At 65.2% G+C, this 54,418-nt stretch carries 57 protein-coding genes, 3 tRNA genes and 1 pseudogene (1 of these 61 running past the window's edge); 27 read left to right on the top strand and 34 right to left on the bottom strand.

All coding sequences use genetic code 11. The features are described from left to right. The first annotated feature begins 66 nt into the window (after positions 1-66). From ACK6C6_RS03515 to ACK6C6_RS03505, 3 genes are all read left to right on the top strand, one after another. Positions 67-1,101 carry an XdhC family protein gene (locus ACK6C6_RS03515; RefSeq protein ID WP_409265919.1) on the top strand — a complete coding sequence of 345 codons (1,035 nt, stop codon included), beginning with the start codon at positions 67-69 and terminating at the stop codon, positions 1,099-1,101. 88 nt (positions 1,102-1,189) lie between these two features. Then, a complete protein-coding gene (locus ACK6C6_RS03510) occupies positions 1,190-2,095 on the top strand; it encodes a DMT family transporter (RefSeq protein ID WP_409265917.1) in 906 nt (301 codons plus the stop codon). A gap of 10 nt (positions 2,096-2,105) precedes the next feature. Then, positions 2,106-2,993 (top strand): DNA-3-methyladenine glycosylase family protein, encoded by an 888-nt coding sequence (locus ACK6C6_RS03505; protein ID WP_409265915.1) that lies wholly within the window; start codon positions 2,106-2,108, stop codon positions 2,991-2,993. A gap of 10 nt (positions 2,994-3,003) precedes the next feature. Here ACK6C6_RS03505 and ACK6C6_RS03500 read toward each other — a convergent pair whose 3' ends face one another. Beyond that, positions 3,004-3,417: a T6SS immunity protein Tdi1 domain-containing protein gene (locus tag ACK6C6_RS03500; protein ID WP_027865230.1), complete on the bottom strand. Its 414-nt coding sequence runs from the start codon at positions 3,415-3,417 to the stop codon at positions 3,004-3,006. Between the two features lie 186 nt (positions 3,418-3,603). Then, positions 3,604-3,680 (bottom strand) — tRNA-Met (locus ACK6C6_RS03495). A gap of 173 nt (positions 3,681-3,853) precedes the next feature. Here ACK6C6_RS03495 and ACK6C6_RS03490 point away from each other — a divergent pair. From ACK6C6_RS03490 to ACK6C6_RS03470, 5 genes are all read left to right on the top strand, one after another. Next, positions 3,854-4,435, top strand: a complete 582-nt coding sequence (locus ACK6C6_RS03490) for a zinc ribbon domain-containing protein (protein WP_209587716.1) — start codon at positions 3,854-3,856, stop codon at positions 4,433-4,435. Positions 4,436-4,449: 14 nt separating this feature from the next. Further along, a complete protein-coding gene (gene aat / locus ACK6C6_RS03485) occupies positions 4,450-5,178 on the top strand; it encodes a leucyl/phenylalanyl-tRNA--protein transferase (protein ID WP_409265914.1) in 729 nt (242 codons plus the stop codon). A gap of 84 nt (positions 5,179-5,262) precedes the next feature. Next, positions 5,263-5,991 (top strand): arginyltransferase, encoded by a 729-nt coding sequence (locus ACK6C6_RS03480; RefSeq protein WP_209587714.1) that lies wholly within the window; start codon positions 5,263-5,265, stop codon positions 5,989-5,991. Positions 5,992-6,050: 59 nt separating this feature from the next. After that, positions 6,051-7,088 carry a quinone-dependent dihydroorotate dehydrogenase gene (locus tag ACK6C6_RS03475; RefSeq protein ID WP_409265912.1) on the top strand — a complete coding sequence of 346 codons (1,038 nt, stop codon included), beginning with the start codon at positions 6,051-6,053 and terminating at the stop codon, positions 7,086-7,088. An 11-nt stretch (positions 7,089-7,099) separates the two neighbouring features. After that, positions 7,100-8,146, top strand: a complete 1,047-nt coding sequence (locus ACK6C6_RS03470; RefSeq protein WP_409265911.1) for an aldo/keto reductase — start codon at positions 7,100-7,102, stop codon at positions 8,144-8,146. A 10-nt stretch (positions 8,147-8,156) separates the two neighbouring features. Here the strand turns inward: ACK6C6_RS03470 and ACK6C6_RS03465 are convergent, their stop codons facing one another. The 7 genes from ACK6C6_RS03465 to ACK6C6_RS03435 all read right to left on the bottom strand — a co-directional run bounded on the left by ACK6C6_RS03465 (position 8,157) and on the right by ACK6C6_RS03435 (position 14,070). Beyond that, the gene (locus tag ACK6C6_RS03465) at positions 8,157-9,086 is read right to left on the bottom strand and encodes a CysB family HTH-type transcriptional regulator (RefSeq protein ID WP_209587711.1); all 930 of its coding nucleotides are present in this window, start codon (positions 9,084-9,086) and stop codon (positions 8,157-8,159) included. Further along, the gene (locus tag ACK6C6_RS03460) at positions 9,083-10,156 is read right to left on the bottom strand and encodes a sulfate ABC transporter ATP-binding protein (RefSeq protein WP_209587710.1); all 1,074 of its coding nucleotides are present in this window, start codon (positions 10,154-10,156) and stop codon (positions 9,083-9,085) included. The genes ACK6C6_RS03465 and ACK6C6_RS03460 overlap by 4 nt, the downstream gene beginning before the upstream one ends. A 2-nt stretch (positions 10,157-10,158) precedes the next feature. After that, complete coding sequence (cysW, locus tag ACK6C6_RS03455; RefSeq protein ID WP_209587709.1) at positions 10,159-11,073, bottom strand: sulfate ABC transporter permease subunit CysW; 915 nt, start codon at positions 11,071-11,073, stop codon at positions 10,159-10,161. Beyond that, complete coding sequence (cysT, locus tag ACK6C6_RS03450; protein WP_209587708.1) at positions 11,070-11,921, bottom strand: sulfate ABC transporter permease subunit CysT; 852 nt, start codon at positions 11,919-11,921, stop codon at positions 11,070-11,072. The genes cysW and cysT overlap by 4 nt, the downstream gene beginning before the upstream one ends. A 108-nt stretch (positions 11,922-12,029) precedes the next feature. Continuing rightward, positions 12,030-12,803 carry a sulfite exporter TauE/SafE family protein gene (locus ACK6C6_RS03445; protein WP_409265908.1) on the bottom strand — a complete coding sequence of 258 codons (774 nt, stop codon included), beginning with the start codon at positions 12,801-12,803 and terminating at the stop codon, positions 12,030-12,032. A 128-nt stretch (positions 12,804-12,931) separates the two neighbouring features. Beyond that, the gene (locus ACK6C6_RS03440; protein ID WP_027865219.1) at positions 12,932-13,570 is read right to left on the bottom strand and encodes a peroxiredoxin; all 639 of its coding nucleotides are present in this window, start codon (positions 13,568-13,570) and stop codon (positions 12,932-12,934) included. Positions 13,571-13,683: 113 nt separating this feature from the next. Continuing rightward, entirely contained in the window at positions 13,684-14,070 is a 387-nt protein-coding gene (locus ACK6C6_RS03435; protein ID WP_313032709.1) for a diacylglycerol kinase, read from the bottom strand. A 136-nt stretch (positions 14,071-14,206) separates the two neighbouring features. Here ACK6C6_RS03435 and ACK6C6_RS03430 point away from each other — a divergent pair, with 136 nt between their 5' ends. Continuing rightward, a complete protein-coding gene (locus tag ACK6C6_RS03430; protein ID WP_051996912.1) occupies positions 14,207-15,016 on the top strand; it encodes an IclR family transcriptional regulator in 810 nt (269 codons plus the stop codon). On the opposite strand, the gene ACK6C6_RS03425 is transcribed toward ACK6C6_RS03430, so the two are convergent. The 3 genes from ACK6C6_RS03425 to ACK6C6_RS03415 form a co-directional block, all read right to left on the bottom strand. Further along, positions 15,017-16,234 carry a serine hydrolase gene (locus ACK6C6_RS03425; protein ID WP_409265906.1) on the bottom strand — a complete coding sequence of 406 codons (1,218 nt, stop codon included), beginning with the start codon at positions 16,232-16,234 and terminating at the stop codon, positions 15,017-15,019. It abuts the gene before it with no gap. Positions 16,235-16,395: 161 nt separating this feature from the next. Continuing rightward, positions 16,396-17,091 (bottom strand): nitroreductase, encoded by a 696-nt coding sequence (locus tag ACK6C6_RS03420; RefSeq protein ID WP_036214617.1) that lies wholly within the window; start codon positions 17,089-17,091, stop codon positions 16,396-16,398. Further along, entirely contained in the window at positions 17,088-18,011 is a 924-nt protein-coding gene (locus ACK6C6_RS03415; protein ID WP_409265903.1) for a DMT family transporter, read from the bottom strand. Before ACK6C6_RS03415 ends, ACK6C6_RS03420 begins: the two co-directional genes overlap by 4 nt. A 358-nt stretch (positions 18,012-18,369) precedes the next feature. Between ACK6C6_RS03415 and phaP the strand changes: the two genes are divergently transcribed. After that, entirely contained in the window at positions 18,370-18,954 is a 585-nt protein-coding gene (gene phaP / locus ACK6C6_RS03410; RefSeq protein ID WP_036214616.1) for a TIGR01841 family phasin, read from the top strand. 74 nt (positions 18,955-19,028) lie between these two features. Here the strand turns inward: phaP and ACK6C6_RS03405 are convergent, their stop codons facing one another. The 6 genes from ACK6C6_RS03405 to ACK6C6_RS03380 form a co-directional block, all read right to left on the bottom strand. Further along, positions 19,029-19,751 carry an ABC transporter ATP-binding protein gene (locus ACK6C6_RS03405; RefSeq protein ID WP_209587703.1) on the bottom strand — a complete coding sequence of 241 codons (723 nt, stop codon included), beginning with the start codon at positions 19,749-19,751 and terminating at the stop codon, positions 19,029-19,031. Further along, positions 19,748-20,521 (bottom strand): ABC transporter ATP-binding protein, encoded by a 774-nt coding sequence (locus tag ACK6C6_RS03400; protein ID WP_409265901.1) that lies wholly within the window; start codon positions 20,519-20,521, stop codon positions 19,748-19,750. The genes ACK6C6_RS03405 and ACK6C6_RS03400 overlap by 4 nt, the downstream gene beginning before the upstream one ends. Then, positions 20,518-21,729 carry an ABC transporter permease subunit gene (locus tag ACK6C6_RS03395; protein ID WP_409265899.1) on the bottom strand — a complete coding sequence of 404 codons (1,212 nt, stop codon included), beginning with the start codon at positions 21,727-21,729 and terminating at the stop codon, positions 20,518-20,520. Before ACK6C6_RS03395 ends, ACK6C6_RS03400 begins: the two co-directional genes overlap by 4 nt. Positions 21,730-21,747: 18 nt before the next feature. Further along, positions 21,748-22,677, bottom strand: a complete 930-nt coding sequence (locus ACK6C6_RS03390) for a branched-chain amino acid ABC transporter permease (protein WP_209587700.1) — start codon at positions 22,675-22,677, stop codon at positions 21,748-21,750. 179 nt (positions 22,678-22,856) lie between these two features. Then, entirely contained in the window at positions 22,857-23,798 is a 942-nt protein-coding gene (gene ispH / locus ACK6C6_RS03385) for a 4-hydroxy-3-methylbut-2-enyl diphosphate reductase (protein ID WP_409265896.1), read from the bottom strand. 13 nt (positions 23,799-23,811) lie between these two features. Further along, the gene (locus tag ACK6C6_RS03380; protein ID WP_036214603.1) at positions 23,812-24,261 is read right to left on the bottom strand and encodes a peptidylprolyl isomerase; all 450 of its coding nucleotides are present in this window, start codon (positions 24,259-24,261) and stop codon (positions 23,812-23,814) included. Between the two features lie 104 nt (positions 24,262-24,365). On the opposite strand from ACK6C6_RS03380, the gene radC reads away from it, so the two are divergent. The 5 genes and pseudogenes from radC (at position 24,366) to ACK6C6_RS03355 (ending at position 27,599) form a co-directional block, all read left to right on the top strand. Continuing rightward, a complete protein-coding gene (gene radC, locus ACK6C6_RS03375) occupies positions 24,366-25,037 on the top strand; it encodes a RadC family protein (RefSeq protein WP_209587698.1) in 672 nt (223 codons plus the stop codon). Positions 25,038-25,827: 790 nt separating this feature from the next. Beyond that, positions 25,828-26,067, top strand: a pseudogene (locus ACK6C6_RS03370) (JAB domain-containing protein); the annotation flags it as partial. A 183-nt stretch (positions 26,068-26,250) separates the two neighbouring features. Beyond that, the gene (gene rpmB / locus ACK6C6_RS03365) at positions 26,251-26,487 is read left to right on the top strand and encodes a 50S ribosomal protein L28 (protein WP_026354825.1); all 237 of its coding nucleotides are present in this window, start codon (positions 26,251-26,253) and stop codon (positions 26,485-26,487) included. 13 nt (positions 26,488-26,500) lie between these two features. Further along, on the top strand, positions 26,501-26,668 hold the full coding sequence (gene rpmG, locus ACK6C6_RS03360; RefSeq protein ID WP_005665735.1) for a 50S ribosomal protein L33: 168 nt from the start codon (positions 26,501-26,503) through the stop codon (positions 26,666-26,668). 184 nt (positions 26,669-26,852) lie between these two features. Further along, complete coding sequence (locus ACK6C6_RS03355) at positions 26,853-27,599, top strand: hypothetical protein (RefSeq protein ID WP_409265895.1); 747 nt, start codon at positions 26,853-26,855, stop codon at positions 27,597-27,599. Positions 27,600-27,662: 63 nt separating this feature from the next. On the opposite strand, the gene ACK6C6_RS03350 is transcribed toward ACK6C6_RS03355, so the two are convergent. The 5 genes from ACK6C6_RS03350 to ACK6C6_RS03330 all read right to left on the bottom strand — a co-directional run bounded on the left by ACK6C6_RS03350 (position 27,663) and on the right by ACK6C6_RS03330 (position 32,757). Then, positions 27,663-28,877, bottom strand: coding sequence for an acyl-CoA desaturase (locus ACK6C6_RS03350; protein WP_209587696.1), 1,215 nt, complete (start codon positions 28,875-28,877; stop codon positions 27,663-27,665). A gap of 115 nt (positions 28,878-28,992) precedes the next feature. Next, positions 28,993-30,312, bottom strand: a complete 1,320-nt coding sequence (locus tag ACK6C6_RS03345) for a mechanosensitive ion channel family protein (RefSeq protein ID WP_409265893.1) — start codon at positions 30,310-30,312, stop codon at positions 28,993-28,995. A gap of 9 nt (positions 30,313-30,321) precedes the next feature. Then, a complete protein-coding gene (locus ACK6C6_RS03340) occupies positions 30,322-31,629 on the bottom strand; it encodes an RsmB/NOP family class I SAM-dependent RNA methyltransferase (RefSeq protein ID WP_409265892.1) in 1,308 nt (435 codons plus the stop codon). Between the two features lie 27 nt (positions 31,630-31,656). Continuing rightward, complete coding sequence (gene purN, locus ACK6C6_RS03335) at positions 31,657-32,277, bottom strand: phosphoribosylglycinamide formyltransferase (protein ID WP_036214583.1); 621 nt, start codon at positions 32,275-32,277, stop codon at positions 31,657-31,659. A 72-nt stretch (positions 32,278-32,349) separates the two neighbouring features. Then, entirely contained in the window at positions 32,350-32,757 is a 408-nt protein-coding gene (locus ACK6C6_RS03330) for a barstar family protein (RefSeq protein WP_027865202.1), read from the bottom strand. Between the two features lie 401 nt (positions 32,758-33,158). Between ACK6C6_RS03330 and ACK6C6_RS03325 the strand changes: the two genes are divergently transcribed. The 8 genes from ACK6C6_RS03325 to ACK6C6_RS03290 all read left to right on the top strand — a co-directional run bounded on the left by ACK6C6_RS03325 (position 33,159) and on the right by ACK6C6_RS03290 (position 39,308). Beyond that, positions 33,159-33,668 (top strand): glycine zipper 2TM domain-containing protein, encoded by a 510-nt coding sequence (locus tag ACK6C6_RS03325; RefSeq protein WP_036214580.1) that lies wholly within the window; start codon positions 33,159-33,161, stop codon positions 33,666-33,668. A 105-nt stretch (positions 33,669-33,773) separates the two neighbouring features. Further along, complete coding sequence (locus tag ACK6C6_RS03320) at positions 33,774-34,553, top strand: spermidine synthase (protein WP_409265891.1); 780 nt, start codon at positions 33,774-33,776, stop codon at positions 34,551-34,553. A gap of 191 nt (positions 34,554-34,744) precedes the next feature. After that, positions 34,745-36,388, top strand: a complete 1,644-nt coding sequence (locus tag ACK6C6_RS03315; protein ID WP_409267298.1) for a GspE/PulE family protein — start codon at positions 34,745-34,747, stop codon at positions 36,386-36,388. A gap of 64 nt (positions 36,389-36,452) precedes the next feature. Beyond that, a tRNA-Lys gene (locus tag ACK6C6_RS03310) sits at positions 36,453-36,528 on the top strand. Positions 36,529-36,696: 168 nt separating this feature from the next. After that, entirely contained in the window at positions 36,697-37,212 is a 516-nt protein-coding gene (locus ACK6C6_RS03305) for a hypothetical protein (protein ID WP_209587690.1), read from the top strand. Positions 37,213-37,291: 79 nt separating this feature from the next. Continuing rightward, positions 37,292-37,367, top strand: a tRNA-Lys gene (locus tag ACK6C6_RS03300). A gap of 63 nt (positions 37,368-37,430) precedes the next feature. Continuing rightward, a complete protein-coding gene (locus ACK6C6_RS03295; protein WP_409265890.1) occupies positions 37,431-38,024 on the top strand; it encodes an IMPACT family protein in 594 nt (197 codons plus the stop codon). A gap of 114 nt (positions 38,025-38,138) precedes the next feature. Then, positions 38,139-39,308, top strand: coding sequence for an MFS transporter (locus ACK6C6_RS03290; protein WP_409265888.1), 1,170 nt, complete (start codon positions 38,139-38,141; stop codon positions 39,306-39,308). 4 nt (positions 39,309-39,312) lie between these two features. On the opposite strand, the gene ACK6C6_RS03285 is transcribed toward ACK6C6_RS03290, so the two are convergent. The 10 genes from ACK6C6_RS03285 to ACK6C6_RS03240 all read right to left on the bottom strand — a co-directional run bounded on the left by ACK6C6_RS03285 (position 39,313) and on the right by ACK6C6_RS03240 (position 51,643). Beyond that, positions 39,313-40,254, bottom strand: a complete 942-nt coding sequence (locus ACK6C6_RS03285) for a choice-of-anchor A family protein (protein ID WP_409265887.1) — start codon at positions 40,252-40,254, stop codon at positions 39,313-39,315. A gap of 112 nt (positions 40,255-40,366) precedes the next feature. After that, complete coding sequence (locus tag ACK6C6_RS03280; RefSeq protein ID WP_409265885.1) at positions 40,367-41,185, bottom strand: HDOD domain-containing protein; 819 nt, start codon at positions 41,183-41,185, stop codon at positions 40,367-40,369. Positions 41,186-41,287: 102 nt separating this feature from the next. Continuing rightward, a complete protein-coding gene (locus ACK6C6_RS03275) occupies positions 41,288-42,271 on the bottom strand; it encodes a BON domain-containing protein (protein WP_409265884.1) in 984 nt (327 codons plus the stop codon). Between the two features lie 142 nt (positions 42,272-42,413). After that, entirely contained in the window at positions 42,414-43,109 is a 696-nt protein-coding gene (locus ACK6C6_RS03270) for a hypothetical protein (RefSeq protein ID WP_209587685.1), read from the bottom strand. A 103-nt stretch (positions 43,110-43,212) separates the two neighbouring features. Then, positions 43,213-44,388, bottom strand: a complete 1,176-nt coding sequence (locus tag ACK6C6_RS03265; RefSeq protein ID WP_409265883.1) for an MCP four helix bundle domain-containing protein — start codon at positions 44,386-44,388, stop codon at positions 43,213-43,215. A gap of 157 nt (positions 44,389-44,545) precedes the next feature. Next, a complete protein-coding gene (locus ACK6C6_RS03260) occupies positions 44,546-46,246 on the bottom strand; it encodes a dipeptidyl-peptidase 3 family protein (RefSeq protein ID WP_409265882.1) in 1,701 nt (566 codons plus the stop codon). A 51-nt stretch (positions 46,247-46,297) separates the two neighbouring features. Continuing rightward, positions 46,298-47,350, bottom strand: a complete 1,053-nt coding sequence (locus ACK6C6_RS03255) for a WD40/YVTN/BNR-like repeat-containing protein (RefSeq protein WP_409265881.1) — start codon at positions 47,348-47,350, stop codon at positions 46,298-46,300. Positions 47,351-47,419: 69 nt separating this feature from the next. Continuing rightward, positions 47,420-48,865, bottom strand: a complete 1,446-nt coding sequence (locus ACK6C6_RS03250; protein WP_409265880.1) for an efflux transporter outer membrane subunit — start codon at positions 48,863-48,865, stop codon at positions 47,420-47,422. Between the two features lie 15 nt (positions 48,866-48,880). After that, positions 48,881-50,485 (bottom strand): DHA2 family efflux MFS transporter permease subunit, encoded by a 1,605-nt coding sequence (locus ACK6C6_RS03245; RefSeq protein WP_409265879.1) that lies wholly within the window; start codon positions 50,483-50,485, stop codon positions 48,881-48,883. 9 nt (positions 50,486-50,494) lie between these two features. Then, positions 50,495-51,643, bottom strand: coding sequence for an HlyD family secretion protein (locus tag ACK6C6_RS03240; RefSeq protein ID WP_409265878.1), 1,149 nt, complete (start codon positions 51,641-51,643; stop codon positions 50,495-50,497). Positions 51,644-51,756: 113 nt separating this feature from the next. On the opposite strand from ACK6C6_RS03240, the gene ACK6C6_RS03235 reads away from it, so the two are divergent. Beyond that, positions 51,757-52,410 carry a TetR/AcrR family transcriptional regulator gene (locus ACK6C6_RS03235; protein ID WP_409265877.1) on the top strand — a complete coding sequence of 218 codons (654 nt, stop codon included), beginning with the start codon at positions 51,757-51,759 and terminating at the stop codon, positions 52,408-52,410. Positions 52,411-52,544: 134 nt separating this feature from the next. Beyond that, the gene (locus ACK6C6_RS03230; protein ID WP_036214543.1) at positions 52,545-52,730 is read left to right on the top strand and encodes a hypothetical protein; all 186 of its coding nucleotides are present in this window, start codon (positions 52,545-52,547) and stop codon (positions 52,728-52,730) included. Between the two features lie 66 nt (positions 52,731-52,796). On the opposite strand, the gene ACK6C6_RS03225 is transcribed toward ACK6C6_RS03230, so the two are convergent. Then, entirely contained in the window at positions 52,797-53,117 is a 321-nt protein-coding gene (locus tag ACK6C6_RS03225; RefSeq protein ID WP_409265876.1) for a hypothetical protein, read from the bottom strand. Positions 53,118-53,325: 208 nt separating this feature from the next. Between ACK6C6_RS03225 and ACK6C6_RS03220 the strand changes: the two genes are divergently transcribed. After that, complete coding sequence (locus ACK6C6_RS03220) at positions 53,326-53,739, top strand: DUF2141 domain-containing protein (protein ID WP_409265875.1); 414 nt, start codon at positions 53,326-53,328, stop codon at positions 53,737-53,739. A gap of 10 nt (positions 53,740-53,749) precedes the next feature. After that, positions 53,750-54,418 carry the beginning of a carotenoid oxygenase family protein gene (locus ACK6C6_RS03215; RefSeq protein WP_409265874.1) on the top strand. The gene runs 804 nt beyond the window's last position, so 669 of the gene's 1,473 nt are visible here — the first part of the coding sequence; its start codon is at positions 53,750-53,752; its stop codon lies off the right edge, out of view.

Below are 54,418 nucleotides of genomic sequence, written 5' to 3'. Positions count from 1 at the left end.
CCGCACTCGGCGAAACATCGGCGTTTTTTGTATGATGTTCATTTCGGCCACCCAGCTCCAAGCATCATGGACAGCATCGACCTCGACGTATTGAAGACCTGCGACGCCTGGCTCGCCGGCGGCCGCCGCTGCCAGCTGGTGACGGTCATCAAGACCTGGGGCTCGAGCCCGCGCCCGATCGGCGCGCTGCTGGCCATCTGCGACGACGGCAGCGTGGTCGGATCGGTCTCGGGCGGCTGCATCGAGGACGACCTGATCGAGAAGGTGCGCCGCAACGGCATCGAGCTGGCGCGTCCCGAGATCGTCAGCTACGGCATCAGCGCCGACGAGGCGCACCGCTTCGGCCTGCCCTGCGGCGGCACCATCGAGCTGGCCATCGAGCCGCTCTCCCAAAGCAGCCGCATCCGCGAACTGCTGGCGCGCCTGCACGAAGGCGAACTGGTCGAACGCCGCGTGAAGCTGGCGACCGGCGCCGTCACCCTGGCGCGCGCCGAGGCCGGCGCGATCCAGCGCGTGGAGGACGGCGTGCTGGCCACCATCCATGGCCCGCGCTGGCGCCTGTACATCATCGGCGCCGGCCCGCTGTCGCGCTTCCTGGCGCAGATCGCCAGCGGCATGGACTACCGCGTGGTCGTGTGCGACCCGCGCGAGGAATACCGCAGCGGCTGGAACCTGCCCAGTGTGGAACTGGTGCACGCCATGCCCGACGACCTGGTGATCGAGGCGCGCCTGGATGCGCGCAGCGCAGTCGTCGCCCTGACCCACGACCCCAAGCTGGACGACCTGGCCCTGATGGAGGCGCTCAGGTCCGAGGCCTTCTATGTCGGCGCGATCGGCTCGCGCCTGAACAACGACAAGCGCCGCGAGCGCCTCAAGCTGTTCGACCTCAGCGAAGCCCAGTTGGCGCGCCTGCACGGCCCGATCGGCATCTACATCGGCAGCAAGACCCCGAGCGAGATCGCGGTCTCGATCATGGCCGAGATGACCGCCGTGAAGAACGGCGTACCTGCCGCCCTGCTGGTGCCGCACGCCACTGCGGCGGCGGCGCTCCAGCCGGCGGGCACGGCGGCCTGCAGCGTGCTGCGCAGCGCAGCCGCGTGAGCCGGTCCGGCCCGCATTCGACAGCAAGAAGCGGATGGCGCGGCATGCGCCCCGCCGCCACAATCCACCCTTTGTCCCGCTCGTCCCGATGAATACCGTGAACATGCTGCGCCTGGTAGCGCTGGCCGCCATCTGGGGCGGCTCATTCCTCTTCATGCGCATCGCCGCGCCCGTGCTCGGCCCCGCCGTGCTGATCGAGTACCGGGTGCTGTTCGCGGCCCTGTTCCTGCTAGGGGTGGCCTGGGTGATGCGCCGTCGCGGCAAGGGAACCCCGCTCGACCTGCGCCAGCACTGGAAGCACTACCTGATGCTGGGCTTCTTCAACTCGGCCCTGCCCTTCCTGCTGTTCGCCTTCGCCGCGCGCACGCTGTCCGCTTCGGTGCTGTCGGTGCTGAACGCCACCGCGCCCATGTTCGGCGCGCTGGTCGGCGCCGTCTGGGCACGCCAGGGCGTGTCCGCACGCACCGGCCTTGGCCTGGTGCTGGGCACGGTCGGTGTGGCCCTGCTGGTCGGTTTCGACCATGTGTCGGAGCGCCCCGGCGCCGCGGTCGCGATCGCGGCCGCGCTGGTGGCGGCCTTCTGCTACAGCATCGCCAGCCAGTACGCCAAGTCGGCCAAGGCGGTGCCGCCCTTCGCCAATGCGCACGGCTCGATGTGGGCCGCGACCCTGTTCGTGATCCCGGCCCTGCCCTTCTTCCCGTCGCCGGGCGTACCCACCGCCGGCATCTGGGCCGCGGTGCTCGCCCTGGGCGTGGTCTGCAGCGGGATCGCCTACATCCTCTACTTCAAGCTGATCGAAGAAGTCGGCACCACCTCGGCGCTGACGGTGACCTTCCTGAACCCGATGTTCGGTATCCTGTGGGGGGCGATCTTCCTGCACGAGGTGATCGGCTGGCACACGCTGCTCGGCTCAGGCATCGTGCTGGTGGGCACGGCGCTGGTGACCGGCTTCGTGCCCTCCTTCCTGCGCGCGCCTGCCGCGCAAGCCAAGTAGGGACATCGCGATGCGCACCGAGATCATGCTCGACCTTCCGGCCGGCTACCGCAGCGAGGACGTGCTGGCCTTCCACAGCCGGGATGCGGAAGGGATTGCGGAACAGGTGTCGCCCGAAGGCCTGCGCAAGGGTGTGCTGCTGGGCGGCACGCCCGTGGTGCTGGAAGTGCGCTTCGGTCGCGACATCGCCGCTTGCTGCGTCGATGCCGATGGCAATGTGACGCCGGCACTGCTGGCACAGGCGCGCGAGGCCTTGCTCAGCATCCTCGGCCTGCGCATCGACCCGGCCACGTTTGCCGCCTTCGCGCGCAATGATCCGGCGCTGGGCCCGGTCGTGGCGCGCCAGCCGGGCCTGCGCATCGTCCAGTCGGCAAGCGTGTTCGAAGCCCTGACCTGGGCCATCATCGGCCAGCAGATCAACCTGCCGTTTGCCATCTCGCTACGCCGCACCTTGATCCAGCTCGCGGGCCGGGTCCATGCGAGCGGCCTGTGCTGCTATCCGGAAGCGGCCGGCGTCGCCGGCCTCGCCCTGGAAGACCTGACCAGCCGCAAGTTCTCGCGCTCGAAAGCCGAGACCCTGCTGCGCCTGGCCCGGCTCGTCGAAGACGGCCAGCTGGTGCTCGACCGCGAACGCCCCGTCGATGAGCTCGTGCAGGAATTATTGGCCGTCAAAGGCATCGGGCCCTGGACCGTCAACTATGCCCTGCTGCGCGGCTACGGCTACCCGGACTGCTCGCTCGAAGGTGACGTGGCCATCCGCACCGCCTTCCACCGCCTGCTGGGTGGGGAGGCCCGTCCGGACATCCCGACCACGCAGCGCCTGCTGGAACGCTATGCCCCGCACCGCACGATGGCGGCGGCCTACCTGTGGGCCAGCCTCAGCGACAAAGCCGGTTAGATTAGGCAGTTCAATTCCAGCGCGGCAAGTCGTCGAACTGCTGCGCACTCTCCCCCGAAAAACGGATCAGTTCCGGCAGCGGCACCGTGGCCAGGTTGTCGCGTCCGTAATGGCCGCCGAGCGCGCTCGGGATCTTGAGACAGTATTTGCGGTCCTCGACCAGGGGGCCGAGCGTGGATTCGGCCAGGTGCACGACTTCCGGCATGTACCAGTCGTTCAGGAAATCCTGGTTGTAGGCCAGCGCGTCGAGCGCGGCGCGGCTGTCGGCGACCGGCTCGCAGCACAGGTCTTGCGGACGCAGGCGCCAGTAGCGCCCTTCGTCGTCGCGGATGATGAGGTTGCCGAATGCATTGGACCCAAGGACCTCGACAGCGGTCAAGCCGACCCAGCCCCAGGCGTCGTTGATGTCGTCTACGTTGATCATGTGGTCTGCCCCGTTGGTTCGCAAGGCCGCGCCGAGTGCCGGCGCCGGCCGTTTCGCCTGTTGGACAAGACAGGCTCGACAACATTCCGGACGCTTGCGTCCGGTTTGACATGAGTCTGGTTTGCGCCGGCTTGACGGGAAAAATGATAAAGCCGTTGATCCTTGCGAATCAACGGCTTCGAATTCTGGTTGCGGGGACAGGATTTGAACCTGTGACCTTCGGGTTATGAGCCCGACGAGCTGCCAGACTGCTCCACCCCGCGTCTGATGAAATGAATTATACGCCGAAACGGTCTTTTAGGCAAATGCAATCCTCCCCTGATCGGCGATTGCAGCACGACGGCGCTCGGCCGTGAGCACTCTTGCCCGCGCCGGCAGCGGCCCAGGGCCGGCAATTCAGTGTAAAGTACGCACAATCTCAACCTGCCGCTGACCTATGAAATTCTGTTCCGAGTGCGCCCATCCTGTCGCCCTGGCAATCCCCGAAGGCGACAACCGGCCGCGCTACGTCTGCCCCAACTGCCACGCGATCCACTACCAGAATCCCAAGCTGGTCATCGGCTCGATCCCCGTCTGGGAACAGGACGGCAAGCTACAGGTCCTGCTGTGCAAGCGCGCGATCGAACCGCGCTACGGCTACTGGACCTTGCCGGCCGGCTTCATGGAAAACGAGGAAACCACCGAGCAGGCGGCCGTGCGCGAAACCGAAGAGGAAGCCGGCGCCGACGTCGAACTCGGCAAGCTGTTCACCCTGCTGAATGTGGCCCATGTACACCAGGTCCACCTGTTCTACCTGGCGCGCCTGCGCAATCTCGATTTCGCGCCGGGCGAGGAAAGCCTGGAAGTGCAGCTCTTCACCCAGGACGAGATCCCCTGGGACGAGCTGGCTTTCCCGACGGTGCGCAGCACGCTGGAACTCTTCTTTGCCGACCGCGTCAAAGTGCGCGAGGGCGGCAGCTATGGTTTTCATAGCCGGGACATCGTTCGCCCGATGCTGGCTCCCCGCGAACCCGACTGACCCACGAGCCCGCCATGATCCCCTGGCTCGAGCCGACATCGCCGTTTCCCGACGTATCCGAGGCGCTGACGATCGACGCCCCCGGCCTGCTCGCGGCCGGCGCCGACCTGTCGCCGCAGCGCCTGCTGCTGGCCTACCAGAACGGCATCTTCCCCTGGTTCTCGGAAGGCCAGCCCATCCTGTGGTGGAGCACCGACCCGCGCATGGTGCTGCGCACGGAGCGTTTCAAGCTCAGCGACAGCCTGAAGAAAACCCTGAAACGCGTCGAGCGCAGCCGGCTCGAGGGCGGCCCGTGGGACGTGCGCTTCGACACGGCATTCGAGGACGTGATGCGCGCCTGCGCCGCCCCGCGCAAGGACGGGCCCGGCACCTGGATCTCCGAAGACATCATCGACGGCTACACCGGCCTGCATGCCATGGGCTATGCCCATTCGTCCGAGGTCCGCTACGAGGGCGAGCTGGTGGGCGGCGCCTACGGCGTCTGCATCGGCCGCATGTTCTACGGAGAATCGATGTTCGCCCGGGTGTCGGACGCGTCCAAGGTGGCCCTGGCCTACCTGGTGGCTTTCCTGCGCAGCCAGGGCGTGTCGATGATCGACTGCCAGCAGGAGACCGGGCACCTGGCTTCGCTGGGGGCCGCGCCGATTCCGCGCAGCGCTTTCCTGGCGCACTTGCGCCAGGCCATCCGCGAGCCGGCCATCACCCGCTGGGAAATCGTGCCGCCCCTGGGGGCGAAGTCCTGAAGGCGGCACCGTTGACTGGCTAACAGTGACACCGGCCCGATTTCGTTAAAATAGGATCATCACGTCGTCTCGAGAGCTTTTTGCATGACGCACCTAAATGACCTGCCTTTCGCTACGCTGCAGTTCTACACGACGGCGCCCTATCCCTGCAGTTACCTCGATGCGCGCCAGGCCCGTTCGCAAGTCGCGACGCCTTCGCACCTGATCAATGCCGACGTCTATTCCGAACTGGTGCGCAATGGATTCCGCCGCAGCGGCATCTTCACCTACCGCCCCTACTGCGACGGCTGCCAGGCCTGCATCCCGGTGCGCGTGAAATGCGAGGATTTCACGCCCAGCCGTACCCAGCGCCGCGCCTGGAAACGCCACGGCGACCTGGTGGCGATGGTGGCCAACCTGGCGTTCTCGGACGAGCACTACGCGCTCTACCTGCGCTACCAGACCACCCGCCACGTCGGCGGCGGCATGGACCAGGACAGCCGCGACCAGTACGCCCAGTTCCTGCTGCAGAGCCGGGTGAATACCCGCCTGGTCGAGTTCCGCGAGCCCGACGGCCTGCTGCGCATGGTGTCCATCATCGACGTGCTGTCCGATGGCCTGTCGTCGGTGTATACCTTCTTCGACCCGGACGTGCCGGGCGCATCCTTCGGCACCTACAACGTCATGTGGCAGGTCAACCAGGCGCGCGAGCTCGGCCTCCAGTACGTCTACCTGGGCTACTGGATCGAGCAAAGTCCGAAGATGGCCTACAAGATCAACTTCCGTCCGCTCGAAGCACGCGTCAAGGGCGTGTGGGGCGTGCTGGAACGCTGAGGGACTTGCGCGCCTCCGGGCGCTGTAAAATGGCGGGAGTCATTTACGATGAGTCCTCCATGTCCGACAAGCTCCTGTATTCCCTCGCCCGCCCGCTGCTGTTCTCGCTCGACGCCGAGCAAGCCCACAACCTGGCCCTGCCGCTGCTGCGCCGCGCCGCCGCGCTCGGCCTCACCAAGTTGTCCGGCCGCCCGGCGCCCGACCCGCGCACGGTCATGGGCATCACCTTCCCGAACCCGGTCGGCCTGGCCGCCGGCCTCGACAAGGACGGGGCCTACATCGACGGCCTGGCCTCGCTCGGCTTCGGCTCGATCGAGATCGGCACCGTGACGCCGCGCCCCCAGGGCGGCAACCCGAAGCCGCGCATCTTCCGCCTGCCGCAGGCGCAGGGCATCATCAACCGGATGGGCTTCAACAACGGCGGCGTGGATGCTTTTGTGTCCAACGTGCAGGCGTCAAGCTTCTACCAGGACAAGCAGGGCGTGCTCGGCCTGAACATCGGCAAGAACGCCGACACGCCGATCGAGCGCGCCGCCGACGATTACCTGCACTGCCTGCGCAAGGTCTACCCTTACGCCAGCTACGTGACGGTCAACATCTCCTCGCCGAACACCAAGAACCTGCGCCAGCTCCAGGGGGAATCGGAGCTCGACGCCCTGCTCTCCCAACTCAAGGAAGAGCAGCTGCGCCTGGCCGACCAGCACAAGCGCTATGTGCCGGTAGCGCTGAAGATCGCCCCGGACATCGACGGCGACCAGGTGCGCAACATTGCCGGCGCCCTGCTGCGCCACAAGATCGACGGCGTCATCGCCACCAACACCACGCTCAGCCGCACTGCGGTGCAGGGCATGCAGCATGGCGAGGAAGCAGGCGGCCTGTCGGGCGCGCCGGTGTTCGAATTGTCGAACACGGTGATCCGCCTGTTGAAGGCCGAGCTGGGCGACGCGCTGCCGATCATCGGCGTGGGCGGCATCATGCGTGGCGAGGATGCGCGCGCCAAGATCGCCGCCGGCGCGCAACTGGTGCAGCTCTACACCGGCTTCATCTACGCCGGCCCGGCGCTGATCCGCGACGCCGCGGCCGCGCTGCGCCGCTAAGGGGAGATAGCATGGAACGCAGGCAGCTGGGACAAACCGATCTGATGGTGTCGAAGGTCTGCCTCGGCACCATGACCTTCGGCGAACAGAATACCGAGCTTGATGCACACAGCCAGCTCGACTACGCGCTGGAGCGCGGTATCAACTTCATCGATACCGCCGAGATGTACCCGGTGATGGCGCGGCCTGACACGCAAGGCTTGACCGAGCGTTATATCGGCAGCTGGCTCAAGAAGACGGGCCGCCGTGCCGACGTGGTGCTGGCGACCAAGATCGCCGGGCCGAACAAGATGATGCCCTGGATCCGCGGCGCCAACCACAACCTCGACGCGACCAACATCCGCGCCGCCGTCGAGGACAGCCTGCGCCGCCTGCACACCGACTACATCGACCTGTACCAGATCCACTGGCCGAGCCGGAACCTGCCGATCTTCGGGGCCAACAGCTTCGACCCGGAAGGCGAACGGCCGGCAGTGCCGATCCATGAGACGCTCGAGGCGCTGGACGACATGGTGCGGGCGGGGATGATCCGCCACGTCGGCGTATCGAACGAGAGCACCTGGGGCGTGTGCCAGTACATCAAGCGCTCGGAGCAGCGCGGCTTGCCGCGCATCGCCACGGTGCAGAACCTGTACAACCTCACCGCGCGCCACTTCGAGACCAGCCTGATGGACGAGGCCTGCTACCGAGAAGGCGTAAGCCTGCTGGCCTACAGCCCGCTGGCCTTCGGGCAGCTCACAAGCAAGTATCTCGACGATCCGAACGCGCATGGCCGCCTGACGATCTTCCCGAAGGGCTGGAGCCCGCGTTATGTGCGACCCGCCGTGCTGGCGGCCACCGCCGAGTATGCGGCGCTGGCGCGCGCGAACGGCATGCTGCCTGCGCAGATGGCCCTGGCGTGGTGTTATTCGCGCTGGTTCGTGGCGTCGACCATCATCGGCGCGACCACGCTCGCGCAGCTGAAGGAAAACATCGACGCGGCGGACCTGGTGCTGTCGCCGCAGGTGATGAAGGCGATCGACGAGATCCACGCACGCTACATGAACGTGGGGCAGTGAGCGCGACTGCTCACTGCTCCGCCTGCAAAGCCTTCTCGATATCCGAGCGCGTATACCCCTGGGCGAAGCGCTCGATGAAGTGATACGCATAGGCCCGCAGGTAGGAGCCCTTGCGCACGGCCAGGCGCGTCACGTTCGGCGCGAACAGGTGCGAGGCCTCGATCGCGCGCATCCCCTTGTCGCGGCCATGGTCGAAGGCCATCGAGGCCACGATGCCGACGCCCATCCCCAGCGACACGTACTGCTTGATGACGTCCGAGTCCATCGCGGTCAGCACGATGTCCGGCGCCAGCCCGGCTTCGACGAACGCGGCGTCGATGTGGCTGCGGCCCGTGAAGCCGACGTCGTAGGTAATCAGGGGGTACTCGGCCAGGTCTTCCAGCCGCAGCGGCTGGCTGGAGGTGAAGATCGGATGCCCTTCCGGCGCCACGATCAGGTGGCTCCAGCGGTAGCAGGGGAAAGAGACCAGGTCCGGGAAGGCCGACAGGCCTTCGGTCGCGATGCCGATGTCGGCCTTGCCCGACAGGACCCATTCGGCGATGTGTTCCGGCGCGCTTTGCTGCAGGGCGATGCGCACGCCCGGGAAGGCGTTGCGGAAGGACTGCACCACCTGCGGCAGCGCGTAGCGCGCCTGGGTGTGGGTCACGGCGACGGTGAGCGTGCCGCTGTCCTGGGCCGCGAACTCGGCGCTGGCCTGCTGCAGGTTCTCGGCCTCGACCAGCAGGCGCTCGACGATCTTGAGGATGCCCTTGCCGGGCGGGGTCAGCCCGGTCAGGCGCTTGCCGTTGCGCTCGAAGATCACGACGCCCAGCTCTTCCTCGAGTTCGCGGATCTGGCGCGACACGCCCGGCTGCGAGGTGAACAGCGCATTGGCGACTTCGGTCAGGTTGAAGTCGCGGCGTGCGGCCTCGCGCACGGAACGCAGCTGCTGGAAGTTCATATTCCCTCTCCTGCATCGACGAAGACTTCGATGCGGCGCGGCTTGACCACCAGGGTCTCCCCTTCCTTGAAGCCCTGGCTCGAAAACAGCTCGTTCGGGATCACCGCCTCGATCAGCTGCTGGTTGTCGGCACGCTCGAGGTCGAGCTGGGCCAGCGGGCCGATCGCATGCGCGCGGCGCAGCTTGGCGACCACGCCGTCGGCGCCGGGCGTATAGCGCGCGACGTCGAGCTCGTGCGGACGCACGTAGCCGATGCCTTCGCCGTTACGCACGCTCGCATGCTCGGGCGCCTGGAACTGGGCTTCGCCACTGGCCAGCACGCCTTCGTGCACGCGGCCGTGGAACAGGTTGACGTTGCCGAGGAAGCCGTAGACGAAGGGCGAGGCCGGCTTGTTGTACACCTCGCTTGGCGCGCCGAGCTGTTCGACGCGGCCCTTGTTCATCAGGACCACCTGGTCGGCCACTTCCAGCGCTTCTTCCTGGTCGTGGGTGACGAAGATCGAGGTCACGTGCAGCTCGTCGTGCAGGCGGCGCAGCCAGCGGCGCAGTTCCTTGCGCACCTTGGCGTCCAGCGCGCCGAAGGGTTCGTCGAGCAGCAGCACGCGCGGCTCCACCGCCAGGGCACGGGCCAGGGCGATACGCTGGCGCTGGCCGCCCGAGAGCTGCGGCGGATAGCGGTCGGCGATCCAGTCGAGCTGCACGAGTTCGAGCAGCTGGCGCACCTTGTCGCGGATCTGCTGTTCCGACGGACGTTCCTTGCGCGGCTTGACGCGCAAACCGAAGGCGACGTTTTCGAACACGGTCATGTGCTTGAACAGCGCGTAGTGCTGGAACACGAAGCCGACCTGGCGCTCGCGCACGTGGCGGTGCGAGGCGTCCTGGCCGTCGAGCAGCACGGCGCCCGAGTCGGGATGTTCGAGACCGGCGATGACGCGCAACAGGGTCGTCTTGCCGCAGCCGGATGGGCCCAGCAAGGCGGTCAACTGGCCGTCCGGGAACTGCAGCGAGACGTCGTCGAGCGCGGTGAACTGGCCGAACTGCTTGCGGATGTGTTGGACTTCGATCGTCATGTTCAGGCTTCCTTCTGTCGTTCTTCGGCGGCCGCTTTCCGTACCTGGTGCAGGCGCCATTCGATAAAGCTCTTCACCGCCAGGGTGACCAGCGCGAGCAGCGCCAGCAGCGATGCGATCGCGAACGCGGCCGTGAAGTTGTATTCGTTGTAGAGGATCTCGACCTGCAGCGGCATGGTGTTGGTCTCGCCGCGGATGTGGCCCGAGACCACCGACACCGCGCCGAACTCTCCCATGGCACGGGCGTTACACAGGATGACGCCGTACAGCAGGCCCCATTTGATGTTCGGCAGCGTCACGCGCCAGAAGGTCGACCAGCCCGAGGCGCCCAGCACCAGCGCGGCTTCTTCCTCCTCCGTGCCCTGCTGCTGCATCAGCGGGATCAGCTCGCGCGCCACGAACGGGAAGGTGATGAAGATGGTCGCCAGCACGATGCCCGGCACCGCGAACAGGATCTTGATGTCATGCTCGGCCAGCCACTCGCCGAACCAGCCCTGGGCGCCGAACAGCAGCACGTAGATCAGGCCCGCGATCACCGGCGACACCGAGAACGGCAGGTCGATCAGCGTCAGCAGGACGCTCTTGCCGCGGAACTCGAACTTGGCGATGGCCCAGGCCGCGGCCACGCCGAACACCAGGTTCAGCGGCACCGAGATGCCGGCCGCGATGAGCGTGAGCTTGATGGCGGAGATCGCGTCCGGGTCGCGGATCGATTCGAGGTAGACGTCCCAGCCGCGCTTGAGCGCTTCGGTGAACACGGCGGCCAGCGGCACGAACAGGAACAGGGTCAGGAACGCCAGCGCCACCGCGATCAGGAGGTAGCGCACCCAGTCCGGCTCCAGCACGTTGGTCTTGCGGCGGCGCACCGGTGCAGCGGTCTTCGGTGCGGCATGGAGATTGTCGAGGACTGCGCTCATTTCTTGCCCGCCCGTTTGCGGGTCCATGCCTGCAGCAGGTTAATCGTCAGCAGCAGGATGAAGGAGATGATCAGCATGACCACCGCGATCGCCGTGGCGCCCGCGTAGTCGTACTGCTCGAGTTTGGTGATGATGAACAGCGGCGTGATCTCGGAGACCATCGGCAGGTTGCCCGCGATGAAGATCACCGAGCCGTACTCGCCGGTGGCGCGGGCAAAAGCCAGCGCGAAGCCGGTCAGCAGCGCCGGCACGATCGACGGCAGCACCACGCGCCAGAAAGTCTGCAGCGGCGAGGCGCCCAGGCTGGCGGCGGCTTCTTCCAGCTCGCGCTCGGCTTCTTCCAGCACCGGCTGCACCGTGCGCACCACGAAGGGCAGGCCGATGAAGGTCAGCGCCACCAGCACGCCCAGCGGCGTGAAGGCGACCTTGATGCCGAACTTGGCCAGCTGTTCGCCGATGAGGCCATTATGCGAGTACAGGGCGGTGAGCGTGATGCCGGCCACCGCGGTGGGCAGCGCGAACGGCAGGTCGACCAGGGCGTCGATGATGCGCTTGCCCGGGAAGGTGTAGCGCACCAGCACCCAGGCGACGATGCCGCCGAAGATGACGTTGATGAAGGCGGCCAGCAGCGAGGCGCCGAAGGTGAGGCGGTACGACGCCATCACGCGCTCGGAGGTGACGGCGCTCCAGAAGGCGTCCCAGCTCATCGTGAAGGTCTTCAGGAAGACCGCCGACAGCGGGATCAGGACAATCAGCGCGAGGTAGAAAATCGTGAAGCCAAGCGAGATGCCGAATCCGGGGATGACCCGGCCGGGAGATCGTCGCGCTGGCAGTGCGAGCGTGGTCATGGAAGCCCTTATTACAAATTCTTCTAACGGGCCACCATAATCTCATGCGGCCCTTATATTACAAACGAAACTTTCCTCATTTGCATAGACGGAAACAGCTATTACGGATCAGAAAACCAGCTTCGCCGCCACGCCGGTCAGCGTGGTCGCCAGCAGGGCGCGCAGGAAGCGCTCCGGCACCTTGCGCGCGGCCATGGCGCCCAGCGTGATGCCCGGCACCGAACCGATGAGCAGGGTCAGCAGCAGCATCCAGTCGATCGAGCCCAGCCACCAGTGGCCGACGGCGGCGATCGCGGTCAGCGGCACGGCATAGGCGATGTCGGTGCCGGCCACTTCGGCCGGTGTCAGGCGCGGATACAGCATGACCAGCAGCGTGGCGCCGATGGCGCCCGCGCCGATCGAGGACACGGTGACGAGCACCCCCAGCACCGCGCCGGAAACGACGGTGGCGGTGGTCAGCGTCCTGCCCTGCAGCTGGCGCCCCGGTTTGGCGTTGACCCAGGCCAGCATGCGCGCGCGGAACAGCAGCGCGATCACGGTCAGCATCACGGAGCCGGCGATCGAATAACGGATGAGTTGCCCGATCTCTTCATCGAGCCCGCCGAAATGCTTCAGCGCCAGGGTCGCCACCAGCGCGGCCGGCAAGGCGCCCAGGCACAGGCGGCCGACGATCTGCCACTGGACGGTGCGGTTGAAACGGTGGGTGATGGTGCCGACACCCTTGGTGATGGAGGCGAAAGCCAGGTCGGTGCCGACGGCCACCGAGGGCGAGACGCCGAACAGCAGCGTCAGCAGTGGCGTCATGAGCGAACCTCCGCCCACGCCGGTCATACCGACCAGCAGTCCTACTGCAAAACCCGCGATGATATACGTCGTCGACATGCCATTACCCCTAAGTTAATGCTCAGGGTAAGGGGACTCGGCAGTTCGGCAAACAACAGGTTTCTTATTTGCTTATGCGGTGAAGGATGAGCACGCCGGACGGACAAGCCGTCCGGCGTGGGAAAGCATTACTTGTTCGGCTGCGGGGTCAGGCGCAGGTAAGGACGCGGCGAGGTATAGCCTTTCGGATATTTTTGCTCGATGACGGCCGGATCCTGCACGGTCAGCGGAATGATGACGTCGTCGCCGTCCTTCCAGTTGCCCGGGGTGGCCACGGTGTAGCCGTCGGTCAGCTGCAGGGCGTCGATCACGCGCAGCACTTCGTCGAAGTTGCGGCCGGTGCTCATCGGGTAGGTGATGATCAGGCGCACCTTCTTGGCCGGGTCGATCACGAACAGCGAACGCACGGTGGCGGTGGCCGAGGCTTCCGGGTGGATCATGTCGTACAGGGTAGACACCGATTTGTCGGCGTCGGCGATGATCGGGAAGCCGACCACGGTCTGCTGGGTTTCCTCGATGTCCTTGATCCATGCACGATGCTGGTCGGCCGGGTCGACCGACAGCGCGATCGCCTTGACGTTGCGCTTGTCGAATTCCGGCTTCAGCTTGGCGGTCAAGCCCAGTTCGGTGGTGCAGACCGGGGTGAAGTCGGCCGGATGCGAGAACAGCACCACCCAGGAATCGCCCGCCCACTCGTGGAAGCGGATCTTGCCGATGCTGGAATCCTGCTCGAAATCGGGGGCGGTATCGCCGAGGCGTAAGGTCATCGTCATTTCTCCATGTGATTGGACTACGGGGTTACTTCTGCAACGCATAGTCTAAGAGCACTTGGCGGTTTGGCAAACGACAGCTTTGTAATTTGCTTGTTCCGCAATCTTCCTTAGAAAAACCGGCTGTACAGCACCACCGCCCAGGTGGCCGTCGCCAGCAGCAAGGCCAGGGCGACGGCGGCGCTGCCCATGTCCTTCGCCACTTTCGACAGCGGATGACGCTCGAGCGAAATGCGGTCGACCACGGCCTCGATGGCCGAGTTGATGATTTCCACGATCAGCACCAGGATCAGCACGCCGATCAGGACCAGTTTCTGGAAAGCCGACACCGGCAGCAGCAGGGCCGCCACGCTCGCGATGGCGATCACCACGATCTCCTGGCGGAACGCGGCCTCGCTACGCCAGGCCCAGGCCAGGCCGTCCCAAGTGTTGCGGCAGGCGGCAAGGATGCGGGCGATGCCGCGCTTGGTCTTGAACTCGCTGATCGGGTGTTCCATTGATTTTTCGAAATTAAATGCAGGACTGTCATTATGCCGCCCTTGCTGTAGCTTGCACACCGCACCCCATCGGTTTGCATCGGCGTTTCACATCATGGTATAAAGGGACACAATACTGCACTGCACCAACCACATCATGAAAATGGAAACCCCTCAGTTGGACACGTCGGCAGCCGCGGCACCGGGCAAGACCTCGATCCAGGTGATCGAGCGCATGATGGCGCTGCTCGATGCACTGGCCAATTATTCCGATCCAGTGAGCCTGAAGGAATTGTCGAAGGTCTCCGGCCTGCATCCCTCGACCGCACACCGCATCCTGAACGACATGGTGGTGACGCGCTTCGTCGACCGCGTCGAGCCGGGCACCTATCGACTCGGCATGCGCCTGCTGGAACTGGGGAACGTGGTCAAGAGCCGCCTGTCGGTGCGCGAAGCGGCGCTCGACTTCATGCGCGCCCTGCACAAGAAAACCCAGCAGACCGTGAACCTGTCGGTACGCCAGGGCGACGAGATCGTCTACATCGACCGTGCCTATTCCGAGCGTTCCGGGATGCAGGTGGTGCGCGCGATCGGCGGCCGGGCGCCGCTGCACCTGACCTCGACCGGCAAGCTGTTCCTGTCGATCGACGATGCCAAGACCATCCGCGCCTATGCCACCCGCACCGGTCTCGCAGGCCACAACAAGAATTCGATCACCGACCTGGCCCGCTTCGAACGCGAGCTGAGCCTGGTGCGCGCGCGCGGCTATGCGCGTGACAACGAGGAACTGGAACTGGGGGTGCGCTGCATGGCGGCCGGCATCCACGACGACAGCGGCAAGCTGGTGGCCGGCCTGTCGATCTCCGCCCCGGCCGACCGCCTGCAGGAAGAATGGCTGGAAGACCTGGTGCAGACCGCATCCAGCATCTCGGCAACCTTGGGCTACCGCCCTACCCCGGCGATCTGATCAGTGCAGTGCCGGCGCCGCGCTTGTGGCGGCGCTCATCACCGGCACATCGCTGGCATTGCTCAGCGTACCCGGCGCCAGCTCCTCGAGCTTGCCGGGCGCCAGCGCCTCGAGGAAGCGGCGCATGCGGCCCGCGTCGGCGGTGCGCGACATCTTTCCCTTCGAATCCAGGAACACCATGATCACGTTGCGGCCGTGGATGGCCGCCTGCATCACCAGGCAGCGTCCCGCTTCGTTGATGAAGCCGGTCTTCTGCAGGCCGATGTTCCAGTCCGGCAGCGCCACCAGGTAGTTGGTGTTTGCATAGCGCATCGGCCGGCCGCTTGCCTTCACGACCGAATTCGGCGTCGTGGAAAATTCGCGCAGCAGCGATTCGCCATGGGCGGTGGCGACCAGGCGCGCCAGGTCGCGCGCGCTGGAGACGTTGCGGCTCGACAGGCCGCTCGAATCGACGAAGCGCGTGTCCTTCATGCCCAGTTCGCGCGCCTTGGCGTTCATGGCGGCCACGAAGGCGTTGATGCCGCCCGGGTAGTGGCGCCCGAGTGCGGAAGCGGCGCGGTTTTCCGAACTCATCAGGGAAATGTGCAGCATCTCGCGGCGCGTCATGCGCGTGCCCACCGGCAGGCGCGAGCTGGAATACTTGTGGCGGTCGACATCGGCGTCGGCAATGCGCAGCACCTCGTCGAGGTCCTGCCCGGCCTGCACCACGACCAGGCCGGTCATGAGCTTGGTGATCGAGGCGATCGGCAGGGCGACATTGGCGTTCTTTTCGAACAGGACTTCCGAGCTGTTCTGGTCGAGCACGAAGGCGACGTTCGAACGCAGGGACAAGGAATCCGGAGTGCCGCGCAGGCCGGCGGCATCGCCGAAGGTGCGCGGATCGACCACGGCCGCGGCGCCTGCGGCGGCGCCGGCGCGGCGTACCACATGATAGGTGACCTTGCGCTTGCCGCGCACCATTTCCACGCGGCGCACCATGCGCTGGCGATTGTCGTCGGCGATGGACTGGGCCAGGTCCTTGCGCTTGGCGGGCGCGGCCTTGCGGCCGGTGGCGCGCTTTTTCTTGACGGCCTTCTTTTTGGCCGGCTGGGCTTTCTTGGACTTGGACTTGGATGCGGATTCGGCGCCTGCACCCGCACCGGCGCCCGCGCCGGCCGCGTTGACGGGCTGGAGCGCAAACAGCAGCGATACGATGGCAGCCAATGCAACTTTGAACATCTCGACCCTTTGGCGCAAACTGATGAGGTACGGATGCAGTTTAGCGGAACGACGCCTGATCGCAAGCGAAAAGATGCATTCCGTGCGGCAACACCCAAAAACCAACAAGCCTTAACAATCAAGTATTTACGCCCGCATCCTTGCCCGTATTGACCTGCGCCTTACTCCATGAAGCGGGCAAAATGTGCGACCGGTTCGCGCTCGGTGACGAGCGAATTCTCGACCTTGCCGGGGTCTGCCCAGCCGAGCGCCATGCCGCACACCACCATTTCATTCTCCGGCAACCCGAGCTGCTGCGCAATCACGCGGTGATACTGTGTGAAGGCTGCCTGCGGACAGGTGTCGAGGCCGCGGCCGCGCGCGGCGACCATGATGCTCTGCAAGAACATGCCGTAATCCAGCCAGGAGCCCTGCTCCATGATGCGGTCGATGGTGAAGATGAGGCCGACCGGCGCGTCGAAGAAGCGGTAGTTGCGCGCGTGCTGGGCCGCCATCCCGGCCTTGTTGTCGCGCGTAAGCCCCAGCAGGGAATACAGGTCCCAGCCCACCTTGCGGCGGCGGTCGACGAAGGGCGAGATCCACTCGCGCGGATAATAGGCGTATTCCTCGGTGTGCCGGCGCGCCTGCTCCGGGTCGGCGTTCACTGCCAGGATCGCCTCGCTCAGCTTCTCGCGCGCCTGCCCCGTCAGCACGTAGACCTTCCATGGCTGGGTATTGGTGCCGGAGGGCGCGCGCGCCGCCACCTCGAGGATGCGCTCGATGTCGGCACGCTCGACCGGCTTGGGTAGAAAAGCGCGGATCGAGCGGCGCGAGGTGATCGCGGCATCGACGGCTTCCTGCTGGGGGCTGTTGATCATGGGGTCTCCTTGTTATGAGGTTGCTTGACGACGAATGCGACGCCCAGCACGGCGACCAGCATGCCGGCCACGGCGAGCGGGCTGAAGGACTCGCCGAACAGCAGCCAGGCCATGATGGCGGTGGTGGGCGGGGTCAGGTAGAGCAGGCTGCTGACTTCGGTGGCGCGGCTGCGCCGGATCAGGGTGAACAGCAAAAAGATTGCGCCGATCGACAGCGCGAAGATCGACCACAGCCAGGCGAAGATGAACTCCGCGCTCCAGGTGATGGTAGAGAAGCGCAGGTCCAGGCCTTCGAGCACGATGGCCAGCGGCAGCAAGGCCAGCACCGTGGCGCCGAACTGGATCACGGTGCCGGTGCGCAGGTCGAAGCCAGGGCAATACCGCTTCTGATACATGGTGCCGGCCGTGATGCAGAACAGGGCGAACACGCACAGGGCAATGCCGGCGGCGGTGAGCCCGGCCAGGTGCAGCTTGCTGTAGACCACCAGCACCACGCCGGACAGGCCGAGCGCGAAACCGAGCCACTGGCGCGAGCGCACCCGCTCGCCGATCAGGGGCGCCGCGGCTGCCGTGAGGATCGGCTGCATGCCGACGATCAGCGCAGTCAGCCCGGCGGGCATGCCGATCTTGATCGCGGCCCAGACACCGCCGAGGTAGCCGGCCTGCAGCAGCAGCCCCGCGACCGCGACGTGCAGGAGCTGGCCGCGCGGCCACGGAGCGCGCAGGAGGAACACGACCGGCAGCAGCACCGCCAGCACGCCCAGGCAGCGCAGGATCACGAAGGTGAGCGGCGGCGCATACGGCAGGCCGAGCTTGGCGACGATGAAGCCGGTACTCCACAGGAACACGAACAGCAGCGGCACCGGCGAAAGCCAGGAAGCGGTCGGGATGGCAGTGCTTGTTCGGGTACCGGAAGACATGGTGGGATGGTCAGCGGGATGCTGCACAGCGGCTTGAATGGATGGCTTGGCGAAAACACAAGCCAACAGTCTAGCACGTCGGCGAAGACGGTTTCGGCGCTTCCTTTGACGCAGCATTTCTTGCGCCAAATCAAGCCTAAGTCCTTGAAATTTCTTGCAATCAATGCATTCAAGAAATTTATGCACAAACGATGGTGCAGCGCGTCAAATTCGCTTGACTCGCCCGTCGACATGGTTGAAAATTCGCCCTGTTGCGGTGCACAAAAAAGAGTTTCGTCGACATCGGACGGAAAAAACCTGCCTCACAAGTCCAAGCAACATTCCATCCCCTTAAACGCATTGAATTTTGGAGAGTCACATGTTTGCAATTCCTGAGCAGTTCTCGAACGCCACCAAAGCCAACCTGGAATCGCAGTTCGCCCTGCTGTCGTCGCTGACGGCCAAGACCTTCGAAGGCATGGAGAAGCTGGTCGACCTGAACATCAGCACCGCCCGCAGCGCCCTGGAAGAATCGTCGAACGTCACCCGCCAGCTGCTGAGCGCCAAGGATCCGCAGGAGTTCTTCTCGGTCACCACGTCGCAAGCCCAGCCGGCCGCTGAAAAAGCCCTGTCGTACAACCGCCAGCTGGCCGCTATCGCCACCGGCACCGGCGCCGAGTTCTCGAAGGCCGCCGAAAGCCAGATCGTCGAAACCAACCGCAAGGTCATCGCCCTGGTCGACGAAGTGAGCAAGAACGCCCCGGCCGGTTCGGAAACCTTCGTTGCCGCCGTCAAGACCGTGATCAGCAACGCCAACGCCGGCTACGAGCAGTTCAGCAAGACCAGCAAGCAGGCTGCCGAAGCCATCGAAAACAACGTCAACGCAGCGGTGAGCCAGTTTTCGGCGACTGCTCGCAAGGCTACCGCTACTGCTGCTGCCGCGACCCAGACCGCTGCCGCCTAAGCTGCGACTGGTCAAATGAAAAAGCCGGGACGGTGACGTTCCGGCTTTTTGCTTTTTGCGCTCCCGGCGGGCGTCTACTCGCCCAGGTAGGCCGCCTGCACCCGCGGATCGTTCAGCATGTCCGCCGCATTCCCGGTCATGGTCATGGTGCCCGACTCCATCACATAAGCGCGGTGCGCAGCCTGCAGCGCCAGCTTGGCGTTCTGCTCCACCAGCAGGATCGTGATGCCCTGGTTTGAGACGTCACGGATCACTTCGAAGATCTTCTCCACCATGATCGGCGACAGGCCCATCGAGGGCTCGTCCAGCAGCAGCAAGGTCGGATGGCACATCAGCGCGCGCGCCATCGCCAGCATCTGCTGCTCGCCGCCCGAGAGCGTTCCGGCCAGTTGGCTGGCGCGCTCCTTCAGGCGCGGGAACACCGCATACCATTTCTCGATGTCTGCCGCGATCCCCGCCTTGTCGTTGCGCGTGTAGGCGCCCATCATGAGGTTCTCGTGGATGCTCATGCGGGTGAACACGCCCCGCCCTTCCGGCACCATGGCCAGCTTCTGCTGGACCATGCGGAAGGACTGGGTGCCGCGCAGCGGCTGGCCGAGATAGCTGATCTCGCCTTCCACCTTGCATGGCGGGAGCGTGCCGGTGATGGCCTTCAGGGTGGTGGTCTTGCCGGCGCCGTTGGCGCCGATCAGGGTCACCAGCTCGCCCTTGTTCACGTCCAGGTCCAGGCCCTTCACGGCCTTGATGCCGCCGTAGGCGACCTTCAGGCCCTTGATTCTCAGGATGTTGTCGCTCATTCGTGTGCTCCGCCGAGATAGGCCTTGATCACGGCTTCGTTCTTCTGGATCTCGCTCGGGATCCCTTCCGCGATCTGCTTGCCGTACTCGAGTACGGTAATGCGGTCGCACAGGCCCATCATCAGCTTGACGTCGTGCTCGATCAGCAGCACGGTCTTGCCTTCGTTCTTGATCTTCACCAGGAGCTCGCGCAGGGCCAGCTTTTCGGTGGCGTTCATGCCGGCCGCCGGCTCGTCCAGCGCCAGCAGTTGCGGGTCGGTGGCGAGCGCGCGCGCGATCTCCAGGCGGCGCTGGTCGCCATAGGACAGGTACTTGGCGGTGCGGTTGGCATACTGGCCGATGCCCACGAAATCCAGCAGCTCCTGCGCGCGCCGGCGGATCGCCGCCTCCTCTTCGCGCGCCGCCTTGTGGCGGAAGATCGCGCCGAACACGCCCTGGCGGGTGCGCACGTGGCGGCCCACCATCACGTTTTCCAGCGCACTCATCTCGCCGAACAGGCGGATGTTCTGGAAGGTGCGCGCGATGCCGGCTTTCGCCACTTCATGCGGGGCCGACGGCGAATACGGCTTGCCGGCCAGCTCAAACGTGCCGCTGTCCGGCTGGTACAAACCGGTGATCACGTTGAAGAAGGTGGTCTTGCCGGCGCCGTTCGGGCCGATCAGGCCATAGATCTGGCCGCGCTCGATGCGGATGCCGACGTCGGTCAGCGCCTGCAGGCCGCCGAAGCGCTTGTTGACGCCGGCGATGCTCAAGATGGTCTGCGCGCTCATGCCTTGGCTCCCTCTTCTTCCTCGCGCGCCAGGGCGGCGTTGGGACGCTCCTCCCGGTTTGGCGAGGGCCACAGCCCGGCCGGGCGTACCAGCATGATCAGCACCAGCGCCAGGCCATACAGCAGCTGGCGCAGCACCTCGGCCTCGATCACGACGGTCCCGAACAGCGCCTGCTGCGCCGGCTCCACCACGTGGCGCAGCACTTCCGGCAGCGCCGCCAGCAGCACGCCGCCCAGCACCACGCCGGGGATATGGCCGATCCCGCCCAGCACCACCATCGCCAGCACGGCGATCGACTCGGTCAGCGAGAACGACTCCGGCGACACGAAGCCCTGGAAGGCACCGAACATGGCGCCGGCCACGCCCCCGAAACTGGCGCCCATGGCGAAGGCGAGCAGCTTGACGTTGCGGGTGTTGATGCCCATGGCCTTGGCCGCGATCTCGTCCTCGCGGATCGCCACCCATGCGCGGCCCAGGCGCGAATGCTGCAGGCGCGAGGTCACGAAGATGGTGGCGATGGTGAGGAACAGGAACAGGAAGTAATAGGCGTTCACCGAGGGCATCGAGAAGCCCCCGATGTGCACCGTGGCCTGCGAGCCCGCCTCGCCCGCCAGCGACACGCCGAACACGCGGATCGGGTCGATCATATTGATCCCCTGCGGCCCGTTGGTGAAGTTGATCGGGTCGTTCAGGTTGTTCATGAAGATGCGGATGATCTCGCCGAAGCCGAGCGTGACGATGGCGAGGTAGTCGCCGCGCAGCTTCAGGGTCGGGGCGCCCAGCAGCGCGCCGCACAGGCCCGCCACGATCGCCGCCAGCGGCACGATCGCCCATACCGACAGGTGGATGCCGTTCTGCTGGATCTCGGGGCCGAAGAAGGCTACCAGGGCTTCGCCCAGCGCCGGCGAGTAATAGATGACGGACTCCAGCAGCGCCGCGAACTGCGGCGAGGAGAACAGGCCCACCAGGTAGGCGCCTACCGCGAAGAAGGCGATGTAGCCCAGGTCGAGCAGGCCGGCGAAGCCGACCACGATGTTCAGGCCCAGCGCCAGCATGATGTAGAGCAGCGCGATGTCGATGATGCGCACCCAGGAGTTGCCGAACTGGGAAGCGACAAAGGGGAAGACCAGCATCAGGGCCAGCACGGCCGCCATGCTGGCGTAGGCCTGGCGCGGCTTGTGCCGGACGTCGAAAGTCAGGAGTGCCATGGTGTCTGTCCCTCCCCGTTACGCGCGGTCGGCCACGCGCTCGCCCATGATGCCGGACGGGCGCAGGGTCAGCACGAGGATCAGCACGACGAAGGCGAAGATGTCCTGGTAGTGGCTGCCCAGGAAGCCGCCGGTCAGGTCGCCGATGTAGCCGGCGCCGAGCGCTTCGATGATGCCCAGCAGGATGCCGCCGATCATGGCGCCGTAGATGTTGCCGATCCCGCCCAGCACGGCGGCGCAGAAGGCCTTCAGGCCCGGCAGCATGCCCATGGTGAAGGTGACCGAGGCGTAGTTGGCGCCCCACATCACCCCGGCCACCGCCGCCAGCGCGGCGCCGATGGCGAAGGTGGCGACGATCACGCGGTTCGAGTCCACGCCCATCAGGCCGGCCACCCGCGGATTCTCGGCGACGGCGCGCATCGCCCGGCCCATGCGGGTGCGCTCGACCAGCAGCACCAGGGCGACCATCGCCACGGCCGCCAGCACCAGCAACAGGATCTGGGTATGCGAAATGAGCGCGCCCATGATCTCCACCGGCTCGGGCGAGAGCAGCTGCGGGAAAGGCAGCGGGCTGCGGCCCCAGATCATCATGGCGAAGGTCTGCAGCAGGATCGACACGCCGATCGCGGTGATCAGCGGCGCCAGGCGCGGCGCATTGCGCAGGCGGCGGTAGGCGACGCGCTCGATCAGGATGTTGACCAGGATGGCCACGGGAATGGCGCCGAGGATGGCGATGGCCAGCTGCAGCCAGCCGGACAGGCCGGGGGCATGGGCGTCCAGCAGCTTGAGGATGGTGAGGCCGACCATGGCGCCGATCATCAAGACGTCGCCATGCGCGAAGTTGATCAGGTTGAGCACCCCGTAGACCATGGTGTAGCCCAGGGCGACCAGGGCATACATGCTGCCCATCACCAGGCCGTTGAGGAGTTGTTGGATGAATGTTTCCATCGTGCGCGTTCGCTTTCGTTGCGGTCAAATGAAAACGGCACTGCCGGGTATCCCCGCAGTGCCGTCCTTGGCCTGGCGTTCATGTTCCGATGGCCGTCATCATAACTTGGCAAATGGAAAACTTACACTGGAAATCAGCTCACTCCAGCAAATTTGCTCCGCCGTAAAGACGCGCCGACTCAGGCCGCCTTGGCGCCATCCAGTCCCTTCGGCAGCGGGAACACCACGTTCTCCTCGACGCCTTCGAGCGCACGCACGCTGGCCGCGCCCAGTTCCTTGAGGCGGTCGATCACGGCCTGCACCAGCACTTCCGGGGCCGAGGCGCCGGCGGTCACGCCGATGCGCTTCTTGCCGGCGATCCATTGCGGATCAATCGCATCAGCCCGGTCGACCATGTAGGCCGGCGTGCCCATCTTCTCCGCCACCTCGCGCAGGCGGTTCGAGTTGGAGCTGTTCGGGCTGCCGACCACGACCACGACTTCCACCTGCGGCGCCATGAACTTGACGGCTTCCTGGCGGTTGGTGGTGGCGTAGCAGATGTCGCCCTTCTTCGGCTCGATGATGTTCGGGAAGCGTGCCTTCAGCGCAGCGATGATCTCGGCGGTGTCGTCCACTGACAGCGTGGTCTGCGACACGTAGGCCAGCTGGTCGGGATTGTTGACCTGCAGTTTCGCCACGTCGTCGACGGTCTCGACCAGGTGCATGCCTTCCTCGGCCTGGCCCATGGTGCCTTCGACTTCCGGGTGGCCGTCGTGGCCGATCATGACGATCTCGCAGCCCTGCTTGCGCATCTTGGCCACTTCCACGTGGACCTTGGTCACCAGCGGGCAGGTGGCGTCGAAGATGGTGAGGCCGCGCGCTTCGGCCTCAAGGCGCACGGCTTTCGAGACGCCGTGGGCCGAGAACACCAGGGTATTGCCGGCCGGGACGTCCTCGAGTTCTTCGATGAAGATCGCGCCCTTGTTGCGCAGGTCTTCGACCACGTAGGCGTTGTGCACGATCTCGTGGCGCACGTAGATCGGGGCGCCGAACTGGTTCAGGGCGCGCTCGACGATCTCGATGGCGCGGTCCACGCCGGCGCAGAAGCCGCGCGGCTGGGCAAGCAGAATCTCGTTTTCCATGAAGGTTTCCTGTTTACAGAACCGAAATCAGTTTCACTTCGAATTGCAGGGCCTGGCCGGCCAGCGGGTGGTTGAAATCGAACAGCGCGGTGGTCTCGCGCATCTCCAGCAGCACGCCGGCGAAGCGGCCGCCCTTGGGTGCGTTGAATTCGATCAGTTCGCCCACCTTGTAGTCGGCATCCGGCACCGAGTTCTCTTCCAGCGTTGCCTTCGACACCGGCTGGATCAGGTCCGGGTTGCGCTCGCCGAAGGCGTCGAGCGCGCTCAGCTGGAAGGTCTGGTGCGCGCCTTCCGGCAGGCCGATCAGGCGCGATTCGAGGAAGGGTGCAAGCTGGCCCTGGCCCAGCATCAAGGTGGCCGGCGTGCCGTTGAAGGTAGTGATGAGATCAGTACCGTCGGCGGTGGCCAGCCGATAATGCAGGGTCAGGTAGGACGATTCGTTGACGACTGGAGCGTTGGACATGTTCTTTGTGGTGACAGGCAGGCCTGTTGCAGGCAAACCGCTATTGTAAGCCACGCCCGGCCTCCCTGCCCCGGCGCGCCCCTTTTTATCGCAAGGATCAGACAATGAGAATCACCGAATGGCCGGAAGAGCAACGCCCGCGTGAACGGCTGCTGCGCGGCGGCCCACAAGTGCTGTCGGACACCGAACTGCTGGCGATCTTCCTGCGCGTGGGTGTCGCGGGAAAAAGTGCGGTGGCGCTGGCGCGCGACATGCTGGATCATTTCGGCTCGCTGCACCGGCTGCTGCACGCCAGCTCCAGCGAGTTCGGCGCCCTGCACGGGCTCGGTCCGGCCAAGTACGCCCAGCTGCAGGCGGCAATCGAACTGACCCGGCGCGCCGTGGCCGAGGAATTCGAACGCCAAGGCATGTGCTCGCCGGACGCGGTGCGCGCCTGGCTGCGCCACCAGTTCGCGCTGCAGGCGCACGAATCCTTCGTCGTGCTCTTCCTGGACGTCAAGAACCGCCTGATCAACTATGAAGAGATGTTTCGCGGCACGCTGACCCATACCAGCGTGTACCCGCGCGAGGTGGTGAAGGCAGCGCTGCGCCGCAATGCCGCGGCCGTGATCCTGGCGCACAACCACCCGTCCGGGGTACCGGAGCCGAGCGAAGCCGACCTGCGCCTGACGGCCAGCCTGGTGCAGGCGCTGGCCCTGGTCGACATCCGCGTGCTCGACCACTTCGTAGTGGCGGGGACACAAGTGCACTCGTTTGCGGAGCACGGGCAGCTGTAGGAGTCGCCTCTTGCGCTAGCGATGTCGAGCAGCCAGCGCTCGCCAAAGCTTCTGCTCCACATCCGCGATCAAGCAGCACGTTCACCCAACCGAGGGTGCAGTGCCGCCTGGTACCGTCGGTTGAAGCCTGTCGCGCCTATTATCAGTATTTGACATACAAGTTCAACTTGAACTCTTGATAGCCCCTCGTACAATTTTAGTATCAGGGACTGTCAACCTATCATTACCAGCCGGTAAAAGTTAGTTGATTCCTTGATGCTGCCGAGCCTTGCTATCGAGAGGGCCGCAGGGCGCTCGTCACCAGAACGTATGAGTGTTTCCTGGAGGAGGATAACAATGAAAACGAGTAGCGCGTTGGCTGCAACAGGGTTTCTCATGATGACGCTGGCCAGTGGGACGCTTCATGCACAGAGTAGTGCAGCGTTCACCTTGGTGAACGATACGGCGTTCACGGTCTATTCCGTGTACTACTGGCCAAGCAACAGGCAGCAGCAGGGACCCGACCGCCTGGGTGACAGGACCATCGAGAGCGGGGATTCGTTTGAATTCTCACCGAACCATGGCGAGTGCCGGTACAACATACTCGTCACACTGCAAGGGGGGGAGTACGAGAGGCAGTGGAGCAACATTAATCTCTGTACATTGAGCACGTTGACGTTAGGCTATAGCCATGTGACACAAACTCTCTCGCTTAGTAGGCAATAGCCCAACATGGCAAGTTCAGGTATGACGTGTATCGCCGTCACGAGGAGCTGAGCGATCTGCAAACGACTATCCCGGAAGATACCAATCCCTCCCTCATACTGCTGTGTACCCGCGCGAAATCGCATCGGCGACGCTGCGCCGCAATGTTGCGGCCGTGATCCTGGCGCACAACCACCCGTCCGGGGTGTCGAAGCCGAGCGAGGCCGACCTGCGCCTGACGGCCAGCCTGGTGCAGGCGCTGGCCCTGGTCGACATCCGCGTGCTCGACCACGTCGTGGTGGCCGGCAGCCAGGTGCATTCCTTTGCCGAGCACGGGCAGTTGTAAATCCGCACGGCAGGCCAGCCTCGTAAACCGGTGCCAAAACAAGGCTCTAGCGAACTCATCAGCAATTGTTAAATCTATGAATCATAATAAGACACAATTGTTTTTCGCAAGTGATTGATTTGCTTTCAGTTTTCACGCTATACTCTCGTTTTTCCAAATCTGGATATTCTTAAGGAGTGCACTATGGCACGTGTCTGCCAAGTTACCGGCAAGGGAGTGATGGTTGGCAACAACGTCTCCCACGCTAACAACAAAACCAAGCGTCGTTTCCTGCCGAACCTGCAGAACCGCCGCATCTTCGTGGAATCGGAAAACCGCTGGGTCTCCCTGCGTCTGTCCAACGCCGGTCTGCGCGTGATCGACAAGCTCGGCATCGACGCCGTGCTGGCCGACATGCGTGCCCGTGGCGAAAAAGTTTAATTAGGGAGCTATCATGGCAAAAACTGGCCGCGACAAAATCAAGCTGGAATCGACCGCAGGTACCGGTCACTTCTACACCACCACCAAGAACAAGCGCACCATGCCGGCGAAGATGGAAATCACCAAATTCGACCCGAAGGCACGCAAGCACGTGATCTACAAGGAAACCAAGATCAAGTAATCGATCTTGTTTCCCCGAAAAAGCCGCCCGTTTCGACTGGCGGCTTTTTTTATTGCCGAGTCCGGCACGCACCGTCGCGAATACAACACTGCCTTGACTCGGCGCAGCGCGATCGAGTGCGAATATTGCAATATGCGCTCGGCCGTGAAAGCATGGGGTCTTGCCGACTTCACCACGAGCCAGCATGCATCCGCTGCTGAAACTGCCTGTGTTGTCCCTCCTCGCCGCCAGCCTGCTGTGCGCCCTGCCCGCGCGCGCCCAGTCGAGGGCCCCCGAGGGCGTGCCGATGGTCGAAGTCAAGGCCGCCGCCCGCATGCGCCTGCTCCCCTACCGCCCCCTGTTTTATCCGATGGCCAAGGCGGTCCAGAAAAGCCTGCTCGGGCGCGCCGCGCTGGCGGTGCAGCTGCGGCCCATCCGGGCCGGCATCCGCACCGACGACCTGGCCCTCTGGCTGGAGGGCGGCGGCGAATCGCTGCCGATGCGCGCCGACGAACACGGCCTGTACATCGTGCCAGTCGCCGACCGGATCGCGCAGGAAGATGGCGGCTTCTTGATCAACAAGCATCCGTCCGAGCTGCGCGCCAACCTGGTGCTCGTCCCGACCCTGGCGCCGGACGCCTGGACCATCGGCGAAATGCGGCGCCTGCTGCGCGACGTGCACGACACCATCGATCCGCTCGTGCCCTGGCACCACCGCTTCCTGAACTGGGCCGCCACGCGCAGGCTGGGTGTGTCGGTGTGCAGCCTGTCGCCGCGCGCCCAGGTCGAGGTTGTCGACGGCACTCGGCTGCTGGCGCGCTACCCCACCAGCGAGCCGGCCCGCAACCACGCGAATGCCCCGGTGTATTGCCACCGTTTTACCGGCAACGAGGATTTCGACCCGCGGGCGCGGCTGGTGCTGCCGGAAGATGCGCAGGTGCTGCTGATCTAGCAAATCTTGCGACGAAAAAAAAGCGGCTCCCGAAGGAGCCGCCCTTGTTGCGACACGCGCCGCTTATGCGTAGCTGCGCAGGCGCAGCGAGAAGTCCTGCAGCGCCTTGATGCCCGAGGCTTCGGCACGTGCGCACCAGTCCTGCAGTTGCTGCAGCAGCTGGTCGCGGGTCGAGTGCGAACGTTCCCAGATCGCGCCCAGTTCCACGCGCATCTGGTGCATGGTTTCCAGCGCCTTGCTGTGCTGGAACAGCTCGACCAGTTGCTGCTTCTGCGACTGCTCCAGCTTGGCCGGTTCGCGCTGCATCAGCTTGCGCGAGCTCTTCAGGAAGCGCGCTTCCAGCTCGGCCTTGTGCTTCAGGTGCTCGAATTCCTCGTGGAAAGCGTGGCGCACCGACTTGGCATACTTGGCCATCACGTCATAGCGGTTGGCGATCACCGACTGCAGGGTGTCGAGGTCGGCCACCATCTTGTCCTTGGCGAATTTCGGCGCCGGCGCGACCTTCTTCACCTTGGCCAGGCCCAGGGTTTCCAGGATGCGGATATAGCCCCAGCCCAGGTCGAACTCATACCACTTGCTCGACAGCTTGGCCGAGGTGGCGAAGGTGTGGTGGTTGTTGTGCAGTTCCTCGCCACCGATCAGGATGCCCAGAGGGAAGATGTTGGTCGCCGCATCGCTGCAATCGTAGTTGCGGTAGCCCCAGTAGTGGCCGATGCCGTTGATGATGCCGGCCGCGGTGATCGGGATCCACATCATCTGGACCGCCCACACCGACATGCCGATGACGCCGAACAGCGCAAGGTTAATGAACAGCATCAGCACCACGCCCATGGCGCTGTGCTTGGTGTACAGGTTGCGCTCGATCCAGTCGTCCGGGGTGCCATGGCCATACTTCTCCATGGTTTCCTTGACCTTGCTTTCAGCACGGTACAGCTCGGCGCCTTCGAACAGCACCTTGCGGATGCCGCGGGTCTGCGGGCTGTGCGGATCTTCCTCGGTATCGCACTTGGCGTGGTGCTTGCGGTGGATCGAGGCCCACTCCTTGGTCACCTGGCCGGTGGTCAGCCACAGCCAGAAGCGGAAGAAATGGCTCGGGATCGGGTGCAGGTCGAGGGCCCGGTGCGCCTGGTGGCGGTGCAGGTAGATCGTCACGGCGGCGATCGTGATGTGCGTCAGCACCAGCGTGGCAATGACGACCTGCCATGCGGTGAAGTCGAGCAGGCCGGTCGACAGGAAGGTCAGCACGGCTTGCACGGGTTCGCTACTCAAGAAATTCATTCAGTCTCCATGGATATCGCGTCGACACGCCGACAGTCGCGGCGCTCGCAACCCGACATTTTACGCGGTTCCAGTGACCCACGGCACGCTTTAAAGCCCTCGTGCATGCCTTATTTCAAGGTGCAGTCGGGGTTCGCGCCACAACTGATGTAATGTGAGCATCGAGCAGGCGCGTATCCATGGACGGATGGCCAAGTTTGATCTCGCCTGTCTGTACAAGCGCATAGATCTTCCTGTTCACGTCCGAGATCGGCCCGCCCTGCCCGTTCTCCGGATCGCCCAGCCAGAAACCGACTTCGAGCTCGTAACCGTCTTGCGCGAAGGCATTGAGCAACACATTCGGGGCCGGCTGCTCCAGCACGCGGGGCACGCCACGCGGCAGCGATTCCAGCAGCGGCATGAGCGTCGACAGATCGCTGTCGTAGGACACGGTGATCTTGGTCACCGCGCGCACGTTGCGGTTGGTCGAGGACTGGTTCAGCACCACACCGGTGATCAGCATCTCGTTCGGCAACAGGGTCTGGGTGCCGTCGGCGCCGCGCAGCACGGTGTAGCGGGTATTGATACGCGCCACCTTTCCCGAGTATTTATCCAGCGTGATGGGATCGCCGATCGTCAGACTACGTTCCAGCAAGATGATGAAGCCGGACACATAGTTACTGGCAATGCGCTGCATGCCGAGACCGAGACCGACGCCGAGCGCGCCGCCGAATACCGACAGCACGGTCAGGTCCAGGCCTGCCAGCGACAGGCTGAACAGCACGGCCACGAGGATCAGCACCGCCCGGCTCATGCGCGCCAGCACGACCTTGATCGAGCTGTGCATGCGTTCCACATGCATCAGGCGCTCTTCCAGCGCAGCGCCGGCCCACAGCGCCAGCATCATCAGCACCACGATCGAGACCGTCCCCTCGACCAGGTCGGCCAGGGAGAGCCTGTGCTTGCCGATCGGCAGTTCGGTCTTGTCGAAGTAGGCGATCACATCCGGCAGCACGCCGACGATGTGCAGGGCCACGCCGAGCCAGACCACCAGCGCGAAGATTTTCTCGAAAGTCTGCAGCGCTTCGCCCAGCTGGCCGCGGCGCGCGAACACCCGGCGCAGCAGGTAGAAGAAGGTGCGGATCACCGCGAACGAGGACGCCAGCGGCACCGCGATGTCGAGCAGGTGCACGCTCTGGTAGTGCGCCATGACGGCGCGCGTGGTCACCAGGAGGCCCAGGATCAAGAGCGGCGGCAGCACGCGGCTGAAACTGGCCATGCCCAGGCCGATCAGGCCCTGGTGCTGGTCCTGGTGGCTCGCCAGCCAGGAACGGTGCATCAGCCGCGCCAGGCCCCAGCCGCCCCCGACACACAGGACGATGGCAAGCGCCTGCCACAGGATGGCAGGCTGTCGGATATCGCCGAGCAGGTCGGCCAGCAGTTGCTGGAGCGGCATGTGTCGGCGTTATTCCTCGGCTTGGGCGACTTCCGACTCGTCGGCCGGCGCCGCCTTGACCTTGGCCTTGCGCTCGAGCACGGCGGCGAAGAAGCCGTCGGTCTGGTGCTTGTGCGGCAGCATCTTGAGGTACTGGTCCATTTCGAGCGGAATCTTCTGCTCGGCCAGCACCTTGTTCATCGGCACCAGTTCAAAGTCCGGATGGGTAGCCAGGAACTGCTCGACGATCACGTCGTTCTCTTCGTTCAGCAGGCTGCAGGTGGCGTACACCAGGCGGCCGCCGTTCTTGACCAGGCGCGCGGCGCCGTCCAGGATCGAGGCCTGCTTTTCCTGCATCTCGGCCACGGCTTCCGGGCGCTGGCGCCACTTGACGTCCGGGTTGCGGCGCAAGGTGCCCAGGCCGGAGCACGGCGCGTCGACCAGCACGCGGTCGATCTTGCCGGCCAGGCGCTTGATCTTGGCGTCGCGCTCGTGCGCGATCAGCTGCGGGTGCACGTTCGACAGCCCGCTGCGCGCCATGCGCGGCTTCAGCTTGGCCAGGCGCTTCTCCGAGACGTCGAAGGCGTACAGGCGGCCGGTATTGCGCATGGTCGCGCCCAGGGCCAGGGTCTTGCCGCCGGCGCCGGCGCAGAAGTCCACCACCATCTCGCCGCGGCGCGCGCCGACGATCTGGGCCAGCACCTGGCTGCCCTCGTCCTGCACCTCGATTGCGCCTTCTTTGAACAGCGGCAGGTTCTGCAGCGCCGGCTTCTTCAGGACGCGCAGGCCGAGCGGCGCGTAAGGCATCGGCTCGGCGGCGATCGGGGCCTTGGCCAGTTCGGCGATGACCTCGTCGCGGTTGGCCTTGATCGAGTTCACGCGCAGGTCGAGCGGCGCCGGGGTGTTCAGCACGGCGGCCAGTTCCAGGGCTTCGGCTTCGCCGAACTGCGCCACCAGCTTGTCGTACAGCCAGGCCGGCATGTTGGCCTGCATCTGCGGCGGCAGCAGCGAACGGTCGACTTCCTTGACGCGGGTCAGCAGATGGGTTTCGTCCTCGCTCAGGCCGCCCAGCGCGTCGATGCCCACGGTTTCGGCCAGGCCCAGCAGGGCCAGCTTGCGCATCGAGGGCGTGTTGCCGGCGCCGGCGAAGTCGGTATAGAAGGATTTGTTGCGCAGGACGGCATACACCGCCTCGGCGATGACGCCGCGCTCGCGGCCGCCGAAACGCGGATGGTCCTTGAAGTAGCGCGACAGGGTGACGTCGGCGGGCGACATAAAGCGCAGGATCTCGCGCAATACCTCTTCGGTATTGCCGATGATCGCTGGAGGCAATCTCATGGTGTTCCTTCGTTAGATTCTGGTGGTTTAGGCGAGTGCGCCGTCCTTGATGCGCACGTCGCCGTTTTCTTCAATACTGAGCCTGTCTTCGACGAAGAGGCGCACCGCATACGGGTAGAGCTTGTGTTCTTCGACGAGGAGACGGGCAGACAGCGTGTCCTCGGTATCGTCGGGCAGCACGGGAATGCGCGCCTGCGCCACGATCGGACCGTGATCGAGCTCGGCCGTCACGAAATGGACGGTCGCGCCGTGTTCCTTGTCGCCGGCATCGATCGCCTGCTGGTGCGTCCCCAGGCCAGGGTACAGCGGCAGCAGCGACGGGTGGATGTTCAGCATGCGGCCGGCGTAGTGCTCGACGAAAGGCGCCGTCAGGATGCGCATGAAACCGGCGAGCACGACCAGGTCGGGAGCGAAGCGGTCGATCGTTTCCTGCAGCGCCGCATCGAACTCGGCGCGGCTGGCGTATTCCTTGTTGGCCACGACCGCGGTCGGAATGCCGCGCGCCTGCGCGTATTCCAAGCCCTTGGCTTCCGGCTTGTTGCTGATGACGGCAGCAATCCGTGCCGGCCAGCCTTCGCTTTCCATGGCGCGCACGATCGCTTCCATGTTGCTGCCACGGCCGGAAATCAGGATGACGATATTTTTCATACCGCGCATTGTACCGTATCACCGATGGGCAACCGTCGGCGAGTGGGAGGGGGTTCTGCCAGAGCTTCGGCCTTAGGCCGGGATGGCGAACGAGTAGAATACCCGGAACGGGACCTTCTTTTCGGCCCAGAATTCGGCCGCGTCGCGGAAGACGTCGAGCAGGTTTTCGCGCGCTTCCTTGTCGAATTTTTGCGCGCTTGGCAATTGTTCGAGGACGACGAGGAAACCCGGCTGGGGGCCGGCCTCGGCAACAGTTTCAGTGAGGCACTTACGCAGCGCGTCAAAATTCTTGCTGCAGGGTTTGGGGAAATAAAAGTTTTCGCCGATGCGGGCGCACACCTGCTGCTTGGTCAAGGTGTTGGCACAATGTGCATACAGGAAGTGCTGACCCAGGCGCGCAGCCTCCTGCTGCAGCTCGGCGACGCGGAAGGCGCGGATCGACTGCACAAGATTGGGCGGCACTCTCATCAACAAACTCATTTTTTCCTCAAGTTGACCAGGTCGGTGTGATGTGGGCGTTCACGCACCACATTGCGCGACGGTTGGCATCCGCCGCATTCATCTCTCCCGCTGTTGTTTCCATGCGCCAATAAAAGACCCTTAGTGTGTAAGGGTAACGTTTTGTGGTATTGGAAGCAACCCAAATGTGATTACAGGAATTGCATTTGTAAAAATTAGTATGCGCTCGTCTGTATAAGTTACGCCTTGCACAACAGCCCTGTCATTCTTGCGCGAAGCAGAAAATGCTTGCGTTGCTGTTACATTTTGTTGCCACGTGGATTGGGTTGAGTCCGGCGGATCGGATTACCATAGGAGGCATGAAAGTCCGGTCGGTTCCCTCCCCCCACCAGACTCGTCGATTGCCCACTACGAGGTAGAACATGAACATTCAAGCCAAACTGATCATTGCCGCCATGGGCCTCGCCACGCTGCCGCTGGCCCAGGCCCAGGATTTCGAAGACTTCGGCCGCGTGGTGCGTGTCCAGCCGCGCCTGGAAGAAATCCGGATCCCGCGCCAGGAATGCCGTACCGAATACGTGCAGGTGCCGGTCCAGCAGCAACGCGGCGTCGGCGGCGGCATCGTCGGCGGTGTCGTGGGCGGCCTGCTCGGCAACCAGGTCGGCAGCGGCAGCGGTCGTGTCGCCGCTACGGCGGCCGGCGCCATCGCCGGCGCCATGATCGGCGACCGTTCGGAAAACGCCAACCGCGGCGGCCCGGCCGTGCAGGAACAGGCCGTGCGCCAGTGCCGCACCGTCGACAGCATCGAGTCGCGCACCAACGGCTACGACGTCACCTACGAGTTCCGCGGCCAGACCTACAACACGGTCATGAACCGCGATCCGGGCAACCGCGTGCGCCTGCGCGTCTCGGTCCAGCCGATCGATTATTGATTCCTGCGCCGGCCGCGCGCCGGCAACCCGCAGCGCCTGCCGAAGGCGTGCTTGCGCTGCGGGAACCCCTCCCCCGATAATAGGGCGATTCAACCAGGTTGCCCTATGCTCATCAAACGCAAATCCATCGAACAGGCCGAATCCTCGCGCCGTCCCGCGCGCAAGCCCAAGTTCGCCCCCGTCACCCTGTCCGAACAGGACGGCGTCCGCTACCTTCATTTCGGCACCGAATGGGTGCAGGGCGCGATGCGCATCCGCAAGCCCGACTGGCCGGAGCTGGAATACGCGCAGCAGATGATGGCCTGGATGCTGTTCATCGAATCGCCGCGCGCCATCGCCCAGCTGGGCCTGGGTGCTGCTACCTTGACCAAGTTCTGCTATCGTCAGTTCCCTGACGCGAGCGTTACCGCCGTCGAGCTCAATGAATCGGTGATCAATATCTGCGCCTCGATGTTCAAGCTGCCGCCCAGCGACGAGCGCCTGAACGTGCTGGAAATGGATGCGATGGATTTCGTGCTCGATCCCGCCAACCACGGCGCCTTCGACGTGCTGCAGTGCGACCTGTACGACGCCACCGCGCGCGGCCCAGTGCTGGACACGCCGGAGTTCTACCAGGCCTGCAACGACTGCCTGGCGGACGGCGGCATCATGACCGTCAACCTGTTCGGCGACCATCCGAGCTTTGCCAAGAACCTGAAGGCCATGAAGTTCGCCTTCGAGCACGTGATCTGCCTGCCGGAAGTCCACGACGGCAACGTGGTAGCGCTGTGCTTCAGGAACCGTCCGCAGCTGGACAAGGAAGCGCTCACTCACCGTGCGGCCCAGATCGTGGCAAGCACCAAGCTGCCGGCGAAGTCCTGGGTCAAGGGCATCCTGGCCGCCTGACCCACCTCCACTATCGGGAGCCGAACGTGAACACGCATGCCGTCCCCGCTTCCTCCAAGACGCCGCGCCTGCGGGCGCTCGACCTGCAGTCCATCTTTTCCTGGCTGCTGGCGGACGGCATCGTCACCAAGGAAAACGTCAAGGCGCTGTTCGCGCAGGCACAGGGCATCCTGAAGAATGCCGCCGGATCCATGCATCCGCTCACTGCCGTGGCCCAGTGCAAGCTGGTTTCAAACCTGCCTCCACACCGCCTGCTGACCCTCGACGCGCTGACCGAATGGTGCGCGAGCAAGGTCGGCCTGCCCTTCATCCGTATCGATCCCTTGAGAATCGACTTCACCAAGGTGGCGGACGTGATGTCGGCCAGCTATGCGGCGCGCTTCAATATCCTGCCGGTGGAAATGACCGGCTCGACGCTGGTGGTGGCGACGGCCGACCCGGCCAATGTGGAATGGGAAGCGGAAATCGCCAAGCTATCGCGCCGCAAGATCGAACTGGTGCTGGCCAACCCGCTCGATATCGCGCAGTACATCTCGCAGTTTTTCAGCCTGGCCAAATCGATCCGCGACGCCAACCGCCATACCGGGCAGGACCTGGCGATGCGCAACAATTTCGAGCAGCTGGTCGAGCTGGGCAAATCGAACAAGCAATTCGATGCGAACGACCAGCACATCGTCAACATCGTCGACTGGCTGTGGGGCTATGCCTTCGAACAGCGCGCGTCGGATATTCACCTGGAACCGAAGCGCGAGTTCGCGACCATCCGCTTCCGCATCGACGGCGTGCTGCACCAGGTGTACCAGGTGCCGGCGGTCGTGATGATTGCGATGACGGCGCGCATCAAGCTGCTGGGGCGGATGGACGTGATCGAAAAGCGGCGCCCGCAGGACGGGCGGATCAAGACCCGCACCGCCGGCGGACAGGAAGTCGAACTGCGCCTGTCGACGCTGCCGACGGCCTTCGGCGAAAAGCTGGTGATGCGTATTTTCGATCCGGAAGTGGTCGTCAAGACGCTGCCGGAACTGGGTTTTCCGCCGGACGATGCGGCGCGCTGGGATGCGCTGACCAATCGGCCGCACGGGATCATCCTCGTTACCGGACCAACGGGGTCGGGCAAGACGACGACCTTGTATACGACGCTGAAGGCGCTGGCCACCAGCGAGGTGAACGTGTGCACGGTCGAGGACCCGATCGAGATGGTCGAGGCTTCGTTCAACCAGATGCAGGTACAACCGGGGATCGACTTGTCGTTTGCCGATGGCATACGCGCGCTGATGCGGCAGGATCCGGACATCATCATGGTGGGCGAGATTCGCGATCTGCAGACGGCGGAAATGGCGATCCAGGCGGCGCTGACGGGACATCTGGTGTTCTCTACTCTGCATACGAATGATGCGCCGGCTGCGGTGGTGCGCCTGCTGGAACTCGGGGTGCCGGATTATCTGCTGGAAGCGACCTTGATCGGCGTGATGGCGCAAAGGCTGGTGCGAACGCTTTGCCCCGACTGCAAGGCGCCTGGCGGCGAACTTAGTGACGAGGTGTGGCAGGGCATCGGGGGAGCCTGGAATATTCCGAAGCCGGCCGTGGTGTATCGACCGATCGGGTGTCCGGAGTGCCGGCAGACGGGGTATCGGGGGCGGACCGGTATCTATGAACTCTTGAGCGTGAGCGAAGGGTTTGCGCGCGTGGTGCGGGAATCCGGCGAGATTCAGAAGCTGCGCCAGCAGAGCGTCGTGGATGGGATGAAGCCCCTGCGCATCGCGGGGGCGATGAAGGTGGTCGAGGGCGTGACCACGGCTGACGAGGTGCTGAAGGTGACTGCGGCGCTGGTGTGATTGCTGTCTTGTTCAGGTAGCACTAGCGCAAACCGGAATGCCCGGCTATAATGCTGCCTCTTTCGGGTCGTTAGCTCAGTTGGTAGAGCAGCGGACTTTTAATCCGTTGGTCGCTGGTTCGAGCCCAGCACGGCCTACCAGAATGTGTTGTAGCAAAGAAGGCGTTACGAGTGATCGTGACGCCTTTTTTGTATCTGCGTCAGTCTGCTCCATGCGCGCAACGCGTTTCCGGCCGGCGTGTCGTGCCGCACAGAAGATAAACCGCCGAGGATGCTACAGTTCCCGCACCATCCAATTCGAGGTGTCCGGTGAAATATCTACAGAAAATCAGCAGCCTGGGTTACGTTTTTATCGCCCTGCTGTTCTTCATCTGCGGCTATGGGCTGATCGTGCTTGCCGGCATGGAAATCTGGTCGACCCTGTTTGCTCCCGACAAGGAAACCGTGCAGGAGCGTTTCCAGCTCATCCTGGAATGCGTGGGGCTGCTGACCATCTCCGTTGCCGCCTTCGAACTGGGCCAGACCGTGCTCGAAGAAGAACTGCAGCGCGAAGTGCACGTCAGCTCCCCGACCCGCCTGCGCCGCTTCCTGTCGCGCTTCCTGATCGTGGTGGTGGTATCGCTGGGGGTCGAGTGCCTGATCGGCGTGTTCACCTTCCTGCATACCAAACCCGAACTGCTGCCGCAGGCGGCGTCGATCGGTATCGCCGCGGCCGTGCTGCTGGCGAGCTGGGGCTTGTTCGTGCGCCAGAACGTCGAAGCCGAGAAGCTCGAGCCGGAAGCGATGCACCAGGCGCAGGAGGAAGACAAACACGTCGAAACCTGAATTGTCTTCGTGCCGGCGCAGATTCGCTCAGGAAGTTCTTGGAAAATCGCAAGAGTGCCGCTATAATCTTGGCTTCTTCGGGTCGTTAGCTCAGTTGGTAGAGCAGCGGACTTTTAATCCGTTGGTCGCTGGTTCGAGCCCAGCACGGCCTACCAAAGATTCAGCAAGGAAGGCGTCATGAGCAATCGTGACGCCTTTTTTGTTTTCCGTGTCCTGTCATGCCACAGACCATCGCTTCTCCCGTCCACGTCGAACTCGTCATCAAGAAGAGCCGTTTCATTGCCTGCGTCCAGCCGATGCCGGACAGGGCCGGCGCCCAGCAGGTCGTCGCCAGCCTGCGCGCCGAGCACCCCGGCGCCGCCCACGTATGCTGGGCCCTGCTGGCCGGCGGCCAGTCGGCCGCGGTCGACGACGGCGAACCGAGCGGCACCGCGGGACGCCCCATGCTCGACGTGCTGCGCCACCAGGACCTGGAAGGCGTGCTGGCCACCGTGGTGCGCTACTTCGGCGGGGTCAAGCTGGGTGCGGGCGGCCTGGTGCGCGCCTATACCGACAGCGTGGCGCAAGCCCTCCTGCTGTCGCAGAAGGTGCCGATCATCAAGCTGCAGGTCATGCGCTGCACGGCGCCGTATGCGCTCGAAGGCATGGTGCGGCGCGAACTCGACGCCGCCGGCGCCCACCTGGATGCGGTGGCGCATGGCGACGAAGTCCTGTTCGACTTCAGCCTGCCCGCGCAGGACGCCGGCGCGCTGCGCACCCGGCTCGACAATGCCGGCCACGGCCGCATCGCCTGGCCAGACATCGACGAGTAAGGGTTAGTACGTACTTCATACCAGGCCGCTATACCTGTCATCACGACTCAAAAGCGGACTGGGCGCGCATCAAGCGCTATAGTGGCCGATCCTCCTCGCCACGCGCAGCGCATCTTGATCAAGAAAAGCCTTCTTCCCCTCGCCCTCGGCGGCTTCGGCATCGGCATGACCGAATTCGTCATCATGGGCATCCTGCCCGACATCGCCGGCGGCCTGCAGATCAGCATCCCCCAGGCCGGCTACCTCATCACGGCCTATGCGCTCGGCGTCGTGGTCGGCGCGCCGACCCTGGTAAGCCTGATGGCGCACCGCCCGCCGCGCAGCGTGCTGATCTGGTTCATGCTGATGTTCACGCTGTTCAATGCGATGTCGGCCTTTGCGCCGAACTTCGAAGTGATGATGCTGTCACGCTTCATGGCCGGCCTGCCGCACGGCGCTTTCTTCGGCGTCGGGGCGGTCGTCGCCAGCCGCCTGGCCGACGAGGGCAAGGTGGCCGCCGCATTGGCAACCATGTTCACCGGCCTGACGCTCGCCAACGTCGTGGGTGTGCCGGCGGGAACCTGGCTCGGCCACAACATGAGCTGGCGCGCCGTGTTCCTGGTGGTGGCGGTGATCGGCCTGCTCACCGTGCTGGCCCTGCGCCAGCTGGTGCCTTTCATCGAGGCCAAGGGGCGCACCAGCCTGAAACAGGACCTGCGCATCTTCCGCAGCCCGGCCCTGTGGCTGGCGCTGGCCATCACCTCGATCGGCACCGGCGGCTTCTTCGCCTTCTTCAGCTATATCGCGCCGCTGCTGACCGAAGTCAGCCACTTCAAGCCGTCGACGATCCCGATGGTGATGACCGTGGTCGGCGTCGGCATGACGGTGGGCGTGAACCTGGGCGGCCGCCTGGCCGACCGCGTGCCGCCGCTGCAGGCCATCCTGATCCTGCTGGTCACGATGACGGGCCTGCTGCTGTGCAATGGCCTGTTCGCGAGCTCGCAGGCGGCCATGCTGGTGCTGGCCTTCGCCACCGGCGCCAATGCGCTGGCATTGGGCCCGCCGATCCAGATGCTGCTGATCGAGCACTCGCGCGAAGCGGAAATGCTGGGATCCTCGCTGGGTCAGTCGGGCTTCAATATCGGTAACGCCCTGGGCGCCTTGCTCGGCGGGATTCCGCTGACCCTGGGCTATAGCTATGCTTCGCCGCAATGGGTCGCGGCCGGACTGGCCCTGTCGGGTGTCCTGCTGGCCCTGGCGATGCTGGCGCAGGGCCGGGAGCAGGCGCGCGCCTGCGCCTGCTAAGCGCTCAGGCGGCCAGCCTGGACGCTTGCATGAGGTCCTTGCGGGTCTTCCTGCGGCCGGCCACGGCCATGGCGGCGCCGGCAAGCATCAGCGCCAGCGTGCCCGGTTCCGGCACGTCCGTCATCGGCGGCGCCGCCACGATGTCCCGGAAACCGGCGAGCTCGGTGGGGGCGAAGTAATGCTTGGCATTGACCTGGATGGTCGAGTCCCAGCTGTTCACCACCAGTTGCCCATTGATCACGCCCCAGTTGGCGGTAACGGCCGCCTTGGGCGCCAACACGCTGCCGATGATGCCTTTCAGGTTGAGCGCCATGGCATCCGGAAAATTGAACAGCACGTTGTAGTTGCGTAGCGGTTCGAAGCTGATGCCGCCGTCGTTGAAGGTGGCGGAATTGCCGCTGACGTTGAAGATCAGGGTCTGGCCCGCCACCAAGTTGTCGAGGCTCCAGCTGCTCGAGGTCCGAAACATGTCGGCTGACACGTTGAACACGTCGACACCGCCCTTGCCGCTGCCGCTGACACGCACGCCGCTCCACAGCGTGCTGACGCTGCCGCTTGCATCCAGCTTGGCGAGGTCCTCCGACAGGCTGAGGTAGTAGGCCGAAGCGGCGGCAAAGTCGACCGGGCTGGCGCTTGTGCTTTGCGGCCTGGCGGCATGTTCCAGCGTGGTCTTGCCGCCGGCATAGATCTGGCCATGGTTGATCGAGCCGCTCGACAGCTTGATGTCGCCTTGGGCCACAAGCGCGTGATTGCCGAACGCGGCCTGGCGCTCGGCATTGATCGAGTAGGAAGCGATGTCGACGTTGCCACCGGAGACCACGGCGCCTTCCACGTCGCTGTAGCGCGCTGAAAAATTGCCGAGCGTGTAGATATTCGCCCCGCCCATCATGCTGCCCAGATCGATGACGCCTGCCTCGGCCGTGCCTGCCGACGTGAGTGCTGCCACAACGAGAGCGGTTCTCAACATGATGATTTTAGGAAATATTAGATTCCCTATAGTATCATCAGATTAATCAATTTTCTCGCGTCCTACGACTTATGGAAGAGGACGGGATTCACTAGACCAGCGTGGCGTCGCCCAGCGCCTGGGCGGTCTCGGCCGCTTCGCTGCGCAGGACCTGCAGCGTCGCCGCCTTGAGCGGTCCGGCTTCGGGGTCGTCAAACGGGCTGCTCAGCGGCGAGTCGACCAGCGCATAGCGGTTCGCCAGCAGCAGCGTGTCGAGCAGGGTGTGCGGCATCGGGTTCAGGACGCCGTCGCGCAGTCCGCCGACGGCCTCGGCCACATCGGCGGGAATCGCGAGCTTGCGCATGATCTCCAGGCTGGCCACGTCCTCGACCAGCACGCCCCAGTTCTCGGTATCGTCCTCGAGCAGGCCGGGGAACTCGTCGGCGCGCGACAGCAGGTAGAAGCCGCCGACCTCGTGCACGATGCCCGCGAACAGCGCGGTGTCGGGATCGACTTTGGTGACGTGGCGCGCGATGGCCTGCGCCAGCGCCGCCACCTGGGCGCTGTGGGTCCACAGCTGCTCGGCCTTGGCGCGCAGCACCCGGTCGGCGATGCGGTGGCCGAACTGGCGCACCATCAGCGCCGCCACCAGGCCGCGCAGGCGGCGGTAGCCGATGCGCAGCACGGCCGCCCGCACATTGCTCACCTGGACGGCGCCGGCAGCCCCGTAGGCGGCGGTATTGGCCAGCGCCACGGTGCGCGCGGCCAGCTGCGGTTCGGACAGCACCAGGCGGATCGCTTCGTCCACATGGCAATCCGGATCGTCCAGGGCGAGCTGCAGGCGCAACACGGCATTCACGCTGGTGGGAAAGGTGATGTCCCCACGCGCGGCCTGGGCGGCGATGTATCCGAAGGCTTCGAGTTTGTTCACGGGGGAATTATAACGTCGGTCCGGTCCGGGACCCGCAGGTGTTGTGGCCAAAAAGAAAAAGCCCGCACGGCAGGCGTGCGGGCTCTCGGTCGTGCACGACGATTACTTCACCTTGAGGGTGCTCTTGACGCGGGTGACGCCTTCGACGCCCTTGGCGACCTTCTCGGCACGCGCGGCTTCGGCCTTCGAGTCGACGAAGCCGCTCAGCATGACGACGCCCTTCTCGGTCTCGACCTTCACGGCCAGCGCGCTGGTGTCCTTCTCGGCGGCCAGGCCGGCCTTGACCTTGGCGGTGATCGCCGCATCCGACATGTTGGACGCGGTGCGCGAGCCGGCGCGCTCGGCCGCGTTCTCGGTCTTGTCGCCGGCATTCTCGGCGGCGCGTTCGGTGCGGCCGGTCACCTCGCGGGTCTTGTCGGCCACGTTGCGGCCGGCTTCCTTGGTCTTGTCGACCGCGCCGGCGATGGCGTTACGGGTCTTTTCGCCGGCACGCTCCAGGGCCGTGTCCGGCTTGTCCTTGTTCTCGACCAGGCAGGCGGTCTTGCTGCCCTTCTCTTCGCACTTCTCGACCGCGGCCGACTTCACCGGGTCCTTGGTGTCGGTCGACGCGACCAGGCCGGCGCTGCCGGCGGCGCCCGCGGTGGCGGCGGTGCTGCCGCTGCCGCCGGTGGTGCTGGCGCGGGTGTCGCGCTTGCCGTCGATCTCGGCCAGGGCGGCGGTGCGCACCGACTTGGCGGTGTTCATGCAGCTGTCCTTCTGGTTGCCCTTCATGGCATCGCACTTCTCTTCGGCCAGCTCATACTCGGCCTCGGCCAGCTTGCGGTGTGCGGCATTGAGGCGGTCCGGGGTGTTGTCGTACTTTTGCGCAGCGGCCAGTTCGGCTTTGGCGCGGGCGACGTCGGCCTGCTCTTCGCAGACGTCTTCCTTGGTCAGGGCATCGCACTTGTCCTTGGCAACGTCATGCTCTTTCTCGATCTTCTGCATGGCCGCGCGGTAGCCGGCGGCGTCGGACTGGGCAAAAGCGGGAGCAGCGGCGATGGTGGCGCCGGCAACGGAGGCCAGCAGGGTGGCGAGGAGTCGGTTCATGATGTGTCCCTTGTGGTAGGTTGTTGTGATGACATCATTAGACGCCCTACACCCGACAACATCTGTGCGACAACGTACACTCGTCCGCTCAGCGTCCAATTGGCGGCCCCGACTGTTGCTGCGAGGCCGCGCGCAACAGGGTTCACTCGGCGGCCAGCAGGCCTTCGCGCCAGAGCCCGTCGACGTCATCGAAGGGCGTCTCGGCCTTGCCGAACGCGGCGGCGTCGCCCGCCAGGCGCACCCAGACGCGGGTGTCGTGGCCGCTGCGCGGCACCGCCACCTTGGCGCGCACGCCGGACAGCCAGCGGTACACGTGCGCGTACTGGTCCGGATTGTTGTGCCGGATCCAGGCCAGCGCCGCCAGGTCGGCGAAGCCTTCTTCGCGGCGGGTCTCGCGCATGGCCTTCGACGCCGCCAGCAGCGAGGCGTCAAGGGCGCGCTCGTCGCCCACCTCGACGAAGCCGGCAGGCAATTCATGCCAGACGCCCTGCACATAGCGCCAGCAGTGCGCGATCTCGTGCGCCGCCATGGCTTCGATCAGCACCCCCTGCTGCGCCTCCGGAATGCCGGCCAGCACGGTCTCGGCGTCGGGGTTGTTGCGCAGGGACATGACCAGCTTGCAGCGGCCCTTGTCGAAACCCATGGCCAGCGGCACGTCGCCAGGACGCGGCTGGGGCTGGACGGTGATGTCGAGGGGAAGCTTGAGTTGCTGGGAGTAGGCCAGCACCGGTCCGGCGGCGCTGAGCCAGCGCTTTTCCAGTGCGGTCAGCTCGGCGGCACGCAGGTCGGGCGCCGCCGTGAGGGCGCAGACCGCGGCGAGGATCAGGGGCTTGAACACGAGAATTCTCCCAAGGACGATGAAATGCCTATCGGCAATTCTAGCCCGTGAGAAAGGCCGTCTTTCGGGATTATTTTTCTCTGTGTCGAGAACGATAAACTTGTCAGTTTTGCTTCGGCGGCTCGGCGTCGCCACCCGGCAGCACCGGGGCAACCATGGCCGCAAGACGCTGCGCCTCGGCTTCCATGGCGGCGGCGGCAGTCGATGCCTGCAGCAGGGCCGTGGTGCGGCGCGAGCTTTCGGTCTGGGCTCTAGCCTGGCCCTCTTCCAGGCCGATCGCAGAGGTCACCGCCGTGACGCGCGCCACGGCATTGGCGATCGCCTGCAGGGCGCCGGCGTCTTCCATGTGGGCCACCGGACTGCCGACCAGGTCGCGGATATCCTTCACCACCGCGCTCGAACGCAGCGCCAGCGCCTGCAGTTCCTGCACCACGGCGGTCTGCTCTTCGTCGTGCTCGCCGGTGCGCAGCGCCTGCACCGCGGCGTCGAGCGCCAGGATGTTGGCGCGGAAGGCCAGGCCGTCGATGGCGCCGACGATGTCGTCGACACGCTTCGGCGCGGCTTCCTCCGGCGCGGCCGGGGCCGCTTCATCCACGTCGGGCAGCGCTTCCTTCTCACGCGGCAGCCCGCGCACGACATACCAGGTGCCCGCCACGGCCGCCGCCACGGCGCCGGCGCACAGCAGCACGAGCCACTGCGCGAATCCGGACGCCAGCTCGCGCGCCGAGGCCATGTCGTCGGCCGCGAGCTTCTGCTCGAGCTCGATGAAGCGGTTCAGGCTGGCGAGCCAGTCCACGAAAGCCGGCGCCGCCTGCTGCGACAGCAAGCTGGCCGCCTCGCGCGTTTCTCCCAGCGCGTGCAGGGCGATCACACGGTCGACCAGCGCACGGGTGCGGCGCTCCTGTTCCTTGATGGCGGCCAGGGCCTCGCGTTCCGCGGGCAGGATGCCCGGCAGTTCATGGAACAGCGCGTTCAGCGGGGAAGCGGCGCGTGCATAGGCATCGGCCAGGGTCTTGAGACGGGCGATCGGAGCTGCGGCGGCAACGGAATCGGGGGCCAGGGCAACGTCGCGCAGGGCGATCGCACGATCGTGCACGCTGCTGCGCAGTTCGAAGGCGTAGCGCAGCTTGATGCCGCTGACGTCGTCGATGCGGAACAGCATCTGCTCGATCTGCCCCGCGCGCGCTGCGGCCAGCACGGAGAGCGCGATCATCAGGAGGATCACGGCGCCGTAGCCGATGGCCAGCCGCGCGCCGGTGGTAAGGGGCTTCGTCGTCATGTCTGTCTTTCTGCAGCCTGGGAATTTCCCCCAAGCAATGCAGCGACTATAACATGCTCCCTGTATGGATTGACGAAGCTTTCAGTTTAGTCTAAGTAAAACTGGCGGCACTGTTGCGTCCATGCCAATCGCGCCGCCAGTTCGATCGCTTGCCGCCTTACTTCGTCAGCGATGCTGCGGTGACGAAGTTCGGACGGATGTCGTTCGGCACGCTCGACTTGAGGCGGTCGAGCGCCTTCTGCACTTCCGGACGGATTACCACGTACTTCGCCATCATCGCCTTGGCGGCCTCGTAGTCGCCGGTGGCCTCGATGGTCAGGAAATCGCGGTCGAGGTCGGCGACCGCGCCCTTGATCTTCTTGAAGTCCACCGAGAAGCTGCCGTCGCTATTGGCCACGAAAGCTCCCTTGTCGAGCAGGTAGTTCATCTGGATCGCCATGCCGCGCGCGTGCGAGGAAGTCAGGCCGAAATGCAGGGTGCGGAAGGCGGAGGCCAGGAAGGTGTTGTACAGCTTGCGCTCGGCTGAGCTCCCCTGCCCCAGCGTGTCCTTCAGCAGGCCCTTGTCCATCATGTAGCCCAGCGCCCACAGGCCGGTGATGTCGGCCTTGGCTTCCTCGATGGTCGAGTAGGTGTCCTTCAGGTCCTGGCGCGGGGTCGATTCCTTGCCGTTCTTCTTGGTCGTGTGCGGGCCGAGGCCGTGCATGATCTCGTGCGCCAGGATGTGGGTGAAGAAGGAGTCGAAATCGAGGTCCTTCTGGTCTTGCGCACGCAGCACCAGCTTCGAGATGGGCTTGAGGGTCGATTCGAACTTCGCTTCCTGCACGTTCTTGAGCATCACGCGCTTGGAGCCGCGCTCGCGGATCACGCGCTCGTCGTTCGGCAGGTTGTAGGCGGCGGTCTGCACGCCCATGTTGCCGTCGCCGGCGCCGAATACCTGATTGACCACCACCATCGGGGCGATCGCGCCGACCTTCGGGTTGCGGTACTGCTTGGCCAGCGGCAGGTTGTCTTCCAGCTCCTGCAGGTGCTTGCCGAAGAAGGCCAGCTTCTGCGTTTCCTTCTGGTCGCGGATGCTCACATAGGCTTCGAAGGCGGCCTTGTAGCCGAACAGCTCGTCGTTATAGGTCTCGTACGGGCCAATCGTGACGTCGACCGGCGAATCCAGGTCCATCCAGGCAAAGTCCGAGGCCAGGTAGTCGTTGGACAGGAAAGCATCGGCGCGCAGCGTCAGGAATTTCTTGAGCGAGGCGTTGTCGGTGAGCGCAGCGGCTTCGCGCAGCAGCTTGGCCAGCTTCTCGAGGTCCGGGCGGTATTCGTCCGAATACTTCACGGTGCGGAACTTGCCGTCCGGACCGGTACGGATGACGGTGAAGAACCACTGCGCGTCGGCCTTCTGGGCGGCGGGCAAGCCGTTCATCCAGCCCTCCAGCGCTTCCTTGCTCGCGTTCTCCGGGTAGAAGTTGGCGCCCAGCGGCTTCTTGGCCGGGATCTTGATGCCGGCATATTCGGCGGGCATGAAGGACCCGTTGTCGTCGAGGCTGGACCATGGGCCCTTGTTCAGCCAGAAGGCGTTCTGGCGCGCGCGGCCGAGTTCCGAATTGTCCTTCTGCAAGGCGGCCCACAGGGCTTCGTTGCCGGCCCAGCGCTGGCGCAGCTGCAGGGTGTCGATGATCTTGGCCGCTTCGATCAGCTTGGCCATGGCGGCGCGGTCGCCTTTCGAGAGCTTCGAGGTGTCGGCCTTCAGCTCGGCCGGTGCGAAGCGCTTGGCCATAGTGCTCAGTTGGGCGACCGTGGCGGGTTCGGCATAAGCGCTGCCGATGGCAGCAAACAACACGAGAGGAGCGAGGAATTTCTTCATGGTGTCTCTAGTCAAATAGTTGTAGTCCGGCGATTGTAATCGCTTGTCCCGTCATTGCCCTTGTTGGGCGTCCAGCCGGGGACCCGTGTACTGCATCAGCAAGCCTTTCGGCCCCACCGCCCAACCCTGCGCCGGGCCGGCGAAACCGACCGTGTTCATCGGCGTCTTGTCGAGCTCCTTCCAGGTGCGGCCGGCGTCCGGCGAGTAGCCCGATCCGGCCAGGCCGGCGGCCACCAGCGCGCGCGGCGCGCCGGGTACCGGCACCACCACCGACATGTAGCCCGCGGGCGCCACCTCTACCGGCGTCCAGCTGGCGCCGCCGTCGACGGTATAGGCGCCGTTGATGCCGGCCATGCGGGTTTCCTTGTAATCGCCGCCGGCCGCGAAACCTTCTTTCTGGTTCAGGAAGGCCACCGAAAACACGCCGCGCGCGGCGGCACCGGCCGGAATCGGGATCGACGACACGCGCCAGGTCTTGCCTCGATCACGGGAGTGGAAGACGCGCGAGCTGGCGCTGCCGCCGGTGGCGATCCAGGCGTCGCCCGTGCCTGCCACCGTAATGCAGGTGCCGCTGGCGGCAAAGGCGCCCTCGTTCGGCATGGCCTCCAGCCCCTTGGCGGCGACTTCCTGCCAGCTGCGGCCGCCGTCGCCGGTGGTGTAGACCTGGAAGCTGCCCTTGACCGGATCGCCGAACAGGATGCCGTTGTCCTTGTCCCAGAAGGCCATCGCGTCCCAGAAGCCCTCGGCCACCGCGTTCGTGGTGACCAAGGCCCAGGTCGCGCCGCCGTCCTCGGTACGATAGATGCGCGAGGCCGCGCCGGGACCCGCCCCCATCACGACGGCCGTCCTGGCGTCGAAAGCGTGGATGTCGCGGAAGTCGATCTTGTCTGCATCCGGCACCTGCATCGCCTGCCAGGCCTTGCCGTCGACGGTGCGCAGGACGGTGCCCTTGGCGCCGCTGGCCCAGGCGACCTTGCTGCTCACGACGGACAGGCCGCGCAATTCGGCGCCGGTGCCGCTCGGGACGGGTTGCCAGGATTGGGCGGAGGCTGCGCTGGACGCCAGGAGGGCGGCGATGAGCAGGGCACGTGCGGGCAGGGACATGGGTGCGGATCCTCGTATGGTTGAGTATCCGCCCATTGTAGCCTGCCGCTGTGGCCCTGCAAGCCGGGCTTAGATGCCGGGTTTCGCGATCGTGGCGAGCGCCTCGCCCTGCTCCCAGCCGCCGCCGAGCGCGCGCGCCACGGCCACGGTGGCCAGCAGGCGCTGGGTGCGGATCTGCGCCGCCGCCCGGTCCGCCGCCAGGGCGTTGCGCTGGGCATCGGTCACGTCGAGGTAGGTCGACACGCCGCGCTCGTAGCGCGCCTGCGCCACCAGCAGGGCGCGCGCCGCCGCCTGCTGGGACTGCGCCTGCACCTCGCCCTGCTGCTGGCGCTGCTGGACGTCGGACAGCGCGTCTTCCACTTCGCGCAGCGCGGTCAACAGGCGCGTCTGGTGATTCGCCACCGCTTCCTCGTAGCGCGCTTTGGACAGCGCCAGGTTGGCGCGGTTGCGGCCGCCGTCGAATACCGGCAGCGACAACGCCAGCGGACCGATCGAGAACTGGCGCGCACCGCCGCTGGCGATGTCGCGCAGGTGTTCGGAGGCGAAGCCGAAGTTCGAGGTCAGCGAAAGCGACGGATAGAAGGCGCCTTCTGCCACGCCCACCTGCGCGTTGGCCGCCTTCAGCTGGGCCACGCTGGCGGCCAGGTCGGGACGTTGCTTCAGGAGGCTGGCTGGCAGGCCGACCGGAATGCTGGGGGGCAGCGGCAGCTGTGCGCCGGCGCTGTCGGCCAGCACGGGTTGGCTCGGCGAAGCGCCCACCAGCGTGGCCAGCGCGTGCTCGACCGCATTGCGCTGGCGCTGCACCTCGTGCAGGTCGGCTTCGGCATTGGCGCGCTCGATGCGGGCGCGCGAGACGTCCAGCTCGTTTGACAGGCCGGCCTTGAAGCGCGCTTCCACCAGGTCTTGCGCTTCGCGGCGGGCGTCCAACGCCCCCCGCAGGATCGCCAGCTCGGCGTCCAGGCCGCGCAGCTGCCAGTAGGACTGGGCCACCTGGCTCGAGAGCATCAGGAGCACGCCGTCGCGATCAATCTGGGCCGCCAGCGCCCCGGCGTCGGCCGCTTCCACCACGCGGCGGACGCGGCCCCACAGGTCCAGTTCATACGAAAGCGAGGCGCCGACGCTGAAGTTGTTGCCTTCGATCGAGCGCCCGCCCAGGGCGATGCCTTGCGCGGTCTCGGCCGAGGTACGCGAATTCGACACGCCCGCGCTCACCGCGACATTCGGCGCCTGGCCGGCGCGCACCACGCCCAGCTGGGCCTGGGCCTGCAGCAGGCGCTGCGCCGCGGCCTGCACGCCGGGGTTGTCGCGCAGGGCGCGCGCCTCCAGGCTGTCCAGGGTGGCGTCGCCGAACACGGTCCACCACTGGGCCGGCAGGCGCGCCGCCTCATTCGTGGCGCTGGCATGCCGGTAGGCCGCGTCGGCTGCGCCGGCGGGCGCCTTGAAGTCGGGGCCGACGGTGGCGCAGCCGCCCAGGGCCGCGGCCAGCGCGGAGACAAGTACAAGCTTCTTCAACATTTCATTCTCTCTCTATCAGTGTGCGCCCGAGGCGCCGCCCGGCGACTTGACCTTGTCCGCCAGCCAGATCGCGGCGATGCAGCCCAGCAGCACCACGCCGATGATCAGGAAGCCGTCGTTGTAGGCCATCACGTAGGACTCGCGCCGCACGATGCGATCGACCACGGCCAGCGCCTGGCTGGCGGCCGTCGCGGGGTCCATGCCATTGGCAATGAAACCCTGGGTCAGCGCATCCAGGCGTGCCTGGGTCGCCGGGGCATAGCTCGACACCGCCTCGCCCAGGCGCGCCGAGTGGAAGTGCTCGCGCACCGTCAGCGCCGTGGCCAGCAGGGCGATGCCGATCGAGCCGCCCAGGTTGCGGGTCATGTTGAACAGGCTCGAGGCCGAGGGCATGTCCTTCGGCGCCAGGCCCTGCATCGCGAAGTTCGACAGGGTCAGCATCACGAAAGGCTGGCCGATCGCGCGGATCACCTGGGTCACCATCAGCTGGTCATAGCCTGTGGTCGCGTCCATGAAGGCGTTCATCAGGCAGGAGCCGCCGAACAGCAGCAGGCCGAAGGAACACAGGATGCGGTTGTCCACTTTCGAGGACAGCGCCGCCGCGAAGGGCATCACCAGCAGCTGCGGCAGGCCGACCCAGGCGATCACTTCGCCGATCTGCATCGGCGTATAGCCCGCGATCTGGCCGAGGTACAGCGGCAGCAGGAACGAGGACCCGTACAAACCCATGCCGGTCACCGCCGACAGCACGGTCGCCACCAGGAAGTTGCGCTGGCCGTAGAGGCGCAGGTTCACGAAGGGATCGGGTCTGGTAAAGCTCACCGCCACCCAGCCCAGGATGCCCACCAGCGACAGCGAAGCGAAGGTGACGATGAAGGAGGACTCGAACCAGTCCTTCGAATTGCCCTCTTCCAGGAAGATGGTCAGGCAGGCCAGGCCCATGGCCATCAGGCCGATGCCGAGCCAGTCGGCGTTCACCAGCGCCTTGAGGTTCGTCTTTTCGCGGTCCATGCCGTACACCAGGCCGGCGATCAGGAGCACGCCCGGCACCCAGTTGATGTAGAAGATCGAGGGCCAGCCGTAGATCTCGGACAGGTAGCCGCCCAGGGTCGGGCCCATGGCCGGCGCCAGGGTGGCGGTGAGGCCGAAGATCGCCATGCCGACCGCGCGCTTGGAAGCGGGCAGGCGCGTCATGACGAGGGTCATCGCCATCGGGATCAGGGCGCCGCCGGTGAAGCCCTGCAGCATGCGGAACACGATCATGCTTTCCAGGTTCCAGGCCGCGCCGCACAGGGTCGAGAACAGCAGGAACAGCGCCGTGGTGCCGATCATGTAGGCGCGCGCACCCAAGGCGCGCGTGAACAGCGCCGTCATCGGGATCACGACGATCTCGGCGCACAGGTAGGCGGTCGAGATCCACGAGCCCTCTTCCTGGGTGGCCGACAGCGAACCGAGGATGTCGCGCAGCGAGGAGTTGGTGATCTGGATGTCGAGCACCGCCATGAAGGCGCCCAGCATGCCGGCGGCCACCGCGATCCAGGTGCGCGCGTCGATGCGGGCGCCGTTGGCCGGCGCTCCCGGCATCGCGCCAGGAGGAGCGGCCTTGGTGAGGCTGGTCATCGTCTTTCCTTAGTGGGCGACGGCCGCGGTCTGGCGATCCGAACCGCGGGCCACCTTCTGGCCGAGTTCCACTTCGGCGATGACCGACATGCCCGGCACCAGGCGGCCGGCGTACTTCTTCACGTCCGCCGGGTCGAGCACGATCTTGACCGGCACGCGCTGGACGATCTTGGTGAAGTTGCCGGTCGCGTTATCGGCCGGCAGCAGCGCGAACTGGTTGCCCGAGGCCGGCGAGAAGCTGTGCACCCGGCCCACCAGGTGCTTGCCCGGCAGCGCGTCGACTTCGAGCGAGACCTGCTGGCCCGGCTCCAGGCCCGCCAGCTGGGTTTCCTTGAAGTTGGCGGTGACCCAGACTTCGTCCTCGACCACGGCCAGCAGTTGCTGGCCCGGCTGCACGCGGGCGCCGACTTCGACGCTGCGCTTGCCCACGCGCCCCGGCACCGGCGCGACGATCCGGTTGTAGGCCAGCTGCTGCTGGGCGTCCTTGAGCTGGGCCTGCAGCACCTTGACCTGGGCCTTCAGCACGTCGCGCCCGGCGCTGGCTGCGGCCACCTGGGCCTGGGCGGCGCCGGCGCTGTCGCGGCGCGCCGCCACATCGGCGACGGCAGCGGCACGCGCGGCGCTGGACGCATCGACCTCCGCCTTCGACACCGCCTTCATGGTCTCGTTGTAGAGCTGGCCGAAGCGCTCGGCATCCTGGCGCGCGCGCACCAGCTGGGCCTCGGCCTGCCTGACCTGGGCGCCGGCCGCGGCGGCCTGGGCGCGCACCTGCGTCACCTGGGCGTCGGCCTGGGCAATCTGCTGCTCCACGCTGGCGATCTGCGCCTCGATCTGTTCGACGCGCACGTGGTGGTCGGCCGGGTCCAGCTCGGCAATCACCTCGCCTGCCTTGACAAGCTGGTTGTCGTCCACCAGCACGCGCGTGACCACGCCGGCCACGCGGCTCGATACCGGGTGCACCCGGCCGGTGACGTAGGCGTTCTCGGTTTCCACATAATGCTGGCTGCGATACCACATGCGCCCGCCTGCCCCGAGGGCCAGCACGGCGATCAGCCCCACCACGCCCAGCACGCGCTTGTTGGGCGGCGCCTTGCCCGGTGCCGCGGGGGTCTGGACAGCCTGCTGCATAGCCGGGGCCGAGGTGTGCGATTCTGCCATGGGGTCAAACTCCGATAAAAATGAAATGGGTCATGCGCATTATTTGCCAGTGTTCGGCCGAAGTCAAGAAATGAAACGGTTGCATTTCATTTTTATTGGATTAGAATGAAGCCATGACGAAAGCCACCAGTCCCGTTTCCGCTACTCCGACCAAGTCCGCCGGCCGCCCCAAGGCCTCGGAGGTCGAAGCACGCACCCAGGAACTGATCGACGCCGCCGGCTGCCTGTTCATCAAGCACGGCTACGCCGGCGTGAGCCTGGAAGCCATCGCGCGCGAGGCGCGGGTGGCGGTGCGTACCATCTACGTGAAATTCGGCGGCAAGGCCGGCCTGCTCAAGGCCGTGCTGCAGGCGCGGCGCGAGCGCTTCTTCCCGGTCGGGAAAATGGATGTCGACCAGCGCCCGGTCCGCGAGGTCATCGACGAATTCGCCGGCTATTTTTACGACATGCTGTGCGAGCCGGACGCCATGATCATGCAGCGCGTGGTGATGGCGGAAGCCAGCACCAATCCCGAGCTGGCCGAGACCTTTTATGAGGCGGGGCCGCGCATGACGCGCGAGATGCTCGAACGGTATTTCGCCCGGCCGGACGTGCGTGCCCAGCTGCGTCCCGATGTGCCGGTCGCCCTGCTGCCCGCGCACCTGATCGCCTGCGTCAACGGCGACCCGGTGGTGCGCTATCTCTTCCCCGAGCGCGAGCCTGCGCGCGCGGAAGCGCGGCGTATGCTTGCCGAACGTTTAGAGTTGTTTTACCGCAGCATTTTTTGACCATATGGTCAACAATGGGTCTGTGCGTCATCGCACCGACCTTGGACAAGCTTTTATGACAATCTGACATCCTTATTAATGGAGGATGTCATGAACAATAAAACGACAGCGGCTGTTCGCCGCGAGGAGGAAGCATGAGCAAGTCTTCCCGTTACGAATGGCGCGACCAGCAGGCTGCCCTGCAGGAGCGTATGAAGGGATTCCTGCAAAATCCGAACAACGAACAGCTGGAAGCGGTCGTTAAGGAAATGCGTGCCTACGCAGCTGCCGCACAATCCGGCAGCATCGATATTCCGCAGCGCTTCATCGCGTTCACCTGAACAAGCCGACACCGAAAGCCGCCCCGCGCAAGCCGGGCGGCTTTTTTTTGTCCAGGCCGCGGGGCTTCAGCCGGCCATGGCCGGGGCCGGCGTCCCTTGCGCCTGGGGTTCGAAGTCGAACAGCCGGCTCAGGCAATACACCTTGCGCGGCGCACGATGGCGTTCGTGGATCTCGCGGGTCATCACTTCGACCCGGCGCGGCTGGAGCGACAGCTGGCGTGGGTCGATGTAATCCGGCGTCCCTTCCATGAAGCGCGCCGCAAGCTGCTGGGTAATGGTGCCGTGAACAAGATGCTGCTCCCCATGGACCGTGGTCCTGAGCTCGAAGCAGCGCGTTTCGGGCAGGACGAATATCGTCCCGACATATTCATTGCCGTACTCGACCATGGCACTCCCCTGTAGCTTGACACGCAACCGGCGGCAAGTGGCTCGCCGCCACACGTTCCCATCATAGCAAGTACATACGGCAGCGCGCCGCGCAATTCGCGCCATGCGGATGCAATTCGCGCCGCACCGCTGCAGCTTCGTCGCAAGCACGGGCGCGGCCCCGGCCGCTTCCCCAGAATGAGCCATCAACCCACTCATGGAGACCGTCATGCAAGCCATCCGTATCGCAGCCGCCCTCGTCCTCCTCCTTTCCGGCGCCGCCAGCGCCGCCGATCTCACGCTGCGCATCGAGGACGTCAAGTCCGCGCAAGGAAGCATCATGGTCGCGCTCTATGATTCGGCCGACAGCTTCCTGAAGCGCCCGGCCAGGGCTGCCCGGCTGGCTGCCGCGGCCGGCGCGGTAGACCTGGTGATCAAGGACTTGCCGGCGGGCGAATACGGCATCGCCCTGTTTCACGATGCCAACGACAACGGCAAGATGGACAGCAACGCCATGGGCATCCCGTCGGAAGACCACGCTTTCAGCAACAATGCCCTCGGCACCATGGGACCACCAACATTCTCGCAGGTGAAATTCAGCCTGCCGCCGGCCGGCGCCACCGCCACCATCAGCCTGCGCTGAAGGAGCCGCCATGGACCGCCGCCGTTTTATCGAAGCCGGGCTGGGCCTTGGTGCGCTCGCGCTGGCCGGCCAGGTGCGCGCCGACCAGGAAACCCGGCGCCGCTTCCACGCCGCCCTGGCACGCGACCCGGCACTGGCCGTCTACGCGGACACCGTCGGCAGCCAGGCCGGCGACGCGACGCTCAGCGGACGCCTTCCCGCCGACCTGCAGGGCAGCTTCTACCGCAACGGCCCTGGCCGCTTCGAACTGGGCGGCGAGCGCTACCACCACTGGTTCGACGGCGACGGTTTCGTCCAGCGCTGGACCATTGCCGGCGGCAAGGTCCGGCACCAGGGCCGCTTCGTCGAGACGCGGCGCTACCTGGACGAGACCCGGGCCGGGCAATTCCTCTACCCATCCTTCGGCACCTGGGTGGCGCGCCGCGGATTTCGCGACAACGACAGCCTGAATGCGGCCAATACCAACCTGCTGCCCTTCAACGGCCGCGTGTATGCGCTCTGGGAAGGCGGCTCGGCCATCGAAGTCGATCCGGAGACGCTGGCAACCCGCGGCATCCAGACCTGGCGCGAGGACCTGCGCGCCATGCCCTTCTCGGCCCATCCGAAGTGCGATCCGCAGGGTGGGATGTGGAATTTCGGCGCCCTGCCCGGCTCCGGCCGGATCGCGCTCTACCAGATC

It is taken from the genome of Massilia sp. BHUDP2 (assembly GCF_046236355.1).
GTDB lineage: Bacteria > Pseudomonadota > Gammaproteobacteria > Burkholderiales > Burkholderiaceae_D > Telluria > Telluria varians.
The sequence above is the reverse complement of the archived record's forward strand: the minus strand, read 5'-3'. Positions and strand labels throughout refer to the sequence as shown.

Bases quoted from the DNA above. Each gene is read 5' to 3' on its own strand.
- ACK6C6_RS03420 (WP_036214617.1), bottom strand. From the start codon at position 17,091: ATGATCAACAGCCCCCAGCAGGAAGCCGTCGATGCCGCGATCACCTCG.
- ACK6C6_RS03395 (WP_409265899.1), bottom strand. From the start codon at position 21,729: ATGGCACTCCTGACTTTCGACGTCCGGCACAAGCCGCGCCAGGCCTAC.
- ACK6C6_RS03260 (WP_409265882.1), bottom strand. From the start codon at position 46,246: ATGAAGAAATTCCTCGCTCCTCTCGTGTTGTTTGCTGCCATCGGCAGC.
- ACK6C6_RS03295 (WP_409265890.1), top strand. From the start codon at position 37,431: ATGCCACAGACCATCGCTTCTCCCGTCCACGTCGAACTCGTCATCAAG.
- ACK6C6_RS03355 (WP_409265895.1), top strand. From the start codon at position 26,853: ATGCATCCGCTGCTGAAACTGCCTGTGTTGTCCCTCCTCGCCGCCAGC.
- ACK6C6_RS03325 (WP_036214580.1), top strand. From the start codon at position 33,159: ATGAACATTCAAGCCAAACTGATCATTGCCGCCATGGGCCTCGCCACG.
- ACK6C6_RS03480 (WP_209587714.1), top strand. From the start codon at position 5,263: ATGACGCACCTAAATGACCTGCCTTTCGCTACGCTGCAGTTCTACACG.
- ACK6C6_RS03265 (WP_409265883.1), bottom strand. From the start codon at position 44,388: ATGACGACGAAGCCCCTTACCACCGGCGCGCGGCTGGCCATCGGCTAC.
- cysT (WP_209587708.1), bottom strand. From the start codon at position 11,921: ATGACCACGCTCGCACTGCCAGCGCGACGATCTCCCGGCCGGGTCATC.
- ACK6C6_RS03470 (WP_409265911.1), top strand. From the start codon at position 7,100: ATGGAACGCAGGCAGCTGGGACAAACCGATCTGATGGTGTCGAAGGTC.
- rpmG (WP_005665735.1), top strand. From the start codon at position 26,501: ATGGCAAAAACTGGCCGCGACAAAATCAAGCTGGAATCGACCGCAGGT.
- ACK6C6_RS03505 (WP_409265915.1), top strand. From the start codon at position 2,106: ATGCGCACCGAGATCATGCTCGACCTTCCGGCCGGCTACCGCAGCGAG.
- ACK6C6_RS03390 (WP_209587700.1), bottom strand. From the start codon at position 22,677: ATGGAAACATTCATCCAACAACTCCTCAACGGCCTGGTGATGGGCAGC.
- ACK6C6_RS03445 (WP_409265908.1), bottom strand. From the start codon at position 12,803: ATGTCGACGACGTATATCATCGCGGGTTTTGCAGTAGGACTGCTGGTC.
- ACK6C6_RS03500 (WP_027865230.1), bottom strand. From the start codon at position 3,417: ATGATCAACGTAGACGACATCAACGACGCCTGGGGCTGGGTCGGCTTG.
- purN (WP_036214583.1), bottom strand. From the start codon at position 32,277: ATGAAAAATATCGTCATCCTGATTTCCGGCCGTGGCAGCAACATGGAA.
- ACK6C6_RS03340 (WP_409265892.1), bottom strand. From the start codon at position 31,629: ATGAGATTGCCTCCAGCGATCATCGGCAATACCGAAGAGGTATTGCGC.
- ACK6C6_RS03510 (WP_409265917.1), top strand. From the start codon at position 1,190: ATGAATACCGTGAACATGCTGCGCCTGGTAGCGCTGGCCGCCATCTGG.
- ACK6C6_RS03225 (WP_409265876.1), bottom strand. From the start codon at position 53,117: ATGGTCGAGTACGGCAATGAATATGTCGGGACGATATTCGTCCTGCCC.
- phaP (WP_036214616.1), top strand. From the start codon at position 18,370: ATGTTTGCAATTCCTGAGCAGTTCTCGAACGCCACCAAAGCCAACCTG.
- cysW (WP_209587709.1), bottom strand. From the start codon at position 11,073: ATGAGCGCAGTCCTCGACAATCTCCATGCCGCACCGAAGACCGCTGCA.
- ACK6C6_RS03465 (WP_209587711.1), bottom strand. From the start codon at position 9,086: ATGAACTTCCAGCAGCTGCGTTCCGTGCGCGAGGCCGCACGCCGCGAC.
- ACK6C6_RS03515 (WP_409265919.1), top strand. From the start codon at position 67: ATGGACAGCATCGACCTCGACGTATTGAAGACCTGCGACGCCTGGCTC.
- ACK6C6_RS03235 (WP_409265877.1), top strand. From the start codon at position 51,757: ATGACGAAAGCCACCAGTCCCGTTTCCGCTACTCCGACCAAGTCCGCC.
- ACK6C6_RS03475 (WP_409265912.1), top strand. From the start codon at position 6,051: ATGTCCGACAAGCTCCTGTATTCCCTCGCCCGCCCGCTGCTGTTCTCG.
- radC (WP_209587698.1), top strand. From the start codon at position 24,366: ATGAGAATCACCGAATGGCCGGAAGAGCAACGCCCGCGTGAACGGCTG.
- ACK6C6_RS03250 (WP_409265880.1), bottom strand. From the start codon at position 48,865: ATGTTGAAGAAGCTTGTACTTGTCTCCGCGCTGGCCGCGGCCCTGGGC.
- ACK6C6_RS03405 (WP_209587703.1), bottom strand. From the start codon at position 19,751: ATGAGCGACAACATCCTGAGAATCAAGGGCCTGAAGGTCGCCTACGGC.
- ACK6C6_RS03415 (WP_409265903.1), bottom strand. From the start codon at position 18,011: ATGTCTTCCGGTACCCGAACAAGCACTGCCATCCCGACCGCTTCCTGG.
- ACK6C6_RS03230 (WP_036214543.1), top strand. From the start codon at position 52,545: ATGAGCAAGTCTTCCCGTTACGAATGGCGCGACCAGCAGGCTGCCCTG.
- ACK6C6_RS03380 (WP_036214603.1), bottom strand. From the start codon at position 24,261: ATGTCCAACGCTCCAGTCGTCAACGAATCGTCCTACCTGACCCTGCAT.
- ACK6C6_RS03255 (WP_409265881.1), bottom strand. From the start codon at position 47,350: ATGTCCCTGCCCGCACGTGCCCTGCTCATCGCCGCCCTCCTGGCGTCC.
- ACK6C6_RS03330 (WP_027865202.1), bottom strand. From the start codon at position 32,757: ATGAGTTTGTTGATGAGAGTGCCGCCCAATCTTGTGCAGTCGATCCGC.
- ACK6C6_RS03440 (WP_027865219.1), bottom strand. From the start codon at position 13,570: ATGACCTTACGCCTCGGCGATACCGCCCCCGATTTCGAGCAGGATTCC.
- ACK6C6_RS03275 (WP_409265884.1), bottom strand. From the start codon at position 42,271: ATGAACCGACTCCTCGCCACCCTGCTGGCCTCCGTTGCCGGCGCCACC.
- rpmB (WP_026354825.1), top strand. From the start codon at position 26,251: ATGGCACGTGTCTGCCAAGTTACCGGCAAGGGAGTGATGGTTGGCAAC.
- ACK6C6_RS03220 (WP_409265875.1), top strand. From the start codon at position 53,326: ATGCAAGCCATCCGTATCGCAGCCGCCCTCGTCCTCCTCCTTTCCGGC.
- ACK6C6_RS03315 (WP_409267298.1), top strand. From the start codon at position 34,745: ATGCATCCGCTCACTGCCGTGGCCCAGTGCAAGCTGGTTTCAAACCTG.
- ispH (WP_409265896.1), bottom strand. From the start codon at position 23,798: ATGGAAAACGAGATTCTGCTTGCCCAGCCGCGCGGCTTCTGCGCCGGC.
- ACK6C6_RS03245 (WP_409265879.1), bottom strand. From the start codon at position 50,485: ATGACCAGCCTCACCAAGGCCGCTCCTCCTGGCGCGATGCCGGGAGCG.
- ACK6C6_RS03435 (WP_313032709.1), bottom strand. From the start codon at position 14,070: ATGGAACACCCGATCAGCGAGTTCAAGACCAAGCGCGGCATCGCCCGC.
- ACK6C6_RS03430 (WP_051996912.1), top strand. From the start codon at position 14,207: ATGAAAATGGAAACCCCTCAGTTGGACACGTCGGCAGCCGCGGCACCG.
- ACK6C6_RS03460 (WP_209587710.1), bottom strand. From the start codon at position 10,156: ATGACGATCGAAGTCCAACACATCCGCAAGCAGTTCGGCCAGTTCACC.
- ACK6C6_RS03490 (WP_209587716.1), top strand. From the start codon at position 3,854: ATGAAATTCTGTTCCGAGTGCGCCCATCCTGTCGCCCTGGCAATCCCC.
- ACK6C6_RS03345 (WP_409265893.1), bottom strand. From the start codon at position 30,312: ATGCCGCTCCAGCAACTGCTGGCCGACCTGCTCGGCGATATCCGACAG.
- ACK6C6_RS03320 (WP_409265891.1), top strand. From the start codon at position 33,774: ATGCTCATCAAACGCAAATCCATCGAACAGGCCGAATCCTCGCGCCGT.
- aat (WP_409265914.1), top strand. From the start codon at position 4,450: ATGATCCCCTGGCTCGAGCCGACATCGCCGTTTCCCGACGTATCCGAG.
- ACK6C6_RS03425 (WP_409265906.1), bottom strand. From the start codon at position 16,234: ATGTTCAAAGTTGCATTGGCTGCCATCGTATCGCTGCTGTTTGCGCTC.
- ACK6C6_RS03350 (WP_209587696.1), bottom strand. From the start codon at position 28,877: ATGAATTTCTTGAGTAGCGAACCCGTGCAAGCCGTGCTGACCTTCCTG.
- ACK6C6_RS03400 (WP_409265901.1), bottom strand. From the start codon at position 20,521: ATGAGCGCGCAGACCATCTTGAGCATCGCCGGCGTCAACAAGCGCTTC.
- ACK6C6_RS03240 (WP_409265878.1), bottom strand. From the start codon at position 51,643: ATGGCAGAATCGCACACCTCGGCCCCGGCTATGCAGCAGGCTGTCCAG.